Genomic DNA, 55,069 nt, shown 5'->3' on the forward strand with positions numbered 1-55,069 from the left:
GCGTGCCGCAGCTCGCGGACGACCTCCTCCGACAGGCCGCGCAGCTCGCCGATCTGCGCGTCGGAGAACCCGTGCCGCTTGGCGCGCAGCAGCTTGTCACTGGTGAGCGCGTCGTCGGCGGTGCGGATCTCCTCGGCGACCTCGTTGACGGCCGCGATCTGGTCCAGGAACCAGGGGTCGATGCCGGTCGCCTGGTACACGTCGGTGATGCTCGCCCCGGCCCAGAGCGCGCGCTGGACGTCCCTGAGGCGCCCGTCGTGCGGGCGCTTGGCCGATTCGAGCAGCTCGGCGGCGTCGGCGTCGCCGGCCCAGCTGAACGACGAGCCCTTCTGCTCCAGCGACCGCAGCGCCTTCTGCAGCGCCTCGGTGAAGCAGCGGCCGATGGCCATGGCCTCGCCCACGGACTTCATGTGCGTGGTGAGCGTGCCGTCGGCGCCGGGGAACTTCTCGAACGCGAACCGGGGCACCTTCACCACGACGTAGTCGAGCGTGGGCTCGAACGACGCGGGCGTCTCCCGGGTGATGTCGTTCGGGATCTCGTCGAGGGTGTACCCGATCGCCAGCTTCGCCGCGATCTTGGCGATGGGGAAGCCGGTGGCCTTGGACGCGAGGGCCGACGACCGCGACACCCGCGGGTTCATCTCGATGACGATCATCCGGCCGGTGCCGGGGTGCACGGCGAACTGGATGTTGCAGCCGCCGGTGTCGACGCCGACCTCGCGGATCACCGCGATCGCGACGTCCCGCATGTTCTGGTACTCGCGGTCGGTGAGCGTGAGCGCGGGCGCGACGGTGATCGAGTCGCCGGTGTGCACGCCCATCGGGTCGAGGTTCTCGATGGAGCACACGATGACCACGTTGTCGGCGCGGTCGCGCATGACCTCCAGCTCGTACTCCTTCCAGCCGAGGATCGACTCCTCCAGGAGCACCTCGCCGGTCGGGGACGCGTCGAGCCCGGCGCCGGCGATGCGGCGCAGGTCGGCCTCGTCGTGGGCGAAGCCGGAGCCCCGCCCGCCCATGGTGAACGAGGGCCGCACGACGAGGGGGTAGCCGAGCTCGCCGGCCGCGGCGAGGCAGTCGTCCATCGTGTGGCAGATCACCGACCGGGCGGACTCGGCGTTCAGGCCCTGCTCGCGCGCCACCTTGGCGACGACGTCCTTGAACCGCTCGCGGTTCTCGCCGGCCTGGATGGCGTCCACGTCGGCGCCGATCAGCTCGACCCCGTACTTCTCCAGGACGCCGCTCTCGTAGAGCGCGATCGCGGTGTTCAGGGCCGTCTGGCCGCCGAGGGTGGGCAGCAGCGCGTCCGGCCGCTCCTTGGCGATGATCTTCTCGACGACCTCGGGGGTGATCGGCTCGACGTAGGTCGCGTCGGCGAACTCGGGGTCGGTCATGATCGTGGCCGGGTTGCTGTTGACCAGCGTGACCCGCAGGCCCTCGGCCTTCAGCACCCGGCACGCCTGGGTGCCGGAGTAGTCGAACTCGCACGCCTGGCCGATGACGATCGGCCCGGAGCCGATGACCAGGACGGACTTCAGGTCTTCGCGGCGCGGCATTACTTCGACGCCTCCATGAGCTCGCAGAAACGGTCGAAGAGGCCGGACGCGTCGTGCGGGCCGGCCGCGGCCTCCGGGTGGTACTGGACGCTGAACGCCGGGCGCTCCAGGAGCCGCAGCCCCTCGACGCAGCCGTCGTTGAGGTTGACGTGGCTGACCTCGCCGGGGCCGTAGGGCGTGTCGAACGGCCCGTCGGCGGGGGCGTCGACGGCGAACCCGTGGTTGTGCGCCGACACGTCGACCTTGCCGGTCGCCCGGTCCTGGACGGGCTGGTTGATGCCCCGGTGGCCGAACCGCAGCTTGTAGGTGCCGAGGCCCAGCGCGCGGCCGAAGATCTGGTTGCCGAAGCAGATGCCGAAGAACGGCTTGCCGGCGTCCAGGACGCCCTTCAGCGCGGCCACGGCGTAGTCGGCGGCGGCGGGGTCGCCGGGGCCGTTGGAGAAGAAGACGCCGTCGGGGTCGAGGGCGAGGATGTCCTCGGCGGTGCTGGTCGCGGGCAGGACGTGCACCTCGCAGCCCCGCTCGGACATCCGGTACGGCGTCATCGACTTGATGCCGAGGTCGACGGCCGCGACGGTGTAGCGCTTCTCGCCCTGGGCGGCGACGACGTACGGCTCGGTGGTGGAGACGTCCCGCGCGAGGTCGGCGCCCTCCATCGAGGGGCTCTGCAGCACGCGCTGGACGAGCGCCTCCTCACCGGGCGCCAGGGCGTCCGGCCCGCTGAAGATGCCGGCGCGCATCGCGCCCTTGTCGCGCAGGTGCCGCGTCAGCGCGCGCGTGCCGGGGATGGCGATGCCCACCACGCCCTGCTCGCGCAGCGCTGAACCGAGCGAGCCGGTGGCCCGCCAGTTGGACGCCACGCGGGCGGGCTCGCGCACCACGTAGCCGGCCACCTGGATGCGGCGGGACTCGGGGTCCTCGGCGTTGATGCCGGTGTTGCCGATGTGGGGGGACGTCATGGCCACGATCTGGCGGGCGTAGGAGGGGTCGGTGAGGGTCTCCTGGTAGCCGGTCATCCCGGTGTTGAAGACCATCTCGCCGAAGGTCTCCCCTTCGGCCCCGTACGCGACCCCGTGGAACGTCCGGCCATCTTCGAGAACCAGCAGTGCAGGGTTCAATGGAGCTTCCCTTCCAGGACGGTCGGCTCGCCGCGCAGGAACGTCGCGACGACCCGGCCGGGCAGCTCCAGCCCCGCGAACGGGGTGTTGCGGCTCTTGGAGGTCATCGCCGACGGGTCCACGGCGCGGCGCGGCGACGGGTCGTACAGCGTGATGTTGGCGGGCGAACCTGCCTCCAGCGGACGACCCTGTCCGGAAAGGCGGCCGATGCGGGCGGGACGGGCGGACATGCGGTCGGCGACCCCGGCCCAGTCGAGCAGGCCGGTCTCCACCATCGCCTCCTGGACGACCGGCAGCGCGGTCTCCAGCCCGATCATCCCCATCGCGGCCACGGCCCACTCGGTCTCCTTGGCCTCGACCGGGTGGGGGGCGTGGTCGGTGGCGACGCAGTCGATCGTCCCGTCGGCGAGGGCGTGCCGCAGCGCGGCGACGTCGTCGGCGGTGCGCAGCGGCGGGTTGACCTTGAAGATCGGGTCGTAGCTCCCGGCCTTCGCGTCGTTCAGCAGCAGGTGGTGCGGGGTGACCTCGGCGGTCACCGGGCAGCCCTTGCTCTTCGCCCAGCGGATGATCTCCACCGAGCCGGCCGTGGACACGTGGCACACGTGCAGCCGCGACCCGACGTGCTGGGCGAGCAGCACGTCCCGGGCGATGATCGCCTCCTCTGCGACGGCGGGCCAGCCGCGCAGCCCGAGCGCGGCCGACATCTCGCCCTCGTTCATCTGCGCGCCCTCGGTGAGGCGCGGCTCCTGCGCGTGCTGGGCGACGACGCCGTCGAACGCCTTCACGTACTCCAGCGCGCGGCGCATGATGACCGCGTCCGACACGCAGTGCCCGTCGTCGGAGAAGACCCGCACGCGGGCGGCGGAGTCGGCCATCGCGCCCAGCTCGGCGAGCTTCTCGCCGGCGATGCCGCGGGTGACCGCCCCGACCGGCTGGACGTCGCAGTACCCGGCCTCGCGGCCGAGGCGCCACACCTGCTCGACGACGCCGGCGGTGTCGGCGACGGGGTCGGTGTTGGCCATCGCGTGGACGGCGGTGTAGCCGCCCATCGCGGCGGCCTTCGTCCCGGACTCGACGGTCTCGGCGTCCTCGCGGCCGGGCTCGCGCAGGTGGGTGTGCAGGTCGACCAGGCCGGGCAGGGCCACGAGCCCGGCGGCGTCGACGACCTGCGCGCCCGCCTCGTCCAGGCCGCGGCCGACCGCGGCGATGGCGCCCTCGCGCACCAGGATGTCGGCGGCGTCGCCGCCGAGGATCCGGGCGCCCTTGATGATGTACGTCGTCACTTCGCGACCTCCTGGCCGATGGCGGGCTCGGAGCCGCCGAGCAGCAGATAGAGGACGGCCATGCGGGCGCTGACGCCGTTGGCGACCTGCTCGACGATCGTGGACCGGACCGAATCGGCGACCTCGGCGGCGATCTCGACGCCGCGGTTCATCGGGCCGGGGTGCATCACGATGGCGTGCTCGGGGAGTTGCGCCATGCGGTCGCCGTCCAGCCCGTAGCGGCGGCTGTACTCGCGCACGGTCGGGAAGTAGGCGGCGTTCATCCGCTCCTGCTGGACGCGCAGCATCATGATGACGTCGCTCTTGGGGATGACGCCGTCGAGGTCGTACGACACCGAGCACGGCCAGGTGTCGATGGCGACGGGCAGCAGCGTCGGAGGCGCGACCACCGTGACGTCGGCGCCGAGCGTGTTGAGCAGCAGGACGTTGGACCGCGCCACACGGCTGTGGAGGACGTCGCCCACGATCGTGACGCGGCGGCCGTCCAGCTCACCGAGGCGCTTGCGCATCGTGAACGCGTCCAGGAGCGCCTGGGTGGGGTGCTCGTGGGTGCCGTCGCCGGCGTTGACGACGCTGCCCTGGACCCAGCCCGCGAGCCGGTGCGGGGCGCCCGACGCGCCGTGCCGGATGACGACGCCGTCGGCGCCCATCGCCTCCAGCGTGAGGGCGGTGTCCTTCAGGCTCTCGCCCTTGGACACGCTCGACCCCTTCGCGGAGAAGTTGATCACGTCGGCGGACAGCCGCTTCGCCGCCGCCTCGAACGAGATCCGGGTGCGGGTGGAGTCCTCGAAGAACAGGTTGACGACCGTCCGGCCGCGCAGCGTCGGCAGCTTCTTGACGGCGCGGCCGGCGATCTGCGCCAGCTCCTCGGCGGTGTCCAGGACGAGCAGCGCGTCGTCGCGGGACAGGTCGGCTGCGGAGATCAGATGGCGGTTCACTCGGCTCCCCCCGTCGGGGCGGGCGCCGCCGGGCCCAGCAGGACCGCGTCGCGCCCGTCGTTCTCGTCCAGCAGGACCTTCACGGTCTCGCGCATGGAGGTGGGCAGGTTCTTGCCCACGTAGTCGGCGCGGATCGGCAGCTGCCGGTGCCCGCGGTCGACCAGCACGGCCAGCTGGACCGCGCGGGGCCGGCCGAGGTCGTTCAGCGAGTCCAGCGCGGCGCGCACCGTCCGGCCGGAGAACAGCACGTCGTCGACCAGCACGACCACCTGGTCGTCGATGCCGCCGGGCGGCAGCTCGGTGCGGCCGAGGGCGCGGGCGGGCCGCATCCGCAGGTCGTCCCGGTACATGGTCACGTCGAGCGAGCCCCAGGGCACCGGGCGGCCCTCGACCTCGCGCAGCGCTCCGGCCAGCCGCTCGGCCAGCGTCACGCCGCGGGTCTGGATGCCGAGCAGCAGGACGTCGTGGCCGCCCTTGGTCCGCTCGAGGATCTCGTGTGCGATGCGGGTCAGCGCGCGCCGGATGTCGGGACCCTCCAGAACGGCCTTGGGCCGGGGGTCACCGTCCGCCACGCGATGTTCCTGCCCGGGGGCAGCGTTCACCGCGGAACCTCCTTCCCCGCCTCACGGGACGGGCCTTAAAGGACGTTGTGTCGGCCCCACGTTAGCAGCCGGGCCGGACCGCTCCGCACCCCGGACCGGCCCACGTCTTCGCAGGTGAGAGGCGTCACATCGGAGCGGCGGCGCGACGCCCCGGCGGCACCGCCGCGACGCGGCGCCACCGCGGCTGGACGATCCGGACGGCCCGGATCGAGTCCTGCGGATTCGACCGCTTTTTTCCAATCAGCTTGACCTGGGGCCGTACCCGTTTTACCGTCACTGTCCGTAACCATCCCTGGAGACAGACTCCTGAGGCCCCCTGGCTTCATGAACCTGTCTCCCCCCGGTGACACGACCGGGGTCCGAACGACGACGAAAGTGAGCCTGGGGGGCCGCAGAATGCCGTCTGAATACGCTAAGGCTCTCGGCGCGCGCCTGCGCGCCATCCGCACCCAGCAGGGCCTGTCCCTGCACGGTGTGGAGGAGAAGTCACGCGGCCGCTGGAAGGCCGTCGTCGTGGGTTCGTACGAGCGGGGCGACCGCGCCGTCACCGTTCAGAAGCTGGCCGAGCTCGCCGATTTCTACGGCGTGCCGGTATCCGAGTTGCTGCCCGGCGGAGCCGCGCCGAGCCCGCTCGGGCCTACACCCAAGCTCGTGATCGATCTAGAGCGGTTGCAGCAGCTTCCGAAAGACAAGGCCGGTCCTCTCGCCCGCTACGCCGCGACGATCCAGAGCCAGCGGGGCGACTACAACGGAAAGGTCCTGTCCATCCGCCAGGAAGACCTGCGTTCACTCGCGGTCATCTACGACAAGTCCCCGACCGAGCTGACCGAGGAGCTGATCGGCTGGGGCGTCCTCGACCCGGAGGCGCGCCGCGCCGTCGAGTCGTTCTGATTCACCGCTCGTTCTGATTCACCGCACCACCTGCTCCACCGCGACGGGGCCCGGCGCCATGCCGGGCCCCGTTCCGCGCCTGCGGCGCGGCACCAGCAGGGCCAGCGGCAGCACGGCGGCCATGGCGGCGGCGCTCAGCGCGAACCCGGCCGTGTAGCCGCTCTCGCCGGGCACCACCACGATGACGACCGCGCTGATCTGCGTCCCGAGGGACGCTCCGACCGTGCGGATGAGGGTGTTGATGCCGGTCGCTACGCCCGTCTCCCCCGCCGGGACGGCGGCGACGACGAGGTTCGCGACGGCGGCGTAGGCGAAGCCCAGGCCGACGCCCCGGGCGACCCCGCCGACGTAGAGCTGCCACATGGCGGCGTGCTCGAACGCCACGAACGCGTACCCCGCGCCGGTCATCAGCGCGCCGCCGAGCAGCACCATGCGCGAGCCGATCCGCCGGTCGAGGAGGCCCGCCGCCATCCCGGCGGCGGTCATGCCGATGCTGGCGGGCAACTGCAGGAGCGCCGCCGCGGTCGCCGTCCCGCCGAAGCCGAACCCGGTGCTCTCCGGGAGCTGGACGAGCAGCGGGAACAGCAGGCCGCCCGCCATGAGCGCGTAGCCGGACAGCAGCGACGCGGCGTTCGCCGTCCAGACGCCGCGCACGCGCATCAGCCGCAGGTCGACCAGCGGCTCGGCGACGCGGCTCTCGACCCGCAGCCAGACGAGCGCCGTCACCGCCGACACCCCGAGCAGGCCGAGGACGCCCGGCGACGTCCAGCCCCAGTCCATGCCCTGGGTCAGCGCGGTGAGCGCGGCCACCAGCCAGCCGGCGAAGAGGGCGGCGCCCCACCAGTCGACCCGTGCCGCCTCCCGGGGCGCCGAGCGCGGGACGATCCACCAGGCGAGGGCGATGCCGGGCACCAGCCCGATGACGGGCACCCAGAGCAGCCACCGCCAGCCGAGGAAGTCGATGATCGGCCCCGCCAGGCACCAGGAGACCGCGCCGCCGAGACCGAGCATGGACGACATGAGGCCGACCGCGGACGCCGTCCGGGACGCCGGTACGACATCGCGGATGATCGTGTACGCCAGCGGGTACACGCCGCCGCCGATGCCGCCGAGCACCCGCCCGGCCAGCATCACCGGCACCGACGGGGCGAGCGCCGCGACGACCATGCCCAGGGTCGCGACCGCGAGCACGGCGAGCAGCACGCGCCGGGGCCCGTACAGGTCGCCGAGCCGCCCCACCACCGGGGTGGCGACGGCGGCGGACAGCGTCATCGCGGTGAGCGCCCACGCGGCGCCGGCCGGCGTCGTGCCGAGGCCCTCCTGGATCTGCGGCAGCGCGGGCGTCACGACGGCCATCGACAGCGAGTAGCCCATCACCCCGAGGAACGCCAGCAGCGGGACAAGCCCGCGCCCGTCCCGCACCGCCACCGCGCCCCTCCCGTACTTCGCCGCCCTAACAATCTCACATGCGGACAAAGCACACAGGGCGGGCCGTCCCGCTCCCCGGTACGGCCCGCGCCCGGCGGGGCCGGGTCAGCCGCGGGGTCGCGTTGGTCGCGGCCGTGTTGGTCGCAGCCGTGTTGGTCGCGGCCGTGTTGGCCGGTGGGCCGTGTCAGATGCCATAGACCCGCTCGTACTTGTCGAGGATGGCGAGTGCCTGCCCCTTCATCCGGTGCTCGGCCCGGGACCGGACGATCTCGGCGATCTCCTCGGGCCGGTGCCCGAGGCGGCGCATCAGGTTGAGGGCGATGCTCACCACGTCCGCCGCCTCGCGGGCCGCGGCCTGCTCGTCCCCCCGCGCGAGATGCTCCTCCAGCTCGTCGAACTGGATGTCGACCGCCCGGCGGAAATGCGACAAGGGCTTTCGCGCGATCTCATCGTCGGCCTCGTCCCATGCGTCCCACATGGATTGGAACGGACCAAGGTGATCGGTCATGGTTGCGCGCGTCCCTCCTGTACGAAATCCTCACGACCCCCCGGGCGTGGTCCGCGCCACGGGCGCGGGCCCCTGGGGCAGGTCGGGGACCTGTCCCGCGTCGGCCAGCAGGCCGAGCCCCACCAGGATGACGCCCGCCGTGACGAGCGCGATGATCCGGCCCCGCGAGAGCCGCGGGATCTCCACTCCGCCGACCTCGAAGTCCCCGCCGATCAGCGCTATCAGGATGCACACCGCGCCTACCACCTGCAGCGTCATGATGAAGTGCCCTCCGGACGCAACCGGGAAGCCTCTGCAGACTTCTCTTATGTGTATTAACACACGAAGAGAAATGGATGTCTACAGCTACCTATGCGCAATATTACGCAGACCTTCGAGATCATGTAGAACGATCTTGCGCCGGCCCGTGCTGACCAGGCCCTCGTCCCGGAGTTTGCGCAGCTCGATCGCCACGGCGTCGCGGGACGCGCCGATCCGCCCGGCGAGGTCCTGCTGGGAGAGGGCGACCGCGATCGTCCACCCGTCCCCGTCCTCCTCGCCGACCTCGCTCGCGAGGTCCAGCAGCCAGCGGGCCAGCCGGCTCTTCACGTCCAGCCGCGCGAGCAGCGCCCGCTGGTCGGACTGGCGGCGCCGGCGGACGGCGGCCCGGTACATCAGCGGCCACAGGTCGTGGTCGCGGACGAAGGCGAGCAGGGCGTCGGCCGCGATGTCCAGCCCGGCGAGGTCGGTGATCGTCGTCACGGTCGCGGCGCGGGGCTCGCCCATGAGGACGCCCTCCTCCCCCATGACCTCGCCCTCGCCGCGGATCGCCAGGATGATCTCCGTGCCGTCGGCGCCCTTCCGGGTCACCTTGACGCTGCCCTTCTGGATCAGCAGCACCGAGTGCGACGGCTGCCCCTCCCAGAAGATCGTGTGCTCGGCGGGGAACTGCACCGGCGTGCCCAGGGCCTCCAGGGCCGAGCGCAGCGGCTCCTCGCCGGGCGAGAGCGGCCGGCCCAGGACGTCCATGATCCGGACGGAGGGGTCATCCATCATGGAGGTGAGTGTAATTATCCATACACGAGCATGGCCAGCTCCGGCCTCATGAATGTAACCGTCGTGCTCGGGTCAGCCGATCGCGCCCGCGTCCCGCAGGGCGGCGATGCGGTCCGGGGAAAGTGACAGGACGTCCCGCAGGACCTCGTCCGTGTGCTCGCCCAGCGTTGGCGCCGGTACCGGCGGCAGCGAGGCGCCGCCGAGGCGCAGCGGGGAGCCCGGGGCGAGATGGGGGCCGATGCCCGGCTGGTCGAGCGGCGCCATGAGGGGCTCCTCGCGCAGCCCCGCCGCCACCTCGGCGAAGCCCCGGTACCGGGACCACAGGACGGACGTGCCCTTCAGCCCGTCCGCGACCTGCGCGCAGGTCCGCGCCGCGAACCACGGGGCGAGGACGCCGCCGAGCGCCTCGCGATGGGTGAAGCGGTCGCCGGCGCGGCGGAAGTCGGCGCCGAAGGCGCGCTCGAGGGCGGCGCTCACCTCGCCGAGCCCGGTCGCCTCCACCAGGTCGCGCCAGTGGCGCGCGGTGAGGACCGCGACCATGACGCGGCCGTCGGCCGTTGCGAAGTCGCGCCCGAAGTCACCGAAGAGGTCGTTGCCCAGACGCCGCCTGGGCTCGCCCAATTGCGCCTCTGCGAGGTACCCGAGGTTCCCTGCGGTGGCCAGGGCGACGTCTTGCAGCGCCACCTGGAGGCTCTGACCCTCGCCCGTGCGCAGCCGGTGCCGCTCGGCCGCCAGGATGCCGACGGCCATGTAGAGGCCGCACGCGATGTCCCAGGCGGGCAGCACGTGGTTGACGGGGCCGTCCTGGCCGGACGGCCCGGTGATCTCCGGGAAGCCCAGGGCGGCGTTCACCGTGTAGTCGACGGCGTTGCCCCCGTCCCGGGTGCCCTGGAGCCGGATGTGGATCAGGTCCGGCCGGACGGCCCTCAGCTCGTCGTAGCCGAGCCCCGGGCGCGGGGCCGCGTTGGTCAGGACGACCCCGCACTCGGCGACGAGCCCCGCGACGACCTCCCGCCCCTCCGCCGACCGCAGGTCGGCGGTGACGGACCGCTTGCCCTTGTTCAGCCCGGCCCAGTACAGGCTCCGCCCGGACGGCGCGAGCGGCCACCGGTCGATGTCGGGCCCGCCGCCGACCTGGTCGACCCGGACGACGTCCGCGCCGAGCTGCGCGAGGGTCATCCCGCCGAGCGGCGTCGCGACGAAGCTCGACAGCTCCACGACGCGCATCCCGTCCAACGGCAAGGTTCCGCTCATGCAGCGTTGTCTATCAGCCCGCCCCGCTCCCGCCCCCGCGCGCCCCGGCCTTCCCGACGACAAGCCACGTCAGCGCACGGCCACGGCCCATGCCACTGCCCACGGACCACGGCCTCCACCGGCTGGCCGCGCCCAGCCGCGCGGCGGCCGGTGGGCGGCGGGCGGGGATCGCGCCGGCGGGACCGGCTCGGGGGGTTGCGGCCGCCGCCGGCGCGATCGTCCGGAGTCGCCGCGGGCCGGGGCCGCCCGCCGCGCGGTGAGATCGGCGGGGCGGGCGCCCCGGCCCCCGGCGCGGCCGGTCCCGGAATGGGGAGGGTGGGGACGGGCCGCCGGAATGGCTAGCTGGCCTCGGGGACGGGCAGGGTGGGCTGCCCGTCGATGCCGAGGGTGTCCTCGACGAGGGTGACGAAGACCTCGGCGTCGTGCACGAGCTCCTCGGCCTCGCGCGCGGTGACGGCGCGCGGCAGGCCCGCCTCGGCGGCGGCGCGCTTGTCGGCGCCGGCGGCGAAGAAGGCGGCCCACTCGCGCAGCGCGGGCTCGGCCTCGGGCAGCAGCACCCACACGCTGCGGGGACGCCCGCGGCGGTGGGTCTCCAGGGGCTCCTTGGACGCGAGCACCGCGGCGGCGGCGCGCAGCGCGGCCAGGTGCGCGCAGACGTAGCGCACGGCCGGCGAGGTGGCCTCGGCGGCCTCGGCGAGGCCCATGCGGGCCGCGTGCAGCTGGCCGGCGGCCGTGTGCGCCGGACGCGGCGCGGGCAGCGGGCGGTGGCGTGGGCTCGGCGGCGGGACGGACTGGGCGGCGGAGTGGACGCCGCGTGCGGTCATCGTTCCGGACATCTGTGCCTCCTTCCGGGCTCGGGCCGGCCGGGCGGAGAGCTTCCCCTCACTCCGCCCGGCCGTCCGTCCCGCCGGAATACCGCGACCGGCGGGGACGTCGCCCTGGCGCGGGCCGCGAGTCCCGCACCAGCGTCGAACATAAGTTCGACGCATTCCCCAGTAAACAGCCCTGACGCCGATTCGTCAACGTGTTCGAATGCGTGTCGCGCGTCGCAGGTCAGCGGGGGCAGGACGGGGCGCCGGCGGGCTAGCGGGGGCGCCTGACGTGCACGGGGACGTCCGTCCCGAGGAGGCCGGGGAAGTACTCGGCGATGTGCATCGGCATCCGGACGCAGCCGTGCGAGGCCGGGTACCTCGGCACGTCCAGCGCGCCGTGGAAGGCGATGCCGCCGTTGAAGTAGATCGGGTTGTAGAGCCGCCCCAGGGGCGAGGTCTCCCAGCCGGTGAAGCGGCGCCCGGTGCGGAAGTCGCCGGTGCCGGTGGTGGCGTAGCGGCAGCGCGGGACGGTGGCGCCGCGGTCCTTGGCGCAGTAGTACTCCCCCGACCCCGAGGAGATGTGCGAGATCAGGCGCGGCTTCCCGGCCTTGTAGAGGACGAGGTACTGGCGCTTGAGGTCGACGTCGACGCGGTCCTTCTCGCGCTTCTTGGCCATCGGGCGCGGCTCCTTGGGAGCCTCCAGCGCCGCCCAGAAGGACTTGCCCAGTGTGCTCTTCTGCTTGAGCCGGTTGACCGCCTGGAACGCCCACACGGCCATCTGCGTGGACGGCCCGTACCTGCCGTCCACCTTGCCCGGGTCGTAGTGGAGTTCCTTCAGGCGCCGCTGGAGGTCTTCGACGTCGGCGCCCTTCGCACCCGGCTTCAGCGTGCGCTGCGCGGGGGACGGCGTCGGGGTGGGCGTCGCCGGCGCCTTCGCAGGCGGCGGCTTCGCGGACGAGGAGCCCTCCTGGGCCCGGGGTTCGGCCTGCTCCGTCCCGTCGCAGCCCGCCAGGGCAACGGCCGCGATCAGCAGGACCGCGCTCTTTCGCACGTCGACCGGTATCCCGCGCATGCAGGAAGCTTAAAGTGCTTCCCATGCATCCGAATGCCGAAATCGTCGCGAAGGCCCTGTCCGACCAGGGCGCGACCGGGGTCATCGTCGAGCTGTCCGACTCCGCGCGGACGGCGCAGGCCGCGGCGGACCAGCTGGGCTGCGAGGTCGGCGCGATCGCCAACAGCCTGGTGTTCGACGCCGACGGGGCGCCGCTGCTGGTGCTGACCAGCGGCGCGCACCGCGTGGACACCGCGAAGGTGGCGGCCCTCGTGGGCGCGGCGAAGGTGAAGCGGGCGACGCCGGAGTTCGTCCGGGAGGCGACCGGCCAGCCGATCGGTGGCGTGGCGCCGCTCGGCCACCCGGCCCCGCTCCGTACGCTCGTGGACGTCTGGCTGAACAGGTACGACCAGGTCTGGGCGGCCGGCGGGCACCCGCACACCGTCTTCCCCACGTCGTACGAGGAACTGCTGAGGATCACCGGGGGAACCCCCGCGGAGGTGGAGTGATGGAGATCTGGCACAACCCGCGCTGCTCGAAGAGCCGGGCCGCGAAGGCCGCGCTGGACGAGGCGGGCGTCGCGTACACCGAGCGGCGCTACCTGGACGAGCCGCCCACGGCGGAGGAGCTGGACGCGGTGCTCACCCGGGTCGGCGCCGAGCCGTGGGAGGTGGCGCGGCTGAACGAGCCGGTCGCCAAGGAGCTCGGGCTCAAGGACATGGAGCACGACCGGGCCCGGTGGATCGAGGTCATGGTGGCGAACCCGGTGCTGATCCAGCGGCCGATCGTCCTGACCGGCGACGCGGCCGTGGTGGCGCGGGACGAGGAATCGGTGCGCAAGGCCCTCGACAGCCAGTGACACGGGTGTGATTCTGGGGAGTCAGGACACGGCGAACGGTGACTCGGCCGACCCCGGCACGGAGGTGCGATGACCGCGCAGATGCGCACGGGCCCGGCGGCGCGCGATCCGCAGTTCCGGGGGATCGACCCGCCCGCGCTCAACCAGGTCATCAAGCAGCTGCAGGACGCGCAGAACGCGATCCAGGGCTGGCTGAACGCGCACCGTCCTCCGCCGGGGGTGTCCACGGCCGGGCACCGGCAGGCCGACCAGGTGGCGCAGTGGGCCGCCGACCAGCTCGGGATGCTGTCGCGCCGCTACAACTACGCGGTCACCCATCCCTCTCCCGGCGGCGGGGTCGACGCCCCGCCGCCGTCCGCCCCCGCTCCCGCCCCGGCGCCGGGCGGGCCGGGCGGGGGTCCGGCCGGGACGCCCCGGCCCGTCACGCCTCCGCCCCCTAGGGCGCCCGTCAAGACGGCGCCGCCCACGCTGCAGCCCACGCCGAGGGGCGCGGGCGACATCGGCAACTTCCCCGACCGGCCGTCCGCGGCCAAGGCCGCCAGGACCGACGCGCTCGCCGTGGTCGCGGCCGTGCAGGACGGGCGGCCCGTCCCCGACTCGGTCTGGAAGCACCTCAAGGCCAACGCCGACGATCCCGACTACACCGAGAAGCTGTACGAGCGCCTCGGCCCGGCGGCGACGGCCGATCTGCTGAAGGCGGCCGAGGGCGACAAGGCGAGGCTGGAGGCCGTCCAGGAGTCGGTGGGCGTGGCCAGCCACCACATGGCGATGGACGTGAAGTGGCTGCGCGCGTTCCTGGCCGAGGCCGACCGCGCCGGGGTCCGTCCCGTGGCGGTCCAGGTGCTGACCGGTGCGCCCCTGAGCGAGCAGGCGCGCGCGGCCGTCGCCAAGCTGGATCTGCACGAGCCCGAAGCAACCACCGTCGCCTGAGACCTGAGAGGTCGCCATGGCCGCTCCGCCGCCTCCCGGGAGCCTGCCCCTGCCGCTCACCGGTGCCGCCGCCGCCAAGCTGTCCCCGACAGAGCAGCCCAACCCGGAGTACCAGCGGCTGTACCAGGCGTACGCGGACGCCTACGGCAGCATCGACCGGCTCAGGCAGGCCCTGGACTCGCCGGTGAAGACCCTGCGCGGGACGGACGCGTGGTTGGGCCCGGAGGCGCGCGTGTGGGGCGGGCAGCTCGACGCCAACCGGGGGACGCTGAAGAAGGCCGCCGACCGCATCCTCTGGGACCTCTACGATCGGCTCTCTGTGACGCAGCGCACCATCCCCCGGGTCTAGGCTCTTGCGGGTGAGGGACCCGAAGCTGCGCGAGATCGACCAACGCGCCTTCCTACGCAGGCTCAACCCCATGCTGGACGTGTACGCGGCCGCGATGGAGCCGCCGAACGAGCAGCTTCCGGGTCGGCACACCATCATGGAGCGGCACACCACGTACCCGGGCTTCCGCGCGTTCGTCGCCGAGCGGCGCGGGACGCTGCCCGTCCTGCCGGGCCCCGTCCAGGGGTTCGCCTACGGGTTCCACGGGGCGCGCGGCCAGTGGTGGCACGACGTCGTCCACCAGGCGCTGTCCGACCTGGAGGGGCCGGACCACGCCGAGGAGTGGCTGGCGGACGCGTTCGAGGTCGCCGAGCTGCACGTGCACCCGCAGGCGCAGGGCAGGGGCCTCGGCCGGAGCCTGCTGACCGCGCTGTGCGAGGGCAGGCCGGAGCGGACGGTCGTCCTGTCCACGCTCGACCGGCACCCCGAGACGCCCGCGCGCCGCCTCTACCGCTCGGTCGGCATGGTGGACCTGCTGAGCGGGTTCGAGTTCCCGGGCGGCGGGCCCCGCTACGCGGTCATGGGCGGGACGCTGCCCCTCGCGCCGTACTCCTCGGCGCCGAGGAGCGAATAGACCTCGCGCGTCGCCGTGGACTTGTTGAACGTGATGAAGTGGATGCCGGGCGCGTCCTGCTCCAGCAGTTCGCGGCACAGCTCGGCGGCGTGCTCGACACCGAGCCTGCGGACCGCCTCCGGGTCGTCGGCGACGGCGTCGAACCGGGCCTTGACCTCGGGCGGGAACGGCGCGCCCGACAGCTGCTCGGACCGCTCGATCGTGCTGAGCTGGGTGACCGGCATGATGCCCGGCAGGATCGGCACGTCGCAGCCCGCGGCGGCGACCCGGTCGCGGAGCCGGAAGTAGTCCTCGGCGCGGAAGAACATCTGGGTGATCGCGTAGTCGGCCCCGGCCCGGCACTTCTCCACGAAGTACCGGACGTCGCTGCCGACGTCGGGCGAGCGCGGGTGCTTGTAGGGGAACGCGGCGACGCCGACGCAGAAGTCCCCGTAGGAGCGGATCATCCGGACCAGGTCGGCGGCGTACTCGACGCCGTCGGGGTGCTTGACCCACTCCCCCATCGGGTCGCCGGGCGGGTCGCCGCGCAGCGCGAGGACGTTGCGGACGCCGGCGGCGGCGAACCGGCCGATGAGGTTGCGCAGCTCGGCCTGCGAGTGGTCGACGGCGGTGAAGTGCGCGACGGGGGTGAGCGTGGTGTCGGTCGCGATCCGCTCGACGATGTCGACGGTGGTGTCGCGGGTGCCGCCGCCCGCGCCGTAGGTCACCGAGACGAACGTCGGGTGCAGGGACTCCAGCTCGCGGATCGTACGCCACAGGTTCCGCGCGCCCTTGTCGGTCTTGGGCGGGAAGAACTCGAAGGAGAAGGACCTGCCTCCCGCCGCCAGCAGCTCGCGGACTGTCGGGGGCCGGTCGGGGCGTACGCGTCGCATCCCCCAAGCCTACAGAAGCCCTCGGAGGCGGCTTCGAACCGCCGAATCACGTGATGCTCGCCACACCGCACGGGCGTTATGCGCCTATTTCCGAAGATCCAGTGACTTCTCACGTTTTGGTGGCAGGGTTGAATCGCCGCAGGTGGATACGATCTCGGCATGTCGACCAGCCGTATCCGCAAGGAGGTCGACGAAGCCCTCCTCGGCTTCGTCGACCGGCAGCGCCCGGCGCTGCTGACCATCAGCGACGACCTCGCGCCGCTGCTGTCCGCCCTCGACGCCCTGCTCGGCGGCGGCAAGCGGCTGCGGCCCGCGTTCTGCTACTGGGGGTGGCGGGCCGCCGGCGGCGAGGACTCGCCCGGCATCGTGGCCGCCGCCGCGTCCCTGGAGCTGCTCCAGGCGAGCGCGCTGGTGCACGACGACGTGATGGACTCCAGCGACACCCGGCGCGGCCAGCCGTCCGCGCACCGCCGCTTCGAGGCGCTGCACCGCGCGCAGGGCTGGCCGGGCGACGCCGAGGCGTTCGGCGGCGGCGCCGCGATCCTGCTCGGCGACCTGTGCCTGGCCTGGTCGAGCGAGATGTTCGAGACGTGCGGGCTCGACGCCGGGCCGCGGCGGCGCGGCCGGGCCGTGTACGACCTGATGCGCACCGAGGTCATGTGCGGCCAGTACCTCGACATGCTGGAGGGCACGCGCGGCGAGGCCACCGTCGCGACGGCGCTGCGCGTGGTGGAGTACAAGAGCGCCAAGTACACGATCGAGCGCCCGCTGCACCTCGGCGCGGTCCTCGCCGGCGCCCGCCCGGACGTGACGGCGGCGCTCACCGGCTACGGCCTGCCGCTCGGCATCGCCTTCCAGTTGCGCGACGACGTGCTCGGCGTGTTCGGCGACCCCGCCGAGACAGGCAAGCCCGCCGGGGACGACCTGCGCGAGGGCAAGCGCACCGTGCTGATCGCCCTGACGCTGGAGCGCGCGTCCGCCGCGCAGGCCGACGCGGTGCTGCGCCGCCTCGGCGACCCCGCGCTCGACCGCCCCGGGGTGGACGAGCTGCGCACGATCATCGAGGAGACCGGCGGGCTCGCCGCCTGCGAGGCGATGATCGAGCACTACCTGCGGGAGGCGGAGCGCAGCCTGGCGGCCGCCCCCTTCACCGCGGAGGCCCGGGAGGCCCTCGGCGAGCTGGCCGTGGCCGCCACCACCCGCAGCACGTAAGTAACTAATGACACAATCCGGCCAAATTTTCCCAGTGGACTAGAACTTTCCCACTGATCGGTGGCAGAAATGTCGCCATGTGCGCCGACACTTCGGGGAACCGCGTCCCGCGCTTCGACCCGCTGCCCGAGGACGCCTGGGACGACGTCCTCAAGGCCGTGGCAGCGACGACCGGGCCGCTGAACGTCTTCACCACGCTCGCCCGCCACCCCGACCTCTTCCACGCCTGGATCGGGCTCGGGTCGATGCTGCTGATGAAGGGGACGCTCACGGCCCGCGACCGCGAGCTGGCGATCATGCGGACGGCGCACCACCGGTCCTGCGCGTACGAGTGGGAGCACCACCGCGGGCTCGCGCGCGGCGCCGGCCTCACCGAGGCCGACATCGCGGCGCTCAGGCTGGACCTCGACGGCCACGGCTGGAGCGACGACGACCGGATGGTCCTCACCGCGGCCGACGAGCTGCACGCGTCCGGCACCCTGTCCGACGCGACCTGGACGGAGCTCGCCACCCGCTTCGGGGAGCGCGAGCTGATCGAGCTGGTCATGCTGATCGGCCACTACCACATGGTCGCCTTCACCCTGAACGCGCTGCGCGTCCAGAACGAGGGACCGGTCCAGAACGGGGAGGGCCGCTGATGCGGACCGGACGGTGGCTCCCGGCGGCGGGCGCGCTCGCCGCGGCGCTGGCGCTGCTCTCGGTGCCCGCGCCCGGTGACGCGCGGGCGGCCGCGGGCCGCTGCGGCGACCCGGCGCAGCGGCCGTGGTGCGACACGGCGCTGACCCCCGACCAGCGGACGGCGCTGCTGCTGCCGAAGCTGACCGCCGACGAGAAGATCGCGCTGCTGGCCTCGGACGATCCGTTCGGCGGCCCGCTCGGCGGGTTCTTCGAGGACGCGCACGCCGACACCAACCGCGGGATCGACCGGCTCGGCGTCCCGCCCGTCTACATGTCGGACGGGCCGGCGGGCGTCCGGCAGGGCAAGGCGACCGCGCTGCCGGCGCCGATCGCGCTGGCAGCCGGCTTCGACCGCGACGCGGCGGCGCTGTACGGCGGGACGGTCGCCTGGGAGGCCCGGCACCGCGGCAACGACCTGATCTTCGGCCCGACCGTGGACGTGCTGCGCACCCCCCGCAACGGCCGGACGTTCGAGGGCTTCGGCGAGGACCCCTACCTGTCCGCGACGCTCGGCGTGCCGTGGGTCAAGGGCGCGCAGGCGCAGGGCGTGATGACGTCGGTCAAGCACCTGGCCGTCTACACGCAGGAGACCGACCGGCTGTCGCTGGGCATGAAGGTGGACCCGCGCACGCTGCGGGAGATCTACCTGCCGCCGTTCGAGGCCGCCGTGAAGGACGGCGGCGCCGCGACCGTCATGTGCGGCTTCGGGAAGCTGAACGACCGCTGGGCATGCCAGGACGACGCCGTCCTCAACAAGATCCTGCGGTCGGAGTGGGGCTTCAAGGGGTTCGTGCCGTCCGACCACACCGCCGCGCAGGACACCGCCGAGGCCGCCAACGGCGGGCTCGACATGGAACTGCCGGTCGGCATGAAGTACAACGCGTTCCTGCTGAAGATGGCCGTCGCGCAGAAGAAGGTCACGCAGGCGACCATCGACGGGCACGTCGGCAACATCCTGCGGACGATGTTCGCGTTCGGGGTGTTCGACCGGCAGGCGTACCCGAACGACCTGTCCCGCATCGACCGGGCGGCGAGCGAGACCGCCGCGCGCCGGATCGAGGAGGGCGGCATCACGCTGCTGAAGAACGACGGCGCCCTGCCGCTGGCGGCGCCGAAGAGGATCGCGCTGATCGGCCGCGCCGCGCGGGAGGCCCCGGGCGGGTTCGGCTCGGCGAAGGTCGTGCCGTTCACCACCGTCAGCGCGCAGGACGGCATCGCGCGCCGCGCCGGGGCCGGGACCGCGATCACCTACCACGACGGCGATGACCGCGCGGCCGCCGCGAACGCGGCGCGCGCCGCCGACGTCGCGATCGTGTTCGCGACCGACAGCCAGGGCGAGTTCTTCGACAAGTCGTGCCTGACGCTGCAGTGCGGCGAACCGCTCCGCGGCGACCAGGACGGCCTGATCACGGAGATCGCCAAGGCCAACCCCAACACGATCGTCGTGCTGAACACGGGCGGCCCCGTGCTGACACCCTGGGCGGGCCAGGTGAAGGGCATCGTAGAGGCGTGGTATCCGGGGCAGGAGGCGGGCAACGCCCTGGCGCGCGTCCTGTACGGGGACGTGGACCCCGGCGGCCGCCTGCCGGTGACGTTCCCCGTGGCGGAGAACGACGCCCCGGCGTCCGGGAACCCCGCGCAGTACCCCGGCGTGAACAAGACCGTCACGTTCTCCGAGGGCGTCCTGGTCGGCTACCGGCACTACGACGCGAAGGGCATCACGCCGCAGTTCCCGTTCGGGCACGGCCTGTCCTACACGACGTTCTCCTACAGCGGGCTCAAGGCGAGCACCAAGGCGGTGCAGGTGACGGTCACCAACACCGGTGACCGCGCAGGCGTGGCCGTCCCGCAGCTCTACATCGGCATGCCCGCGGCGGGTGTGGACGTCCCGCAGCCGCCCAAGCAGCTCAAGGGCTACACCAAGGTCACGCTCGCGCCGGGGCAGAGCACCACGGTGACGTTCCCGCTGTCCGCGCGGTCGTTCTCCTACTGGAACGAGGAGGCGAAGGCGTGGAAGGTCGCGGACGGCTGCTACAAGGTCATGGTCGGTGCATCGTCCCGGCAGATCGCCCAGAAGGGGACTTTGGGGACATGTGGGTAGCGGCGAAGATCCCGGTTCGCCTGTCGTGCGCAGCCGCGGCGCGGTACAAATAGGGAAATCTTCGTCCGTCCCCGCCGAGTCGGAGTCTTCCTGTGCCGCACGACACCTCCCGCGGGAGGACGAACGCCCACGCCGCGCGTCCCACCGCAGCCCGGACCGGGCGCCCCGGACGCGCGACCAAGCCGCGCCCGGCCCCGTCCACCGCCAAACAGCCCGCGAAGCAGGCCGCCAAGCAGCCCGCGGCCAAGCCCGCCGGCGCCAAGCAGGGCCGCGTGGGCCAGGCCCCCGCGGGCCAGGCGCGCCAGGGCGGCGCGTCCCGGCCCGCGCAGGACCGCGACCGCGGGCCCGGCACGCCGCTCGGCCCGGACGACCCGCGCCGCCTCGCCGGCTACACGCTGCTCGCCCGGCTCGGCGAGGGCGGCCAGGGCGTCGTCTACCTCGGCCGCGACCGTGACGGCGGGCTCGTCACCGTCAAGCTGCTGCGCGGCGGCATCGCCGCCGGGCAGCGGGCGCGCAGCCGCTTCGTCAAGGAGGCGGAGGCGGCGCTGCAGGTGTCCGGGCGGCACACCGCGCGCGTCCTGGACGCCGACATGACCGGCGACCGGCCCTACATCGTCAGCGAGTACGTCGAGGGCCCGTCGCTGCAGCAGGTCGTCGCCGACCAGGGCCCGCTGCCCGCCCCGCAGCTGCGCAAGGCCGCGCTGCGGACGGCGGCGGCGCTGGCCGCGATCCACCGCGCCGGGATCGTGCACCGCGACTTCAAGCCCGGCAACGTGCTGCTCGGCCCGGACGGCGCCAAGGTCATCGACTTCGGCATCGCCCGCACCACCGACGCCCTCGGGCCTGCCACCCCGCTGACCACCGGCCCGGTCGGCACGCCCGCCTACATGGCGCCCGAGCAGATCGAGGACGAGCCGGTCGGGCCGCCCGCCGACGTGTTCGCCTGGGGCGCCGCGATGGTGTTCGCCGCGACCGGGCGGCCGCCGTTCGGCACCGGGCCGAGCGCCGCCGTCATGCGGCGCGTCACCTCCCGGCCGCCGGACCTCGGCGACATGCGCGGCCCGCTGCGCGACCTCGCCGCCCGCTGCCTGGACAAGAACCCGGCGGCGCGGCCGACCGCGCCGCAGCTCGTCCGGGCGCTGCGGGACGGCCGCACGCCGGCGCCGAAGCCGCGCCCGAAGCGCATCCCCCGCTACCGCTGGCGGATGATGGTCGCGCTCGGCGCCGTCGTCGTCGCGGGGTTCGCGCTCGGCATGATGTTCTGACCCGCATGAAGTCCTGACCTGCAGGATGTCCTGACCGGGCGCCCGGCCGCTCACCAGTGCGGCGGGCGCTCCTCCAGCAGGCGGGCGTCATCGTCGCCGCCGCCGCGCCACTCGCCCCAGCCGACGTCGGTGTCGTCGGACGTCTGGTCGGGCAGGATCTGCAGGTCGTCGTCCAGTTCGACGGTGCGGTCGTCGTCGGGTCCGAGGCTCATGATCCCCATTGTCGGTGATCGTCCCGCCGCGCCGCACCGTGATCCGGGTCAAACACCGGCCTCGGAACGCTCAGGTCGCGAGCCGGCGCGCGAACTCCGCGGCGGCGGCGCCGGGGTCGTCCGCCTCGGTGATCGCCCGCACCACGACGACGCGGGTCGCGCCCGCGGCCAGCACCGCGTCGAGGGTGCCGAGGTCGATGCCGCCGATCGCGAACCAGGGGCGCGACGGCCGCTGCGCCGCCACGTACTCCAGCAGCTTCGGGCCGGGCGCGGGACGGCCGGGCTTGGTCGGCGTGGGCCACACCGGGCCCGCGCAGAAGTAGTCGGCGCCGGGCTCGGCGGCCGCCGCCGACGCCTGCTCGCCGGAGTGCGTGGACCGGCCGATCAGCACGTCGCCGCCGACGATCTCGCGGGCGGCGGGCACCGGCAGGTCGTCCTGGCCGAGGTGCAGCACGTCGGCGCGGACGGCGTGGGCCACGTCGGCCCGGTCGTTGACGGCGAGCAGCGCGCCGTGCCGCTCGCAGGCCGCCCGGAAGACCTCCAGGTGGGCCAGCTCCCGCCGGGCCTCCAGGCCCTTCTGGCGGAGCTGGACGATGTCGACGCCGTTCGCGAGGACGGCGTCCAGGAACTCCGGCAGGTCGCCCTGCCGCTCCCGCGCGTCGGTGCACAGGTAGAGGCGGGCCCGGCCGAGCCGGGCGCGCAGCGCGACGGCGCGTTCGGAGGGGAGATGCCTGGACACGGCCGGGGCACGTCCTTTCACAAGCTCAGATCATGGCTGGATCGCGGGGCCGCGCGGCGGTGGTTCCGCCGTGCGTCCCCGCGATCGTGTCATGTGCGCGTCCCGGCGGCGCCGCCGGGGCGGGAAGGCGAGGGTCCTGAACTGGGCGGGGCTAGAAGGCGAGGGCTTGGGCGCGGCGGCGGACCTCGGTCCCCCGGTTCTCGGTGAGCGCGTCCACCGGCGTGCCGGGCAGCGTGTCGTCGGCGGTGAACAGCCAGCGGATCGTCTCGACGTCGTCGAACCCGGCGTCCGACAGCAGCGTCAGCGTGCCGGGCAGGCCCTTGATGACCTGGCCGTCCTTGATGAACGCCGCGGGCACCATCGGCTGCCCCTCCCGGCGCACCGCGAGGATCCGGTGCTCGTGGATGAGCTGCTTGATCCGGTTGGGCCGGATCCCGAGCCGTTCGGCGGTCTCGCGGAGGGTGAGCCAGTCGCCGGCGAGGGCGTCGGTCCGGGGGTCGAGTGCGCTGTCAACGGTTGCGTGCATCTGCGTCACGCCCCCTTGCTACCACGCCTTCGGAAGCCTCAAACCCCCTGGACAGCCGTTGCCCGCCGCCGCCGATCGCTATCCGCGAACGGCCTGCCGGACGGGCACGTCCGGGTCGGCGATCGCCGCCGGGTCCACCGGCGTGCCGGCGGCGATCACCCGCCGCGCCTGCACCAGGTCGCGGGGCCGGTCGACGGTGAGGATCGCGTCGAGCCGGTCGCCGGTCAGCCACGCCACCGCCCACTTCCGGCCGGACGGGTCGCCGCGGTGGACGAGCCGCTCGGACGCGACATGGCTGCCCGCGTACTGCACCATGCGGCCGAACTGCTCGGACCAGAAGTAGGGGGCGGCGTCGTAGCGGGCGTCGGCGCCGAGGAGGGTCGCCGCGGCGGTCTCGGGGGCGTTGAGGGCGGTGTCCCAGTGCTCGACGAGGAGCCGGCGGCCGTAGCGCGCCGACCACCAGGCGGCGCAGTCGCCGACCGCGACGATGTCCGGGCGGAGGGCGCCCGGCTCCTCCTCGCCCTCGTAGACGCGGAACGCGCCGTCGGTGACCACGCCGCGCTCGACCAGCAGCCCGGAGCCCGTCAGCCAGGACACCTCCGGGCGGACGCCGACGCCGACCACGACCTCGTCGGCCTCGATCCGGCCGCCGCCGGCGAGGGCGAGGCCGCCCGGCTCGACCTCGGCGACCTTCACGCCGGTGCGCAGTTCGACGCCCGCCTCGGCGTACCAGGGGGCGGTCAGCGCGCCGACCTCGGGGCCGATCGCGTTGGCGAGGGGCGTGTCTGCGGCCTCCACGACGGTGACGCGGCAGCCCTTCTTCGCGGCGGTGGTCGCGACCTCGGCGCCGATCCAGCCCGCGCCGACGATCACGATCCGGGCGCCCCCGGTCAGCCGGGACCGCAGGTCGCGGGAGTCGCCGATGGTCCGCAGCACGTGCTGGCGGCCCTCCCCCGGCAGGGTGACGGGGGTGGCGCCGGTCGCGATGACCAGCCCGTCGAACGGCAGGTCGCCCGCGGTGGTGGCGAGCACGCCGCCGCGCCCCGGCGCGGCGGGCCGCAGCGCGGTCGCGCGCTCGCCGAGCAGCAGGTCGCAGCGCAGCGCGTCCCAGTCGGCGTCGACCGTCGTGTCGTCGGAGTCGCCCGCGAGGACGGCCTTCGACAGCGGCGGCCGGTCGTACGGCCGCTCACGCTCGGCCGACACGAGCGTCAGCGCGCCCTCGTACCCCTTGCTGCGCAGGGCTTCCACGGCGCGCACGCCGGCCAGCCCGCCACCCACGACGATGACCCTGTCCATGAAGGGCAGCCTAATGCGCCGCCGATTTCGGGTGGACACCTGTCCAGGAGTTGGGGGACGCGATCGAGGTCGTAAGGTAGGGAACAGGTAAAACGTGACAGAGCGCGGGAGTCCGGTGCGACCGGGCTGAGAGGGCGGCTGAGCGGGCCGCCGACCGCCGGACCTGATCCGGATCATGCCGGCGAAGGGAGCGCGCATGGAGATCGTGATCGTCGGGGCGGGGGTCATCGGCCTCGCCACCGCCTGGCGGACCGCCGCGGCGGCGGGCGGCGGGGTCACCCTGGTCGACCCGTCCCCCGCGAGCGGCGCCTCGTCGGTGGCGGCGGGCATGCTCACCCCCGTCAGCGAGCTGACCTACGGCGAGGAGCCGCTGCTGCGGCTCGGCCTCGCCTCCCGCGACCGCTACGGCGCCTTCGTCGCCGAACTGGAGGAGCTGACCGGCCGCGGCACCGGCTACCGCACGGACGGGCTGCTGCAGGTCGCGTTCGACGCCGACGACCTGAAGTACCTCGACGACCTGCGCCGCTTCCAGGAGAGCCTCGGCATCCCCGCCGAGGCGCTGACCGGCCGGGAGAGCCGGCGGGCGGAGCCGATGCTCGCGCCCGGCGTGCGCGGCGGGCTGCTCGCCCCCTCCGACGGCTCCATCGACCCGCGCCGGCTCACCGCGGCCCTGCTCGCGGCCTGCGAGCGGACCGGCGTGCGGCTCGTCCGGCAGCGGGCCGCACGCATCGTCGTCGAGGGCGACGCGGCGGCCGGCGTCGGGCTGGACGACGGGACGGTGCTGCGCGCGGACAAGGTGCTGCTCGCCGCCGGGCCGTGGTCCGGCGACCTGGAGGGGCTGCCGCCCGGCAGCGTGCCGCCGGTCCGCCCCGTGAAGGGGCAGGTGATCCGGCTCCGCACCCGTGTCCCGTTCCTGCGCCGCACCACCCGCGGCCTGGTGAAGGGCTCGTCGGTGTACCTGGTGCCGCGCGCGGACGGCGAGATCGTCCTCGGCGCCACCCAGGAGGAGCTCGGCTTCGACACGCGGGTCACCGCGGGCGGCCTGTGGGAGCTGCTGCGCGACGCCCGCGAGCTGCTGCCCGGCATCACCGAGCTGGAGTTCGCCGAGGTCACCGCCGGGCTGCGGCCCGGCTCCCCGGACAACGCGCCGCTGATGGGGCCGTCCGCCCTCCCCGGCCTCCTCCTCGGCACCGGGCACTTCCGCAACGGCGTCCTGCTGGCCCCGGTCAGCGCCGACGTCCTGTCCGCGATGCTGCTGGACCGTCCCGTCCCCGAGGTCGCGGGGCCGTTCGCCCCGGACCGCTTCTCCGAGGTGCCGTCATGAAGGTGACCGTCAACGGCGAGCCGCGCGAGCTGGCCGAGGCCGCGAGCGTGGCCGAGGTGATCGCGTCCGTGACCGCCGCGCGGACCGGCGTGGCCGCCGCGCTGAACGACGAGGTCGTCCGCCGCTCCGCGTGGGAGACCACGCCGCTGCGCGACGGCGACCGGCTGGAAGTGCTGACCGCCGTCCAAGGAGGCTGAGGGTGCAGAAGGACACGCTGGTCATCGCGGGAGAGGAACTGGACTCGCGGCTGATCATGGGCACGGGCGGGGCGCCGAGCATGCACGTGCTGCGGGAGGCGCTGACCGCGTCCGGGACGGCGCTGACCACGGTCGCGATGCGGCGGGTCGACCCGTCCGCGCGGGGCTCGGTGCTGGACGTCCTCAAGGAGTGCGGCATCCGGGTGCTGCCGAACACGGCGGGCTGCTTCACCGCCGGGGAGGCCGTGCTCACCGCCAAGCTCGCCCGCGAGGCGCTCGGCACGGACTGGGTCAAGCTGGAGGTGATCGCGGACGAGCGCACGCTGCTGCCCGACCCGATCGAGCTGGTGGAGGCCGCCGAGCAGCTCGTCGACGACGGCTTCACCGTGCTGCCGTACACCAACGACGACCCGGTGCTGGCGCACCGGCTGGAGCAGCTCGGCTGCGCCGCGGTGATGCCGCTCGGCTCCCCGATCGGGTCGGGCCTCGGCATCCGCAACCCGCACAACATCGAGCTGATCGTCGAGCGGGCGAACGTCCCGGTGATCCTGGACGCCGGGCTCGGCACCGCGTCCGACGCCGCGCTCGCCATGGAGCTGGGCTGCGACGCCGTGCTGCTGGCGACCGCGGTCACCCGCGCGCAGGACCCCGCCCGGATGGCCGCGGCGATGCGGCACGCGGTCGAGGCGGGGCGGCTCGCGCGGCTGGCCGGGCGCATCCCGAAGCGCCGCTACGCGCAGGCGTCCTCCCCGTTCGAGGGGCTCGCCACTTCGTAGCAGGGCTAAAGCATCGCCTATAGAAGTATTCGCTGGACCTGAAACGTGCGCCTTACCAAACTGGGTCCGTTCACCCCGGACATGCCGCAACCGGGCACGTCATTTCGGTGTTCATGGAAACGACCCATACCTAAGGTGCGTGACATGCAACAGGAGAACACGGGTCGCGTCGACAAGGGCGCGGTCGCCGCCGCCACGATCACGGTGGTGCTGTGGGCGTCGGCGTTCGTCTCGATCCGCAGCGCCGGTGCCGAGTACGGTCCGGGCGCGCTCGCCCTCGGCCGCCTTCTTTCCGGGACGGTGGTCCTCGGCGTGCTCTGGGCGATCCGGCGCGAGGGGCTCCCGCCCAGGGCGGCATGGCCCGGCATCGTCACCGCGGGCGTGCTGTGGTTCGGCGCCTACATGGTCGCGCTGAACTGGGGCGAGCAGCTCGTGGACGCGGGCACCGCCTCCCTCGTCGTCAACATCGGGCCCATCCTGATCGCGCTCCTCGGCGGCTGGCTGCTGAAGGAGGGGATCTCGCCCCGGCTGGTGGTCGGCATGGCCGTCTCGTTCGCCGGCGCCGCCGTCGTCGGGCTGTCGATGTCCGGGGAGGGCCGCGCGTCCGTCGGCGGGGTGCTGCTCTGCCTCGTCGCCGCCGTGACCTACGCGGCCGGCGTGGTGAGCCAGAAGCCCGCGCTGCGGCACGCCTCCGCCCTGCAGTTCACCACGTTCGCCTGCGGCATCGGCGCGCTCGCCTGCCTGCCGTTCGCCGGGCAGCTGGCCGAGCAGGCCGCCGACGCCCCCGCCGGCGCCACCCTCAACATGGTCTACCTGGGCGTCTTCCCGACCGCGCTCGCGTTCACGACCTGGGGCTACGCGCTGGCCCGGACGTCCGCCGGGAAGATGGGCGCCACCACCTACGCCGTCCCCGCCCTCGTCGTCGCGATGTCGTGGCTGTTCCTCGGCGAGGTCCCCGGCCTGGTCACCCTCGCGGGCGGCCTGCTGTGCCTGGCCGGCGTGGCCGTCTCCCGCAGCCGGGCCCGCCGCCGCGCCACACCCGCCCCAGAGGCATCACCCCAGGGGCTCATGGATGCTCATACTCCCGGCTGATGAGTTCCACTTCCGTTCACCCGTAAACTCGCACCGATGGACATGACGGTCGCAGATCCACTCGTCGGGCGGATGCTCGACGGGCGCTACCGCATCGAGTCCCGCATCGCGCGCGGCGGCATGGCCACGGTGTACCTGGCGCGGGACGTCCGCCTCGACCGCACCGTCGCGATCAAGGTGATGCACGCCGGGCTCGCCTCCGACGAGGACTTCGTCGCCCGCTTCATCGGCGAGGCGAAGGCCGCGGCGGCGCTGTCGCACCCGAACGTCGTCGCGGTCTACGACCAGCGCACCGACGGCGAGCACGTCTTCCTGGTGATGGAGTACGTGCCGGGCCGCACCCTCCGCGAGGAGCTGACCGCGCGCGGCCGGTTCGGCCCGCGCGCCGCGCTGGAGATCATGCAGCCGGTGCTGGCGGCGCTCGGCGCCGCGCACCGGGCCGGCCTCGTGCACCGCGACGTCAAGCCGGAGAACGTGCTGATCACCGAGGACGGCCAGGTCAAGGTCGCCGACTTCGGGCTCGCCCGGGCCGAGACCGCGAGCAAGATGACCAAGACCGGCGTGATCATCGGGACGGTCGGCTACCTGGCGCCCGAGCAGGTGCTGTCCGGCGACGCCGATGTCCGCTCCGACGTGTACGCCGCCGGGACCATGCTGTTCGAGCTGCTCACCGGCCGGCTCCCCCACCAGGGCGACACGCCCCTCGCGGTCGCCTACAAGCACGTGAACGAGACGGTGCCGCCGCCGTCCACGCTCGTCCCCGGGCTGCCGGTGCAGGTGGACGCGCTCGTCACCGACGCGACGAGCCACGACCCGGCGCGCCGCCCGCACGACGCGAACCAGTACCTCGCCGAGGCGGCCGAGGTGTTCGGCGGCCTCCCCCGCGACTTCGACCGGCGGCTGGAGGAGTCGTCCCACCGCGCGACCAGCGTGCTGGAGGCGCCCGCCCCCGGCCACACCGCCGTCCTCGACCCCCGCGTCGAGCCCACCGCCGACTACGTCCCGCAGCGCAGCCGCACCGACCGCGCGATCGGCGCGCTGACCGGCCGCTACGTCCTCATCGCCATCGGCGCGGTCGCCGCGCTCATCCTCGGCTGGGCCGTCTGGTACCAGACGTCCGGGCAGTACGAGCACGTCCCATCGTCGATCATCGGGATGAAGGTCTCCGACGCCCGCGACCAGCTGGAGTCCAAGGGCCTGGAGGTCCGCACCGCGAAGGCGGTCTACGACGACCGCGTCCACAAGGGCCGTGTCGCCAAGTCCGACCCGCCGGCGGGCGCCCGCATCGCCAAGGGCGAGCCGATCACGCTGACGCCGTCGAAGGGCCTCACGCCCCGCGAGGTCCCCGACGTCGAGGGCAAGCCGCTCGCCGACGCCAAGAAGACCCTGGAGGACAAGGGCTTCACCGTCGGCCGGACGAGCACCAGCCCGTCCCAGACCGTCGGCAAGGACCGGGTCATCAGCACCGACCCGGAGGCCGGCCAGAAGCAGTCCCCCGACGAGCCGGTCGCGATCGTCGTCTCCAGCGGCATGTCCATGCCCGACCTCGTCGGGCAGAACGGCGACACGGCGGCGAACCAGCTGCGCTCGATGGGCCTGAACGTCACCGTCCAGAAGAAGACGGTGGACGGCAAGCAGCCGAACACCGTCGTCAGCCAGACCCCCTCCGAGGGCACCGGCGTCTCCCGCGGCGACGACGTCACCATCGTCGTCAACAAGCGCGACTGCATCGTCGACGCGGGCCCGATCCAGTTCGGCTGCGACGACGGCGGCGACGAGAGGATCCCCGTCCCCAACGTGACCGGCCGCACCGTGGACGACGCCAAGAAGGCCCTCAAGGAGTCCGGCTTCAAGGTCAACGTGACGGGCTTCGGCGGCAACATCGTCCGCTTCCAGTCCCCCTCGAACGGCGAGGCCCCGCGCGGCTCCACGGTCACCATCGTCAAGGGCCCGTGACCGGATACGCTGAACCGGCTATGACCTCACCGAACAGCCCCGTCGGGGCCCATGTCCCCGTGGCCGGCGGCCTCGCCACCGGCGGCCTGAAGTACGCCGCGCAGATCGGCGCCGAGGCGATCCAGGTGTTCGTCGCGAACCCGCGCGGCTGGGCGCTGCCCGAGGGCAGGCCCGCCGAGGACGCCAAGCTCCGCGAGCACGGGATCCCCGTCTACGTGCACGCCCCGTACCTGGTCAACTTCGGCTCGCCGACGCCCGAGACCCTCGCCAAGTCGGTCGCGACGGTCCGCCACTCCCTGGTCCGCGGCCGGGCCATCGGCGCCCGCGGCGTCGTCGTCCACACCGGCTCCGCCGTGAGCCAGACCTACGACGAGGCCATGGCCCAGGTCCACGAGCACGTCCTCCCCCTCCTGGAGGAGATCCCCGAGGACGGTCCCGACCTCCTCCTGGAGCCCATGGCCGGGCAGAACAACATGCTCTGCGCCAAGGTGCAGGACCTCGGCCCCTTCTTCGAGAAGCTGGAGCACCACCCGAAGCTCGGCGTCTGCTTCGACACCTGCCACGCGTTCGCCGCCGGCCACGACCTGGCCGCTCCGGGCGGCGCCAAGCAGACCATCGACGACCTGATCGCCACCGTGGGCGAGGGCCGCCTGAAACTGATCCACGCCAACGACTCCAAGGATCCCTGCGCCTCCGGCCGCGACCGCCACGAGAACATCGGCGCCGGCCACATCGGCGAGCAGCCCTTCGCCGACCTCTTCGCGCACCCCGCCGTCCAGGGCCTCCCCTTCCTCATCGAAACCCCGGGCCGAGCCCCCGAACCCCACGCGAAGGACATAGAAACCCTGAAGCGCCTCCGTACCCCAGAACAAGCAGAGCAAAGCGAGCAGTAAGGCGAGCCGATAGCCGGCAACCGCAACCGTCTACTGCGACAACACCGGCCACCACCCCGGCCCCGCGACAACCTGGGCAGTCGCGATTGCGTCCGAAGGCAGGTTCGAGCGAAGCGAGAACCTGATCGCGCAGCGAGCCGCAAGGCGAGCCGAAGCGATGCAGCAATCGCACTTTTGCCCGCCGAAGGAAGGCGCCCTAGCGCCTGACGCCAAGGGCGAAACAAATAAATACGACTCGGACGCCGCTGAACAACCCCCCGACTGTTCAACGGCGCCCGAGCCACAGGCCGCCGGATCCCACCCCCCCGGTACGGGATCCGGCGACTCCGATCCGGCCTGTAGCCGGATCTCCGGGATTTGCTGTTGTGGGAGGTTCGCGGCCGGGAGCCGCCGCCCCTCCGGTGGCGGTGTGGCGTGTGGTGCCACTGAGAACACTAGACGCGCGGGACGGCCCGGCGGCACCAGGAGAACACAGCCCTCGATGAACGGTACGTAGTCATAGATGTGCGTAGCGTAGTCACACGATGAGCGGTCGGTTCTGCGGGACGAGCGGCCGGGCGCTGACGGTCCCCGCGGCACCGGTGCCGTTCGTGGCCGGAGGGCGGGGCTTCACCCGGCGCGGAGGTCTTCGGGGAGGTGCAGTCGGCGCAGGGCGCCGTCGGTGTGGCGCGGGACGCGGCGGCGGGTCAGCAGGGACACGGCGGCCATGGTCGCGAAGGCGGCAGGGGCGATCAGCAGGACGGGCTGGTCCAGGACGGCCGCCGTCCAGCCCGCGGGCGCGTCGTGGAAGAGGCGGAGGATGCCGGCGGCGACGGCCAGGCCGCCTCCGGTGAGGAGGCCGGCGGCGGCCCCGGCGGCGGTCAGGCCGCGCCACCAGATGCCGAGGACGAGCAGCGGGCACAGCGAGCAGGCGGACACGCCGAGGGCGGTGGTGACGAGGTCCGCCGCGCCGTGCCCGCCGAGGCCGGGCAGGAGGGCGAGCGGGGCGGCCAGCGCGACCAGGACGCCGCGGCGGAACGCCGCTGGGCCAGCGCGGCGGGCGCACTGGGCGAGCGTCCCGCCGATGGCGACGGCGAGGCCGCAGGAGGTGGCGATGAACGCGGCGAAGGCGCCGGCGGTGACGAGGCCGGTGAGCAGCGCGCCGGGCGGGCCGGGGACGATCCGCTTCGGGAGCAGCAGGAGGGTCGCGTCGGTGTCGCCGGTCATGAGCAGTTCGGGCGCGTACAGGCGTCCCAGCGTCCCGTAGAGGGTGGGGAACAGGAAGAACAGGGCGAGGAGGGCGGGCACGATCGCGGCCGTGCGGCGCGCGGAGCTTCCGGACGTGCTGGTGTAGAAGCGCATCAGGATGTGCGGTAGCCCCATGGTGCCGAGCAGGACGCACAGCATCGCCGAGTAGGTGCGAAACAGTTCGTGCCGGTCGCCGCGCCCGAACGGCGTCGCCCAGGTGCCGCCGTCCTGGACGGGCAGGCTCTCGGCGTGCGGCACCGGCGTCCCGGCGGGGAAGACCACGGTGGTCCCGCGGCCGATGGTGTGCCGCCCCGCGGGCAGGCGGATTTCGCCGCCGGGGCGGCGGGCGCCGTCCACGGTGCCGTGCGCGGTGACGGTGACGTCCGCGGGAACGGTGACGGTCACGTCGGTGCGGACGTCCACCCGCGTGGTCTGCTCGAAGCGCGGGACGCCGGCGCCGAGCGGGCCAGGGCCGCCGTGCAGGTGCCACATCCCGAGCAACGCGACCGCGGGCACCGCGACGGCGACCAGCTTCACCCAGTACTGGAGGGCCTGGACCGCGGTGATGCTGCGCATCCCGCCGGACAGGACGAGCCCCAGCGTGACGGCGACCACGACGGCCCAGCCCGTCCAGGCGGGGGCGCCGGTCAGCACCCGCAGCGTCACGCCCGCGCCCTGGAACTGCGGCAGCAGGTAGAACCAGCCGGCGAAGCAGACGCAGCCGGTGACGAGGTGGCGGACGGCGCGCGAGCCGAGCCGCCATTCGGCGAAGTCGGAGAGGGTGTAGGCGCCGGAGCGGCGCAGCGGCGCGGTCACGAACGCCAGCAGCAGGACGTGCCCGGCGGTCGCGGCGATGGGCAGCCACAGCATGTCGGCGCCGTAGGCGAGGACGAGCCCGGCGGTGCCGAGGAACGCGGCGGCGGAGATGTACTCGCCGCCGATCGCGGACGCGTTCCGCCAGGGCGTGACGCCGCGCGAGGCGACCAGGAGGTCGGACGTCGTGCGGGCGGAGCGGCGCCCGTACACGCCGATCGCGGCCGTCACCCCGAGGAGCATGGCCGGTGCGGCGAGCGCCGCCGCCGCGGCCGGCGCGGTCACCGGCGGTCCAGCGCGCGCTCGGCCCGTTCGGCCCGTCTCAGCTGGCGGACCGCGACCGCGACCCAGACCGGCTGAACGCCCGCCGCGAGGACGAGCCACAGCACCGGGAGCCCGTGCGCGCGGGCGCGCGCGACCGGCGGGACGAGCGCCAGCAGCGGCAGCCCCACCAGGACGGCCATGACGATCGCGCAGGTGCCGAGGGCGGCCCGCAACTGGGCGCGGATCAGGGCGCGCGTCTCGGCCGGCCCCGGAGGCGGTGCCGTGCCGGTCGCGGCGGTGCTGGGCGGGCCGGTATGGAGCGGGTCGGCGTCCGGTGTCTCGGGGGCGGCGGCCCGGGCGTCCGGCCGGGCGGCCTCCCCCGCAGTGCCCGCGGCGGGTTCCGCCGGCAGCACGGCCCGGTGCTCACCGCCCATCGCCCGCCTCCCCCGCCGCGCCGCCCCCCGCCGGGCCGCCGTCCGGCGGGTCCTCCTCCGGGTGGTGGAACCGGCGGACCAGGCGGTCCCGCACCTCGCGGGTGTGCCGGCGGCTGACCTGCAGGAGCTCGTCGCCGATCCGGACGGCGGCGCGGCCGCCGTCGAACCGGACCTCGGTGATGTGCGCGGACGCGACCAGGGTGCTGCGGTGGATCCGGATGAACCCGGCGGTCTCCCACCGCTTGGACAGCGCCGACAGCGGCATCCGGACCAGGTACCCGCCGTCGGCGGTGTGCAGCCGGACGTAGTCGCCCTGCGCCTCCACGTGCGTCACCGTCCGGCGGGAGACGAGCCTGGTGCGGCCGCCGAGCTCGACGGGGATCAGCTCGTCGTCGGGCGCGGGGCCCTCCGGCGCGGGCGGGGCCGTGCGGTGCACGGCCTCGGCGACCCGCCGCACCGACTCGGCGAGCCGCTCCGGCCGGACCGGCTTCAGCAGGTAGTCGAGCGCGCCCAGCTCGTAGGCGGTGACGGCGCAGTCGTCGTGCGCGGTCACGAACACCACGTGCGGGGGCGCGGAGAACCCGGTGAGCAGCCGGGTGAAGTCGAGCCCGTCGAGGCCCGGCATCCGGATGTCCAGGAACACGGCGTCGAGGCGCTCGCCCTCCACGAGCATGCGGCTCAGGTCGCGGAGCGCGCACGAGGCGTCCCCCGCGCCGGTGACCTGCCCGATCCGCGGGTCCTGGCGGAGGAGATAGGCCAGTTCCTCCAATGCGGGGCGTTCATCGTCGACGGCGAGGACGTGGAGCATGAGGGCGACTTTGCCGCGATTACCGTCCGTCCGCAATCGATTCCAAGAAGTGAGTGTCGCGCCGAGGGGCGGGGCGTCACTCCGGAAAGACCCCTGGGCGGCACTTCGGAACGCGCAATCTGACCTTGGTTCCGGCGCCGAGCGCTGTCTCGACGGTGAGCCCGTAGTCGTCGCCGTAGACCTGGCGCAGCCGCTCGTCGACGTTGGCGAGGCCGATGCCCGGGTCGCCGCGCCCGTCCTTGCGGGGCCGCGCCGGGACGCTGCCCCAGCCGGTCGGGCCGGGCCGGCCGACCGGCGCGGACAGGATCTCCTGGAGCCGCTCGGGGTCCATGCCGGCCCCGTCGTCCTCCACGCTGATCGCGGCCTCGGCCCCCGAGTCGCGCGCGACGATCGCGATGTGGAACTGCCCGCGCCGCCCCGCCATGCCGTGCCGGACGGCGTTCTCGACGAGCGGCTGCAGGGCCAGGAACGGGACGGCGACCGGCAGCACCTCCGGCGCCACGTCGACGCTGCACTTCAGCCGCTCGCCGAACCTGGCCCGCTCCAGCAGCAGGTAGCGGTCGATGGAGCGCAGCTCGTCGGCGAGGGTGGTGAAGTCGCGGCCGTCGCGGAAGGAGTAGCGGGCGAAGTCGGCGAAGTCCAGCAGCAGGGCGCGGGCGCGGGCGGGGTCGGTGCGGACGAACGAGGCGATCGTGGTCAGCGAGTTGTAGACGAAGTGCGGGGAGATCTGGGCGCGCAGCGCCCGCGTCTCGGCCTCGCCGAGCCGGACGCGGGCCGTGTCCAGCTCGGCCAGCTCCAGCTGCCCGGCGACGAACCGGGCGGCCTCGCCGACGGCGCGGATCCGCGCCGCGGTCACGCTCCGCCAGTACGCGGTGAGCGTGCCCTCGACCCGTCCCGCCACGGTGAGCGGCGCGGTCAGCGCGACCAGGACGGGGCAGTGCGGATCGGCGCAGCCGACCGGCTCCGGGGCGCCGGCCCTCGGGCGGCCGGACGCGAGCACGGGCACCGCGAGCCCGACGGCCTCGGCCGCGTGGGCGCCGCCGCCGGCGCCCTCCCAGGCCAGCAGCCGGGGCGCCACCCGGACCGGGTCACCGCTGGGCGGGGCGCCGCCGGGGCCGCCCGCGGCGTCCTCGGGGCGCACCGCGACGATCGCGACCGCCTCGGCGCCGAGCAGCGGCCGGAGCTCGCGCGCCGCCTTCCGCGCCGCCTCGCCGGTCAGCCCGGCGCGCAGCGGCGGCGACGCCCGCGCGATCAGGCCCAGGGCCGCGAACGCCGCCTCCTCGGCCGGGTCGGCGGGCGCGCGGCGCGGCAGGCGGAACCACCGGCGCAGCGCCCAGACCCCGGAGGCGGCGCCGGCGGCCGCGGCGTGGACCGCGGCATCTGCGACGGACGGTAGGACCATGACGACTTACGGTAACGTCTACCGTCCCCGGCGGTCCGGTCGTTGCCCATTTACGAATGTCTCGGATAGGCCACACCCGGCCGCGCGTCCGGTGCCACGGCCCCGGCGCCCCCTCACAGGGGCGGGGACTCGCCCTCGTCCTCCTGGTAGGAGTACCGCTGCTCCCGCCACGGGTCGGCGACGTTGTGGTAGCCGCGCTCCTCCCAGAACCCGCGGCGGTCCTTCACCAGGTACTCGACGCCGCGGACCCACTTGACGCTCTTCCACGCGTACAGGTGCGGGACGACGATGCGCACGGGGAACCCGTGGTCGGCGGTCAGCCGCTCGCCGCCGTGGTGGGTGGCGAACATGGTCCCGTCGGCGAGGAAGTCGCTCATCCGGATGTTGGCGCTGTAGCCGTACTCGGCCCAGACCATCACGTGGGTGACGTCCGGCGCGGGGGGCGCCAGCTCCACGATCGCCGTGCCGGGGACACCCTCCCACTCGTTGCCGGGGATCGTGAACTTGGTGACGCAGTGGAAGTCGGAGACCGCCCCGGTCCTCGGCAGCGCGTCGAACTCGTCCCAGGTCCAGCGGTGCTGCCCGCCGGACTCGGTCGCGCCGAAGACCCGGAAGTCCCAGTCCGCGGGACGGAACTTCGGCACGGGGCCGTAGTGCAGGACGGGCCAGCCGCGGGGGACGTACTGCCCCGGCGGCAGGTCCCGCGGCTGCGGTGCGGAGTTCTCGGGGTGGGTCATGACGCGGCCATCCTGCCATCCGGCGTGAGCTGAGCCATATTCGGGGGCGGTGCGAATGGCCGCCGCGCGCATCGGATACGCTTGGGCCCGTGCGCAACGTCGTCTATTTCTTTTGGTACGGCCAGCCCGGGCGGCTGGTCTGCCAGACGCTGCGCTGACAGACCACGGAACGAGAAGCCCCGGGCCCAGTGGCCCGGGGCTTTCTCTGTTTCAGGGGTCGTCCGCGGGGCCCACCGGGGTTCCGGGCGAAACAGGAGAGGCAGCACACGCATGGTCGTCGTCATGGCCCCGGAGGCCAACGAAGCGGATATCAAGGCCGTCGTCTCACTGGTCGAGACGGCGGGAGGTGACGCCTTCGTCAGCCGCGGCGTGGAGCGGACCATCGTCGGGCTCGTCGGCGACGTCCAGCAGTTCGGCACCCTCAACCTGCGCGGGATGCGCGGCGTCACCGACGTGATCCGCATCTCGGCGCCCTACAAGCTGGTGAGCCGGGAGAACCACGGCGAGCGCTCGGTGGTGCGGGTCGGCGGCGTGCCGATCGGCCCCGGCACGATGACGCTGATCGCCGGCCCGTGCGCCGTGGAGACCCCGGAGCAGACCCTCGGCGCCGCGCAGATGGCGCAGGCCGCGGGCGCGACGCTGCTGCGCGGCGGCGCGTTCAAGCCGCGCACGTCCCCGTACGCCTTCCAGGGCCTCGGCGAGGCGGGCCTGCGCATCCTCGCGGACGTGCGGGCGGAGACGGGCATGCCGATCGTCACCGAGGTGGTGGACGCCGGCGACGTCGAACTGGTCGCCTCCTACGCGGACATGCTGCAGATCGGCACCCGCAACGCGCAGAACTTCGCCCTCCTGCAGGCCGCGGGCGAGTCCGGCAAGCCGGTCATGCTCAAGCGCGGCATGAACGGGACGATCGAGGAGTGGCTGATGGCCGCCGAGTACGTCGCGCAGCGCGGCAACCTCGACATCGTGCTGTGCGAGCGCGGCATCCGCACGTTCGAGAAGGCCACCCGCAACACCCTCGACATCTCCGCGGTCCCGGTGGCGCAGCGCCTCTCCCACCTGCCGGTGATCGTGGACCCGTCGCACTCGGGCGGCAGCCGCGACCTCGTCCTGCCGCTGACCCGCGCCGCGATCGCGGTCGGCGCCGACGGCGTGATCATCGACGTGCACCCGCACCCGGAGACCGCCCTCTGCGACGGCCCGCAGGCCCTGGTGGACGGCGACCTCCGCGAACTGGCCAAGCTCGTCCGCGACCTGCCCCCGCTGGTGGACCGCGCCCTCACCCAGGCCGAAGACCCCGACGCCGTCCCGGCCTGAGTCCCGCCCGTCCCGTGCCCGGCACGGGACGGTATCGTCCCCTGTGTGGCGTACTGGGTTTCCGATTGCGGGCCGCCGCGCTCCTGACGGGGCGCGGCGACCGCACTCGTAGCGAGTTCTGACCCCGGCCCGGCGCGGACCCGCGCCCGGCCGGCGTCCTCCTGCGCCCCGAATCCGGATCTTCTTCGTCCGATTCGAGGTCAGGAGCCTCAGTGTCACAGCACACCTTCCTCCGGCATGCGTCCGGACGGGCCGCCCGCGCCCGGTCCGGCGGCGGTGCCGACGTCCTGCTGGCGGCGTCCCTGTGGGGGACGACGGGGACCGTCCGCACGTTCGCCGAGGGCGCGTCGGCGTTCTCGGTCGCCGCGATCCGCATCGTCATCGGCGGCGCCGTCCTGCTGGTGCTCGCGGCGTGCACGCGCCGGGGCGCCGGGCTGCGGCGGCTGCTCGGGAACCGCCGCAACCTGCCGCTGGTCGGCGTGGGCGCGGTCGCGATCGCGGTGTACCAGACCGCGTTCTTCGTCGCGGCGGGCCGCACCGGCGTGGCGGTGGGCACGGTCGTCACGATCGGCAGCGCGCCCGCCTTCACCGGCGTGATCGGGCTGCTCGCCCGCGGGACGCGCCCGACCGGCCGGTGGGCGGCGGCGACCGGGGGCGCCATCGCGGGCTGCGCGCTGCTCATCGGCGGCGGCCGGGACGCCGGCGTCGAGCCGGTGGGCATCGCCCTGGCGCTGCTGTCCGGGCTGGCGTACGCGGTGTACGCGACGGTCGCGTCCGTCCTCATCGGGCGCGGCGAGGAGGACCGGGCGGTCGCCGGGGCGCTGTTCGCGGCGGCGGCCGTCCCGCTGCTCCCGGTACTGTCCTCCGGGTCGGGGTGGCTGCTCACCGGCTCGGGCGCGCTGATCGCGCTCTACCTCGGCGTCGTCACCACCGGCGGCGGCTACCTGCTGTTCGCGCGCGGCCTGCGCACCACCCCGGCCACGACGGCGACGACGCTGACGCTGGCGGAGCCGGCGGTGGCCGCGGTGCTCGGCATGGTCCTGCTGGACGAGCGGCTGGGCGGCGCCGCGCTGGCCGGCCTGGCGCTGCTGGCCGCGAGCCTGGTCGTGCTGATCACACCGGCCCGGTGGAGAACGCGGCGGTAACAAAATGGTCTGGACCATTGGCCGGAACCGGCGCGGCGAGGATGATGTCCGGCATGACGATGGGCGATGGTGACGCCGGGGGCCGGTTGTTCCCGGAAGACCTCGACGGCGTCGACCCGGTCGCCGCGGTGCGGTTCGCGGACGCCTGCCGCGCCCTGTCCGCCTATCCGGAGCTCGTGGCCGTGGGCACGCTGTTCACGGCCGCCGAGCGGGTCCCGGGCGGTTGGCAGGTCGTGTGCCCGTGCGATCCGCTGCCGCAGGGCGCCCGCGAGCTGCTGGCCGGCCGGCTGGAGGACCTGGCGGCGCTCGCGGGCGGCGCGCCGGAGGACGAGCTGCTCGCCGCCGCGCGCGCCGTGCAGCGCGAGGCGGCCGACGAGGTCGCCGCGGGCGGGCGGCGGTTCCGGATCGTGCGGATCGAGCAGCTCGTCCGCACCGGCCCGGACGGCCCGGAGCCGCCCCGCCCCACGGACCCGGACCCGCGGCCGGATGCGGAGCGCGCCGCGGCCGTCCGGCCGTACGAGCTGCTGCCCGAGGACGGCCCGGTGTCCGAGCCGGCGGCGGCCGAGCTGCTGTGCCAGGTGCTGGACGCGGCCGCGGCGGCGGGGCACGAGCCGTCCGGCGCGTTCCTCACCCCGGTCGCGCTGGCGCCCGCGTTCACGGTCGCCGAGCGCAGCGAGCGGCGCTGGCGCCCGGTCGGCCGGCTGCACGCCGCCCCGCGGCAGGCCCGCGACGCGCTGATCACCTATTTCCGGCACGTGGTGCCGGCGGTGGAGAGCCCGGCCGACGCGGACGTCGCCCGGTTCGCCGAGGCGGCGGACCTGCTGGAGGCCGAGCCCCGCCGCAACGGCATCGCGGTGGCGGGCCGCCGGTTCCGCATCGTCCGCATCGAGCGCATCACGCTGATGGGCCCGGACGGCCCCGAGCCCCCGCGCCCCACGGACTTCGACGCCCGTTAGGGGCCGACCGGAGCGCTAGCGGAGGTCGGCCCCTAACGGGCCGCTCTTTGCGGGGGGTGTGGGGGGTTGCCCCCCACAATGAAACGCTGAGGGGCCGACCGGAGCGCTAGCGGAGGGCGGACACTCAGCGGGCGTCTCTTTGCGGGGGGTGTGGGGGGTTGCCCCCACGATGAAACGCTGAGGGGCGCGGGTCAGGTGGAGGTGTCGCCGTAGACCGGGCGGTGCTCCTGGACGGATTCGGCGAGGTGGTCGGCCAGCTCGTCGACGTCGAGGCGCTTCTCGATGCGGCGGAGGTCGTCGATCTTGGCCTTGGTCTCGGCGCGGCGGGGCGCGAGCATGGTGCAGCAGTCCTCGTCGGGCAGCTCGGAGATCGACAGGGTGCGGATGCGGCGCGCCTGGTCCATGATCTCGCTCTTGTCCATGCCGACGAGGGGCCGCAGGATCGGCAGCTCCACGGCGTCGTCCAGCGCGGTGATGTTGGTGAGCGTCTGGCTGGACACCTGGCCGAGCGCGTCGCCGGTGATCAGCGCGCCGCCGCGCAGCCGGCGGGCGAGGACCTCGCCGGTGCGCAGCATCAGCCGGCGCTGCGCGATCACGGCGAGCCGGTCCGCGCCGGACGACTTGATCTGCTGCTGCGCCTTGCCGAACGGGACGACGAACAGCCGGGAACCGCCCTGGAACTTGTCCAGCTCGCGGACCAGCGCGTACGCCTTGTAGATCGACTCGGGGCCGGTGAACGGCATGCCGGAGAAGTGCAGGTAGTCGACGCGCAGGCCGCGGCGCATCATGCGGTAGGCGGCGACGGGCGAGTCGATGCCGCCGGACATCAGCACGAGGGCGCGGCCGCTCATCCCGACGGGGAGGCCGCCCTGGCCGGGCAGCCCGCCGGAGTAGACGAACACCTCGTCGCGGTCGACCTCGATGGACAGGGTGTGCTCGGGGTCCTTGAGCTTGACGGGCTGGCCGTAGCGCTCGGCGACGAGCCCGCCGATGTGCCGGTCGAGCTCGGTGGAGGTCATCGGGAAGCGCTTGTCGCGGCGCCGGGACCGGACGGCGAAGGTGCCGGTGCGGCCGTCCATGAGTTCGAGGGCGGCGCGCTCGACGCTGGCGAGGTCCTTGCCGACCCGCCAGGCGCGGTGCGCCCACACGATGCCCATGACGTCGGTCACCCGCTGCGCGACGCGCTCCATGGTGGCCAGGTCGGCGTCGTGCTTGCGGATGATGAACACGCCGTGGCGGCGGACGACGTCGACGCGGGCGATCGGCCGGACGGCCAGCCGCACGTTGTCGGCGAGGCGGCGCTCGAACAGTTCGCGGTTCTTGCCCTTGAGGACGACCTCGCCCAGTTTGAGCAGCACGCACGGCTCGCCGTCGACCGGCGACTGCTCCCGGACGTCCGCCGGCGCGGTGTCGAGCGTGGTCATGCGTGATCCTCCTGGCGGGAGCAGGTCTAGGGGTGGGCTTCTAGTGTGGCCCACAGTGGGCAACACCGCGACCTGGAAAACGTGTTCCCGCCAGGAGGACCGGATCAGCCGAAGAAGACCTCGGCCTCGGCGTAGCGCTCGAGCGGGACGGTCTTCAGCTCCTTGGTCGCCTCGTCCAGCCCGACGCGGACGATGTCGGTGCCCTGGAGCGCGACCATCTTGCCGAAGTCGCCGTCCTTGACGGCGTCGATGGCCTGGAGGCCGAAGCGGGTGGCGAGGACTCGGTCGAACGCGGTGGGGGTGCCGCCGCGCTGGATGTGCCCGAGCACGGTGGCGCGGGCCTCCTTGCCGGTGCGCTTCTCGATCTCGTCGGCGAGGGCCTGGCCGATGCCGCCGAGCCGGACGTGCCCGAACGCGTCCCGCTCGCCGGTCTGCAGCTGCATCTGCCCGTCGACCGGGTGGGCGCCCTCGGACACGACGATGATCGGCGCGTACCGGGTCTTGAACCGGCTCTCCACGTACTGGCAGACCTTCTCGATGTCGAAGGGCCGCTCGGGGATGAGGATGACGTTGGCGCCGGCGGCCATGCCGACGTGCAGCGCTATCCAGCCCGCGTGCCGGCCCATGACCTCGCAGATCAGCGCGCGGTGGTGGCTCTCGGCGGTGGTGTGCAGCCGGTCGACGGCCTCCATGCCGATGTTGACGGCGGTGTCGAACCCGAACGTGTAGTCGGTCGCGTTCAGGTCGTTGTCGATCGTCTTCGGGACGCCGACGACGTTGACGCCGTTGGCGTACAGTTCGCGCGCGACGCCGAGGGTGTCCTCGCCGCCGATGGCGATCAGGGCGTCCACGCCGAGGCCGGCGAGGTTGTCCTTGATCCGCTCGATGCCGCCCTCGACCTTGACCGGGTTGGTCCGGGACGAGCCGAGGATCGTGCCGCCGCGCGGCAGGATCCCGCGCACGGCCTGGACGTCGAGGGCCACGGTGTCGCCTTCGAGGGGCCCGCGCCAGCCGGCCCGGAAGCCCACGAACTCGTAGCCGAAGACCTGCACGCCCTTCCGGACGACCGCGCGGATCACCGCGTTCAGTCCGGGGCAGTCCCCGCCTCCGGTCAGCACTCCGACGCGCATGCCGTCTCCTTCTCCCGCCACCGGGCTCCTCCCTCGATTCACAGGCCCGAACATACGGCCACGGTGCCGGCGCGTCCGGGCGTCCCGGCGCGCCGCCATTGGTCTAGACCATAGCCGCTGCCGGGGGCGGCGGCACACCGTTCACCCCGCAACGCGCGGGCCGGTGGGATGCACCCGTCCGAAGACCCGGACGTACCCGCGAACCAGCACCGTCACTCCCCCGGTCTGTGGTGCGCGGCGGCCGGGCGGGGACTCGCCGTCATATGACCACCGGACCCCGGGCGAGCGCCAGTTCCCGCGCCGCGTCCGCGCCGAGATCATCGCGGCGGGCGCGCGCGCAAAGTCTCACCCATCTCGGAATGGCCCACGGGCCGACGCGCGGCCTCCGGCTAGTCCTCTTGGTCGAGGCCCTTCTCGATGGCGTAGCGGACGAGTTCGACGCGGTTGTGGAGCTGGAGCTTGCCGAGGGTGTTCTGCACGTGGTTCTGCACCGTGCGGTGGGACAGCACGAGGCGCTGCGCGATCTGCTTGTAGGTCAGGCCCTTCGCGACGAGCCGCAGCACCTCGGTCTCGCGGTCGGTGAGGCGGGGGGCGTCGTCGTCGGCGCGCGCGGGCGCGGCGGCGAGGCGGCGGTACTCGCCGAGGACGAGGCCGGCGAGCCCGGGGGTGAAGACGGCGTCGCCCTCCCCCGTCCGGCGGACGGCGTCGAGGAACTCCTCGCGGGCGGCGGACTTCAGCAGGTAGCCGGTGGCGCCCGCCTTCACGGCCTCCAGGACGTCCTGCTGCTCCCCGCTCGCCGACAGCACCAGCACCCGGACGGGCGGGTCGGCGGCGGCGAGGTGGCGGGTGACCTCGACGCCGCTCAGATCGGGCAACTGGAGGTCGACCACGGCGACCTGGGGGCGCGCGGCGGCGGCGATCCGGACGGCGGCGCGGCCCTCCCCGGCGGTGGCGACCACGTCGTGCCCCGCCTCGGCGAGGTCGCGGGCGACGGCCTCACGCCACATCGGGTGGTCGTCCACGACCATGACTCGCAGGCTCACGTTCACACCCTAAGCCGGACGATCCGGGCGGCGGGGCACGGTCATCTCGATCTCGGTGCCCTCGCCGGGCGCGGAGGCGATCGCGACGGAGCCGCCGAGGTCGGCGACGCGGCCCCGGATCGACTGGGCGACGCCGAGCCGCCCGTCGGACGCCGCCTCGTCCAGCCGGCCCGGGGGCAGGCCCGGGCCGTCGTCGCGGACGCTCACGGCGACCCCGTCCGCGCCGTCCTCCAGCAGCACCCACGCGCGGGCGCCGTCGCCGCAGTGCCGCCGGACGTTGTCCAGCGCCGCCGCGACGGCCGCCGCGACCTCGCGGGCGGCGTGGGCCGGGAGCCGCACCTCCGTCGCCGGCGTCGAGACCGTGACGGACGTGGACGCGTGCGCGGTCAGCAGCGGGCGCAGGTCGGCGTCGGCGTCGGCGGCGCCGGCGTCCCGTGCGGGGACCGCCGGGGCGGTGCCGATGAGGGCACGCAGCGCGGCCTCCTGCTCCCCCGCCAGCCGGCCCAGCTCTGCCGCCTCGCCGCCGAGCTCGCCGCCGCGCCGCTGCACCATGGCGAGGACCTGCAGCACCGAGTCGTGGATGCGGCGGGCCAGCCGCTCGCGCTCCCGGTTCGCCGACTCCAGCTCGACCGCCCTGGCCAGCCGCGCCTCGGCCTCCCGCGCCAGCCGGACGACGTGCCCCACGACGAGCCCGGCCAGCACCAGCAGCACAATGCCGTTGAAAGTCGTGCTGCCGATGCCGCCGCTCGTCCCGGCGATCGCGTGGACCAGCAGGTTCGCGGCGGCCAGCACGAGCGCGGCGGTGAGGCCGAGCCGCCGCCCGCCCGCCACCGCCCACGCCAGCACCGCGGCCGCCACCCACGACACCGGCAGCGTGGGGCGCCCGGCGGCGATGTTCGCGGCGGTCTCCACCCACGCGGTCGCGAGGATGCTCGCCGCGGCGACGGCGAGATCGGCGGCCAGGAGCGGCCAACCGCGGCGGCGCGGGTCGCCGAACGCGGCGACCGCGTAGGCCGTCCACGCGGTCATGACGGCGAGGACGGCCCAGCCGGCGGCCGGGTGCGCGTAGCCGTCGAAGTTCATGGCGATCACGATCGCGGCGTAGACCAGCGCCAGGCCCCGGTAGACGGCGACGGCCCGCCACAGCGCGACCTCCAGGCCCATCACGGCCGCTACCCGCGGTCGCTGAGCCCGCCGTCGTCCTCCTCGGCGGACCGCACCGGCTTCCCCGCCATCTCGGCCTTGACCTCGGCGGCGTACCGGTCGACGTACTCCTGCCCGGACAGCTCCCGGATCGCGCGCATGATCTCGTCGGTGATCTCCCGCAGCACCCGGTGGTCGTCCTCCTGGCCGTAGTAGCGGGAGAAGTCCATGGGCTCGCCGAACCGCACGCCGGGGCGGACGCCGAGCCGGGGCAGCGGCTTGCCGGGCGGCATCAGCTCGAAGGTGTTGATCATCGCCATCGGGATCACCGGGACGCGGGACTTCAGCGCGAGCCGCGCCACCCCCGTCTTGCCGCGGTACAGCCGGTTGTCGGGGGCCCGGGTGCCCTCGGGGTAGATGCCGAGCAGCTTGCCCTCGCCGAGGATCCGCAGGCCGGTCTGCAGCGCCGCCTCGGCGGCGTCCCCGCCGGTGCGGTCGACCGGGACGACGCCCACCCCCGTGAAGAAGCCCTTGCTGATCAGCCCTTTGATCCCCTTGCCGGTGAAGTACTCGCCCTTGCCGATGAAGAAGATCGGGCGCATCAGCGGCAGCGGGCCGAAGAAGTGGTCGGCGAAGGACAGGTGGTTGCTCACCATCAGCGCGGGGCCCCGCTTCGGGACGTTGCGCATGCCCTTGTTCCGCGGCCACCACCCGAGGTACAGGATCGGCGACAGGACGATCCTGAGCAGGATCCAGAACCACAGCATGCGGGCACCTTCCTCGGACCCGTGCCCTCCGGGGGAGCACGACCGGTCCCTGACCGAGCGGAGACGATGGGACATCCTCCCACTCCCCGTCCCACCGATCTACCGACCGGTACCCCTCATCGGGACGCGGTCGCGCGGCGGCGGGGCCCGGCGGGAACGTAGGCTCTGAACGGTGAACCTCAATCGGGCGCGCCCGGGGGCTTGTCCCGCGCGGCGCAGCGAATACCGTGGGACACACGTTTCGGGGTGTCCGGGAGTGCCGCGGCGGGCCGCGGGCACGACCGGGCACCGCAGTGTCGATGGGGGAGCGGAGGCCGCCATGCCGGTGCCGACGGTCACGCCGGAGTCGTCGAAGGAGCCGGCCCCGTGAATCGCCGTGGCAACGGCCTGTCGGCCGACACCTACGCCCCGCTGGTCGACCTCGCCCCGCACCTGGCCGACGCGATGCTGGCGGCGCTCGGCGAGGCCGGGGTGGCCGCCTACGCGACCTCGCCGGCCGGGCTGCCCGAACTCGCCGACCCGGCCGCCGAGCCGGTCGCGGGCGACGTCCTCGACCGGCTGTACGTGGACGTCGACATGAAGCCCACCGCCGAGGGCATCCTGCGCGTCCATCTGGCGCGGCTCCGCGAGGCGTCCGCCCGCGGTTCCGACGCCGACCGCGCGGAGGCCGCCGAGCCGGCCGAGCGCGGCGACCAGGGCGAGCGCGCCGAGACGGCCGACCGGCTGGAGAAGACCGAGCGCGCCGACAAGCCCGAGCGCGCCGAGACCGGCCTCGCCGACCTCGCCGGCGGCGCCGCCAGCGCGGACGCGGGCGGCGCCGCCGAGCGCGACGAGGACGCCATCTGGGCCGAGATCGTCGCCGGCTTCGACACCGCCCCGGAGGGCGACGTCCCCTGGCCGGACGAGGAGGACATCCGCGAGCCCGCCGCCGACCCGCCCGCGGAGGGCGACGACCGCACCGGCCGGCTCCCCCGCGCCCGCGTGATCAAGTCGCCGGAGCCGCCGGAGTTCCCCGCGGACGACGACGAGGAGGAGCACTACGTCCCCCCGCCGCCGCCCCCGCTGCCGGCCGCCGACCCGCTCACCAAGGGCGCCTGGATCGCGCTGATCGGCGGGCCCGTCTACCTGCTCGTCACCGTCATCCTCGACTGGGAGGTGCCCGGCTGGGCCGCCTTCCTCGCCGTCGCCGCCTTCATCGGCGGCTTCGTCACGCTCGTGCTGCGGATGGGCGACGAGCCCCGCGACCCCGACGACGGGGCCATCGTCTAGCCCGGGCCCGCCGTCCGGTCGAGGCGCAGGTCGGCCAGGACCGGCCGGTGGTCGGTCGCGATCGGGTAGTCGCGGGCGAGGGCCTCCTCCTCGGGGACGCCGCACGCGTCGACCCCGATCTCGGGGTCGGTGAAGACGGCGTCGATGCGCCGGTTCGGGTTCCGGGCGGAGAAGGTGAGCTCCCCGCCGGTGCCGGCCACCGCGTAGGCGTCCCGGAACCGGCCCGCCAGCACGGCCCAGGCGGCGCCGCCCGGTTCCTCGTTGAAGTCGCCCGCCAGCACCACGGGCGCGCCGTGGCGGTCGCGGGCCCGGTCGAGGTGGGCCAGGATCTCGTGGACGTGGCGCTCGCGCGCGCCGGGCTCCAGGTCCAGATGGGTGCTCGCGGCGATCAGGCGGGCGCCGTCCGCCTCCAGCACGGCGATCGCCAGCGCGCGCCGGTGCAGGCCCCGGTCGGGCGTGAGCAGATGGAACTCGCGCGCGACCCGGCGGACGTGCGGCGCGGTGAGGACGGCGAGCCCGCAGGCCCGCCGTCCCGCCGCGATCCGCAGGCCGCACGCCCGCGCCAGCAGGCGGCGCCGCAGCCGCCACGCCCGGAATCGGGGGACCTCCTGCAGGCACAGCACGTCCGGGCCCGCGCCGCGCACGACGCGGGCCACGGCCGCCGCGTCGTCGCGCAGCGACCGGACGTTGTAGCTCAGCAGGCGGACGGCGGCCACGCCTAGACGGCCGCGTCCTGGACGGCCGCGTCCTGGACGGGCCGGACGCGGGCGAGGTCCGCGGCGCCGACGATGCCCGCCGCCGACCCGAGCTCGGCGATCCGGATGTCGGGCAGCGGGCGGTGGCCGCGTCCGGTCAGCGCGTCCTCGAACGCGGCGCGGATCGGGTCGAGGAGGAGGTCGCCGGCGTCCGACAGGCCGCCGCCGATGATGAACGCGCCCGGGTCCAGGATGGCGGACAGGTCGGCGAGGCCCTGGCCCGCCCAGTGCGCGATGGTGCGGAAGCACTCCAGGGCGGCCTTGTCACCCTCGCGGGCCGCCTGCGACACCTCGGGGCCGCTGATGCCCTCCGGCCGCCCGCCGCCGAGCTCCAGCAGCCGCCCCGCCATCGCGGGCGCCACCCGGGCGAGGTCGCGGGCCTCGTGCACGAGGGCGTTGCCGCTGGCGTACTGCTCCCAGCAGCCGCGGTTGCCGCAGCCGCAGCGCCGCCCGTCCGGGACGACCCGGAAGTGCCCCATCTCGGCGCCGATGCCGAACCGGCCCCGGTACAGCTCGCCGTTGATGATGATGCCGCCGCCGATGCCGGTGCCGAGCGCCACCAGGACGAGGATGTCCTCACCGCGCCCGGCGCCGAACCGGGCCTCGCCCCACGCGGTCGCGTTGCCGTCGTTCTCCACGACGACGGGCAGGCCGACCAGGCTCTCGACCTTCTCCTTGATCGGCTCGTCCCGCCAGGCGAGGTTCGGCGCGAACAGCACGGTGGCGCGGGCCTCGTCGACGAAGCCCGCGGTGCCGAGGCCGACCGCCGACACCTCGTCGTACTTGCCCTTCAGCAGGTCGACGACCTCGGCGATGGTCTCGGCGGTCTCCTTGGGGTTCGTCGAGGGAGTCGGCCGGCGGACCTTCTCCAGGATCGTCCCCCGGTCGTCGACGACCCCCGCGGCCACTTTCGTGCCGCCCACATCCACGCCGATGGTCAGGGCCATGTAACGCTTCCTCCTCCTCGCGCGCCCCGGATGGAGCCACTGCCGCAGTACCCGATGCCGGCGGGGCCGGGCCGGGTCCGCCGGGCCGGGCCATCCCGACCGGTCGGACGTACCCGCCCGCGGGCGAATCGACGCCTCCGGGGGCCCGGGCTCCGTGCGTTGGCACGGTCCCATGCCCCGCCGTCGCCTCCATCATCCCCCGCCGCGGGCGCGCGCGGTATCGGCGCAGCCGGCGGGCGCCCCGCCGCGCGGCGGGGCGCCCGCCGGGCTCAGCTCTCGACGCGGCGCTTGAGGCCCTTGAGCGCGGAGTCGATGATCCGCTTCTCGCCCTTGCGCTTCACCATGCCGATCATCGGGATGCGGACGTCCACGGCGAGCTCGTAGGTCACCTCGGTGGCGCCGCCCTCCTCGGCGAGGGCGTAGGTGCCGTGCAGGCCGGTGACGACCGTGCCCGGCTCGACCAGCTCCCAGCTGACCCGGTCGTCGCCCTCCCAGGTGTAGGCGAGCCCGACGGTGTCGCTGAACGGGCCGCCGTCGAAGGTCAGCCGGCCGCGCAGCGCGCGGCCGTCCTCGCCGGTCTCCTGCACGGTGAACTCGCGGATGCCGCTCGCCCACCGCGGGTACGCCTCCAGGTCGGCGATCACCGCCATGATCTCGGCCTTGCCGGCCTTGACCGTGATGGAGGAACGCGTGCGGTCGGCCATTTCCGTCTCCCTCCTGCCGTCCGCGGGCCCGCGCCGGGGCCCGCCGTCGTGACGACGGTATCCGTCACACCGTCAGGACGTACGGAACGCCGCGTGTGCGGAAGTGCCCGACGTTCACGCATTCGGTGCGGCCGATGCGGATCCGGCTCGCGAGCGGCTGGTGGACGTGCCCGAACAGCGCGTACCGCGGCTGCGTGCGGCGGATCAGCTCCAGGATCGCCTCGCTGCCCCGCTCGAACCGGCGCGCCACCGTGTCGTAGAGCAGCTCGGGGACGGCGGGCGGGATGTGCGAGCACAGCACGTCGACCTCGCCGATCGCCGCGACCTTGGCGGCGTAGGTCTCGTCGTCCAGCTCGTAGGGGGTGCGGTACTCGGTGCGGAGGCCGCCGCCGACGAACCCGAACCGCAGCCCGCCGATCTCGGTGGTCTCCCCGTCCAGGACGTGGTGGCCGTCGCGCAGGTGCGCCGCCCACATGCGCGGGACGTCGACGTTGCCGTACGTCAGGTAGGCGGGGGCGGGCATCGCGGCGAACAGCTCCGCGTACTGCCGGTCGACGGCGCGCTCGATGTGCGGCCACGCGTCGCCCTCCAGCGACGCCCACAGGCCCCGGGAGAAGGCGCGGGCCTCGTCGAAGCGCTTCTCGGTGCGCAGCGCGATGAAGCGGTCGGCGTTCTCCTGGCCGAACAGCTCGCCGAAGATCCCCTGCGCGTGGTCCTGGTAGTCGATGAACAGGATCAGGTCGCCCAGGCAGACGAGGACGTCGGCGCCGTCCGCCGCGCTCGCCAGGGCGTCCGCGCGGCCGTGGACGTCGCTCACCACGTGGATCCTCATGAACCGACTCTAATAGGACAGACCACCCCGCAGGGCGGGCGGGGCCGCCGGTCGCGGTTCCCTGCTCGGGGTCAGCCGGTCGCGGCGGACACCAGCGAGCGCCACTCCCGCACGAGGGCCGGGTCGACGGGCAGGTCCCATGCGCCGTCGGGGCGGACGGCGGTGCCGACGTGGAATGCCGTGACGCCCGCGGCGGCGAGCACCGCGACGTGCTTGCGGCGCAGCCCGCCCCCGGCCATGATCATCCCGGCCGCGTCCGGGTCCTCGGTGGCGCGCCGGACCAGCACGTCCACCCCGGCGTCCACGCCGCGCGCGGCACCCGCAGTCAGGACGGTGTCGAGGCCGCCGCCGAGGTGGCGGACGGCCCGCCACGCCTGCACGGGGTCGGCGGCGTGGTCGAGGGCGCGGTGGAACGTCCACGGCAGCGGGGCGGCGACGGCGGCGAGCTTGCCGGTCGCGGCGGCGTCGACCTGGCCGGCGGAGTCGAGGAAGCCGAGCACGAAGCCGTCCGCGCCCGCGGCGGCGAGGTCGGCGGCGGCCCGCCGGAGCCGGTCGAGTTCGGCGCCGGTCGTGCGGAACCCCGCGTTCGCCCGCAGCATCACCCGCATCGGCAGCGCCGTGGCGGCCCGCATCGCGGCGACGAGGTCCGGATCGGGGGTGAGCCCGTCGGCGGCCATGTCGGCGACGACCTCGATCCGGTCGGCGCCGCCCTCCTCCGCCGCGCGCGCGTCGTCCACGGTGAGCGCGATCACTTCCAGCAGCGACATGGCCCTCCCCCGAACCGCCTGCGTAGTGCGACCGGGGACCAGCGTAGGCGACGCGGCGGCGGGCGCCACGGGCGACGGGGCGTTCTTTGCCGTGCCGTTGAACCGGCGAAATTCCTACTGATGGGTATCATTCGGGTGCGGAAGCCTCCGGAGACTTCCCGCCGACCTGGAAGACCGACAACAGGAGTGGGCCGTGCGCGAGTTCAGCGTCCCCGCGATGGTGGAGGTTCCCGACTCCGCCAATCTGACCGACGCGCCCTTCACCCGTGCCGCCGAGCAGCCCGGCACGATCGTGGCGCGCCGCAAGAGCGGATCGGGAGCGGGGGACGCCTGGAGCGCCGTCACCGCGGCCGAGTTCGCGGCCGAGGCCGCGGCGGCCGCCAAGGGCCTCGCGGCCGCGGGCGTCGAGCCCGGCGACCGGGTGTGCCTGCTGTCGCGGACCCGCTACGAGTGGACCGTCCTCGACTACGCCGTCTGGACGGCCGGCGCCGTGTCCGTGCCCATCTACGAGACGTCGTCCGCCGAGCAGATCGAGTGGATCGTCGGCGACTCCGGCGCGAAGGCCGTGTTCGCCGAGACCGCCGAGCACGCCGAGCGCGTCGCCGGGGTCCGGGACCGGCTGCCCGGCCTCGCGCACGTCTGGACCATCGACGAGGGCGGCGTCGACGAGGTCGTCCGGCTCGGCGCGGACGTCGGCGACGACGTGATCGAGGAGCGCCGCCGGTCCCGCACCGCCGCCGACGTCGCCACGCTCGTCTACACCTCCGGCACCACGGGCCGCCCCAAGGGCTGCGAGCTCACCCACGGCAACCTCGTGTCGACCGCGCGGAACGCGGTGCAGGGCGCGATCGCCGAGGTCGCCGTCGAGGGCAGCTCCACGCTGCTGTTCCTGCCGCTCGCGCACGTGTTCGCGCGGCTGATCCAGGTCGCGACGATCGAGGGCGGCATCGTCCTCGGGCACAGCGACATCCCGAACCTGCTGCCCGACCTCGCCTCGTTCCGGCCGACGTTCCTGCTCGCCGTCCCGCGCGTGTTCGAGAAGGTCTACAACGGCGCCGAGCAGAAGGCCGCGGCGGACGGCAAGGGCAAGATCTTCAAGGCCGCGGCCGAGACCGCGATCGCCTACAGCCGGGCGCTGGACGCGGGCCGCCCCGGGCTCGCCCTCAAGGCGCGGCACAAGCTGTTCGACGTGCTGGTGTACGGCAAGCTGCGCGCCGCCGTCGGCGGCCGGGTGGAGTACGCGGTGTCGGGCGGGGCGGCGCTGGGCGAGCGCCTCGGGCACTTCTTCCGCGGCGTCGGCATCACGATCCTGGAGGGCTACGGCCTCACCGAGACGACCGCGCCCGCCAGCGTGAACCGGCCCACCGCCATCAAGATCGGCACGGTGGGCCGGCCGATCCCCGGCGTGGACGTCCGCATCGCCGAGGACGGCGAGGTCCTCGTGCGCGGCATCAACGTCCTGCGCGGCTACTGGAACAACGAGGCCGCCACCAAGGAGGCCCTGGAGGACGGCTGGTTCCACACCGGCGACCTCGGCTCCCTCGACGAGGACGGCTTCCTGCGCATCACCGGCCGCAAGAAGGAGATCCTCGTCACCGCGGCGGGCAAGAACGTCGCGCCCGCCCCGCTGGAGGACCGGCTCCGCGCGCACCCGCTGATCAGCCAGTGCCTCGTCGTCGGCGACGGGCGCAAGTTCATCAGCGCCCTCATCACGCTCGACGAGGAGGCGCTCGGGCCGTGGAAGGAGCAGCACGGCAAGCCCGCGGCGATGGGCGTCGACGACCTGCGCCGCGACCCCGACCTCATCGCCGAGATCGAGGGCGCGGTCGCCGAGGCCAACACGTCGGTCAGCCACGCCGAGGCGATCAAGAAGTACGTCATCCTCGGCGTCGACTTCACCGAGGAGGCCGGCCACATGACGCCGAGCCTGAAGGTGAAGCGCAACGTCGTGATGAAGGACTTCGCCGACGAGATCGACTCCCTCTACGCCTCGTAGCGGGTACGCCTCGTAGCAGGGGCCGCCCGCGGGTCAGCGGAGCGAGGCGACGGCGTCCTCGACCGGGGTGCCGCCGTTCAGCAGGTCGAGCGTGCGGCGGCGGACGCCGGGGTCGTCGAGCAGCGCCGCGATGACCGCCCCCACGTCGTCGCGGGTGACCGCGTCGTGCCCGATCGGCGGCTCGTCCAGCCGCACCAGGCCGGTGCCGGGGTCGTCGGTGAGCCGGCCGGGACGCAGGATCACCCAGTCGAGGGCGTCGCGGTCGCGGAGGTCGTCCTCGGCCTCGCCCTTCGCGCGGATGTAGGCGTCCCACACCTCGTCGCGCCCCGGGGCGGCCTTCTCGCCCGCGCCCATCGCGGAGATCTGCACGAAGTCGCGCACGCCCGCGCGCTCCGCGGCGTCCGCCATCAGCACCGACGCGGCGCGGTCGACGCTGTCCTTGCGCGCCGCGCCGCTGCCCGGCCCCGCCCCGGCGGCGAACACGACGGCGTCCGCCCCGGCGATGAGCCCGGCGACCTCGGCGGCGCCGGCGGACTCCAGGTCGCACACGACCGGTTCGGCGCCGGCGTCCCGGACGTCGTCCGCGTGCGCGGGGTTGCGGATGATGCTGCGTACGGTGTCCCCCCGTGCGGCCAGCAGCCGGGACAGCCGCAGCGCGATCTGCCCGTGCCCGCCCGCGATCACAATGTCCATGCCGCGATCGTAGGACGCCCGGCCCCCGGACGCGCGCGGACGCGGCCGGTGAGGCCCGCCCTCACCGGCCGCGTTCCGGTGCGCTCCCCCGGCGTTCCGGGCTTCCCGGACGCGGGGGCGCGGGTCAGCGGCGCTTGCCGGTGGTGCGCGCGCCCTTGTTGATGGCGTTGACCGCCTGCCGCATGAGCCCTTCGCCCATCACGTTGATGAAGTCGCCGTGGTCGGTGACCGGGTCGTGGCCCGACTCGGGGAAGCTGTCCAGCGCGAAGGCGAGGGGCTTGGCGGGCACGTCGTAGGCCAGCGTCATCCGCAGCTGCGGGATGGCCTTGAACCCCTGCGGGCAGGCGCCGGTCCGCGCGTCGGCGAAGGCGACGTGGTCGCGGTGGTTGGCGCTGTCGGTGTTCTGGCCGTCCCAGCAGCCGGGGAAGTTCAGCACGCGCTCGACCTTGCTGCCCCGCGGGCACAGCGGGTACTTGTCGGTGAACGCCCGGTTCTCGAAGCCGCTGCACGTCCACGACGCGTGGGCGTTCTTCAGCCCGTTGGTGACGGCCTTGGCGTCGCCGGTGGCGATGCGGATGAACGGCGGCGCCGCCGTCACCTTGGCGCGCGGGTTGCCGAGGAACTGCAGCTTCACGCTGGACGGGGTGACGATGCTGCCGACGTTGCCGTCCGCCGTGCTCTGCTCGGCCCGGTCGGAGGTGTCCTTGCCGTCGCGCAGCCGGATCACCGGCCAGAAGTAGGCCGACTTGTCGCCGTTGGTGCAGGTGGTGCCGGCGGCGGCGAACGTCTCGTCGGTGGAGAACGCGTTCGTGTCGAGGTTCCCGACGTAGTCGTGGATGTGGTGCGCGCCGTTCACGACGCCGGGCGCGGCGAGGACGTTGTCGGGGTTGCTGTGCGCCTGGCCCTCGTTCACGCCGCAGTTGGACGAGAACACGCCGGTGGACGCCTGCCGGGTGCGGCGCGGCTGCCGGACGCGGGGCGCCTTGCGGATGTCGACGAACTGGTCGGCGCGCAGTTCCGGGTTGGGCGGGGGCTGCTGGCCCTGGTCGCCGCCGTCGCCCTGGCCGCCGTTCTGGCCGTCGTCCATCTGGCCGCCGTCGCCCATCTGGCCGCCCATGCCGTCGGTCGGTTCACCGGTCGGCTGGTCGGTGGGCTGGTCCGTGGGTTCGGCGGTGGGCTGGTCGGTGGGCTCGGCGGTCGGGGGGTCGGCGGGGTCGCCGGTGGGCTCGGCCGTGGGCTGGTCCGTGGGTTGAGCGGTGGGCTGGGCGCCGTCCTGCAGGCCGCCGCCGTTCTGCTGGGTGCCGCTGGTCGGCCTGGCTCCGCCGCCCTGGAGGTTGGGGATGCCGTTGCCCTCGGCCGGGCGGGCCGGGTACGCGGCGGGATTGGCCGCCTGGGTCGTCTGCGGGCCGTAGGGCCCGGCCGCGGCGCCGGGGGCCTCCTGGCACGCGGTCGCGATGAGGGCGAGCGCCGGGACCAGCACGGCGAACGCTTTCTTCTTTCGTCCCATGGAAAAGGTCTCCCTTTGCGGGGGTGGGATGTTCAGTCAGTGCAGGGCCCGCCGGGGCACCAGGCCGGTGCTCTCCAGCAGCGACATGTGCGTGTTGACGAATTTCATCGCCCGCTCGGCGAACGCGCGGATCACCGAGTTCTCCGACTGCGCGCGCACTTTCGCGATGACCGCGAAGACCTGCCCGTGCGCGGCGCGCAGCCGCAGCACGAACGTCTTGTCGTAATCGCCGCCGAACTTTCCGGACATCTCCCGGAGCCAGCTCTTCTGGCTCCCGCTCGGCTCGTTCGGCACCAGCACGCCGAGCTTCTCGGCGGTGGCGCGGGTGTCGGCGTCCAGCTGGACGTGCTGCTGCCAGATGATCTCGGCGACCTGCCGCACGCGGGGCGCCCGGGCGCGCTGCTGCGCCTGCTGGCCGGCGGGTATCTCCCACAGCCCGGCCTGCCGGACCTTGACCAGCAGCTGCCGGTCCAGGGTGCTCAGCGGCCCCCACTTCGTCTGCACGGTGCCGCCCAGGTTGGCCGCGCCGCTGGCGGGCACGCCGACCGGGTTCAGCACGACCGCGAAGGCCGCGCCGACGGCGGCCACGGCCGCCAGCACCAGCAGCAGGCGCCCCTTGCGCA

56 protein-coding genes and 1 riboswitch (2 of these 57 cut by a window edge) are annotated in these 55,069 nt (G+C 73.9%); of the genes, 21 read left to right on the top strand and 35 right to left on the bottom strand.

The genetic code is table 11. From position 1 onward, the window contains the following. The 5 genes in view from carB to pyrR are tightly spaced (each overlapping or abutting the next) and all read right to left on the bottom strand, a layout consistent with a single transcriptional unit that may run on beyond the window. A protein-coding gene (gene carB / locus ACGFI1_RS02150; RefSeq protein ID WP_392782097.1) for a carbamoyl-phosphate synthase large subunit crosses the window boundary here: on the bottom strand, positions 1–1,556 show its 5' portion. 1,567 nt of this gene lie to the left of the window's left edge; 1,556 of the gene's 3,123 nt are visible here — the first part of the coding sequence; its start codon is at positions 1,554–1,556; its stop codon lies off the left edge, out of view. Beyond that, positions 1,556–2,674 carry a glutamine-hydrolyzing carbamoyl-phosphate synthase small subunit gene (gene carA / locus ACGFI1_RS02155; RefSeq protein WP_392782100.1) on the bottom strand — a complete coding sequence of 373 codons (1,119 nt, stop codon included), beginning with the start codon at positions 2,672–2,674 and terminating at the stop codon, positions 1,556–1,558. The genes carB and carA overlap by 1 nt, the downstream gene beginning before the upstream one ends. Beyond that, a complete protein-coding gene (locus ACGFI1_RS02160) occupies positions 2,671–3,957 on the bottom strand; it encodes a dihydroorotase (RefSeq protein ID WP_392782103.1) in 1,287 nt (428 codons plus the stop codon). The genes carA and ACGFI1_RS02160 overlap by 4 nt, the downstream gene beginning before the upstream one ends. Beyond that, positions 3,954–4,895, bottom strand: coding sequence for an aspartate carbamoyltransferase catalytic subunit (locus tag ACGFI1_RS02165; protein ID WP_138637546.1), 942 nt, complete (start codon positions 4,893–4,895; stop codon positions 3,954–3,956). The genes ACGFI1_RS02160 and ACGFI1_RS02165 overlap by 4 nt, the downstream gene beginning before the upstream one ends. Next, positions 4,892–5,467, bottom strand: coding sequence for a bifunctional pyr operon transcriptional regulator/uracil phosphoribosyltransferase PyrR (gene pyrR / locus ACGFI1_RS02170; protein WP_138637553.1), 576 nt, complete (start codon positions 5,465–5,467; stop codon positions 4,892–4,894). The genes ACGFI1_RS02165 and pyrR overlap by 4 nt, the downstream gene beginning before the upstream one ends. A gap of 426 nt (positions 5,468–5,893) precedes the next feature. Here pyrR and bldD point away from each other — a divergent pair, with 426 nt between their 5' ends. Further along, positions 5,894–6,388, top strand: coding sequence for a transcriptional regulator BldD (bldD, locus tag ACGFI1_RS02175; RefSeq protein ID WP_021597992.1), 495 nt, complete (start codon positions 5,894–5,896; stop codon positions 6,386–6,388). 18 nt (positions 6,389–6,406) lie between these two features. Here the strand turns inward: bldD and ACGFI1_RS02180 are convergent, their stop codons facing one another. The 7 genes from ACGFI1_RS02180 to ACGFI1_RS02210 all read right to left on the bottom strand — a co-directional run bounded on the left by ACGFI1_RS02180 (position 6,407) and on the right by ACGFI1_RS02210 (position 12,497). Next, complete coding sequence (locus ACGFI1_RS02180; protein ID WP_240807770.1) at positions 6,407–7,816, bottom strand: MFS transporter; 1,410 nt, start codon at positions 7,814–7,816, stop codon at positions 6,407–6,409. 184 nt (positions 7,817–8,000) lie between these two features. Then, positions 8,001–8,294, bottom strand: a complete 294-nt coding sequence (locus ACGFI1_RS02185; protein ID WP_138637548.1) for a hypothetical protein — start codon at positions 8,292–8,294, stop codon at positions 8,001–8,003. A gap of 60 nt (positions 8,295–8,354) precedes the next feature. Then, positions 8,355–8,582, bottom strand: a complete 228-nt coding sequence (locus ACGFI1_RS02190) for a hypothetical protein (protein ID WP_301177908.1) — start codon at positions 8,580–8,582, stop codon at positions 8,355–8,357. Between the two features lie 87 nt (positions 8,583–8,669). Then, a complete protein-coding gene (locus tag ACGFI1_RS02195) occupies positions 8,670–9,359 on the bottom strand; it encodes a Crp/Fnr family transcriptional regulator (protein WP_138637550.1) in 690 nt (229 codons plus the stop codon). 72 nt (positions 9,360–9,431) lie between these two features. Next, the gene (locus tag ACGFI1_RS02200) at positions 9,432–10,613 is read right to left on the bottom strand and encodes a CoA transferase (RefSeq protein ID WP_392782108.1); all 1,182 of its coding nucleotides are present in this window, start codon (positions 10,611–10,613) and stop codon (positions 9,432–9,434) included. A gap of 338 nt (positions 10,614–10,951) precedes the next feature. Next, positions 10,952–11,449: an SAV_6107 family HEPN domain-containing protein gene (locus tag ACGFI1_RS02205; protein ID WP_364554917.1), complete on the bottom strand. Its 498-nt coding sequence runs from the start codon at positions 11,447–11,449 to the stop codon at positions 10,952–10,954. A 247-nt stretch (positions 11,450–11,696) separates the two neighbouring features. Further along, positions 11,697–12,497 (bottom strand): L,D-transpeptidase family protein, encoded by an 801-nt coding sequence (locus ACGFI1_RS02210; RefSeq protein WP_301178305.1) that lies wholly within the window; start codon positions 12,495–12,497, stop codon positions 11,697–11,699. 23 nt (positions 12,498–12,520) lie between these two features. Between ACGFI1_RS02210 and ACGFI1_RS02215 the strand changes: the two genes are divergently transcribed. The 5 genes from ACGFI1_RS02215 to ACGFI1_RS02235 all read left to right on the top strand — a co-directional run bounded on the left by ACGFI1_RS02215 (position 12,521) and on the right by ACGFI1_RS02235 (position 15,227). Beyond that, complete coding sequence (locus tag ACGFI1_RS02215) at positions 12,521–12,985, top strand: YbaK/EbsC family protein (protein ID WP_386868909.1); 465 nt, start codon at positions 12,521–12,523, stop codon at positions 12,983–12,985. Then, positions 12,985–13,335: an arsenate reductase family protein gene (locus tag ACGFI1_RS02220; protein ID WP_138642344.1), complete on the top strand. Its 351-nt coding sequence runs from the start codon at positions 12,985–12,987 to the stop codon at positions 13,333–13,335. The genes ACGFI1_RS02215 and ACGFI1_RS02220 overlap by 1 nt, the downstream gene beginning before the upstream one ends. 69 nt (positions 13,336–13,404) lie before the next feature. Further along, positions 13,405–14,265 carry a hypothetical protein gene (locus ACGFI1_RS02225; RefSeq protein WP_392782113.1) on the top strand — a complete coding sequence of 287 codons (861 nt, stop codon included), beginning with the start codon at positions 13,405–13,407 and terminating at the stop codon, positions 14,263–14,265. A gap of 16 nt (positions 14,266–14,281) precedes the next feature. Then, positions 14,282–14,614 carry a hypothetical protein gene (locus ACGFI1_RS02230; protein WP_392782116.1) on the top strand — a complete coding sequence of 111 codons (333 nt, stop codon included), beginning with the start codon at positions 14,282–14,284 and terminating at the stop codon, positions 14,612–14,614. A gap of 10 nt (positions 14,615–14,624) precedes the next feature. Then, positions 14,625–15,227, top strand: coding sequence for a GNAT family N-acetyltransferase (locus tag ACGFI1_RS02235; protein ID WP_138638099.1), 603 nt, complete (start codon positions 14,625–14,627; stop codon positions 15,225–15,227). On the opposite strand, the gene metF is transcribed toward ACGFI1_RS02235, so the two are convergent. Further along, positions 15,164–16,099, bottom strand: coding sequence for a methylenetetrahydrofolate reductase [NAD(P)H] (gene metF, locus ACGFI1_RS02240; RefSeq protein ID WP_138638098.1), 936 nt, complete (start codon positions 16,097–16,099; stop codon positions 15,164–15,166). The two genes, ACGFI1_RS02235 and metF, sit on opposite strands and share 64 nt — an antisense overlap. A gap of 159 nt (positions 16,100–16,258) precedes the next feature. On the opposite strand from metF, the gene ACGFI1_RS02245 reads away from it, so the two are divergent. The 4 genes from ACGFI1_RS02245 to ACGFI1_RS02260 all read left to right on the top strand — a co-directional run bounded on the left by ACGFI1_RS02245 (position 16,259) and on the right by ACGFI1_RS02260 (position 21,355). After that, a complete protein-coding gene (locus tag ACGFI1_RS02245; RefSeq protein ID WP_392782119.1) occupies positions 16,259–17,311 on the top strand; it encodes a polyprenyl synthetase family protein in 1,053 nt (350 codons plus the stop codon). Positions 17,312–17,388: 77 nt separating this feature from the next. Beyond that, positions 17,389–17,949: a carboxymuconolactone decarboxylase family protein gene (locus ACGFI1_RS02250; protein ID WP_138638096.1), complete on the top strand. Its 561-nt coding sequence runs from the start codon at positions 17,389–17,391 to the stop codon at positions 17,947–17,949. Then, positions 17,949–20,090, top strand: a complete 2,142-nt coding sequence (locus tag ACGFI1_RS02255; protein ID WP_392782123.1) for a glycoside hydrolase family 3 C-terminal domain-containing protein — start codon at positions 17,949–17,951, stop codon at positions 20,088–20,090. Before ACGFI1_RS02250 ends, ACGFI1_RS02255 begins: the two co-directional genes overlap by 1 nt. Positions 20,091–20,182: 92 nt before the next feature. Further along, a complete protein-coding gene (locus tag ACGFI1_RS02260) occupies positions 20,183–21,355 on the top strand; it encodes a serine/threonine-protein kinase (RefSeq protein WP_386868924.1) in 1,173 nt (390 codons plus the stop codon). Between the two features lie 50 nt (positions 21,356–21,405). On the opposite strand, the gene ACGFI1_RS02265 is transcribed toward ACGFI1_RS02260, so the two are convergent. From ACGFI1_RS02265 to ACGFI1_RS02280, 4 genes are all read right to left on the bottom strand, one after another. Beyond that, positions 21,406–21,567 (bottom strand): hypothetical protein, encoded by a 162-nt coding sequence (locus tag ACGFI1_RS02265; protein WP_171069141.1) that lies wholly within the window; start codon positions 21,565–21,567, stop codon positions 21,406–21,408. A 70-nt stretch (positions 21,568–21,637) separates the two neighbouring features. Further along, entirely contained in the window at positions 21,638–22,306 is a 669-nt protein-coding gene (gene thiE / locus ACGFI1_RS02270) for a thiamine phosphate synthase (protein WP_392740635.1), read from the bottom strand. Between the two features lie 151 nt (positions 22,307–22,457). Then, positions 22,458–22,832: an Rv2175c family DNA-binding protein gene (locus ACGFI1_RS02275; protein ID WP_138638093.1), complete on the bottom strand. Its 375-nt coding sequence runs from the start codon at positions 22,830–22,832 to the stop codon at positions 22,458–22,460. A 78-nt stretch (positions 22,833–22,910) separates the two neighbouring features. Next, positions 22,911–24,128 carry an NAD(P)/FAD-dependent oxidoreductase gene (locus ACGFI1_RS02280; protein WP_392782127.1) on the bottom strand — a complete coding sequence of 406 codons (1,218 nt, stop codon included), beginning with the start codon at positions 24,126–24,128 and terminating at the stop codon, positions 22,911–22,913. Between the two features lie 94 nt (positions 24,129–24,222). Beyond that, positions 24,223–24,335: riboswitch (TPP riboswitch) on the top strand. Here ACGFI1_RS02280 and thiO point away from each other — a divergent pair. The 6 genes from thiO (at position 24,325) to ACGFI1_RS02310 (ending at position 30,366) form a co-directional block, all read left to right on the top strand. Then, complete coding sequence (gene thiO / locus ACGFI1_RS02285; protein WP_386868930.1) at positions 24,325–25,452, top strand: glycine oxidase ThiO; 1,128 nt, start codon at positions 24,325–24,327, stop codon at positions 25,450–25,452. Its footprint overlaps the riboswitch before it by 11 nt. Then, positions 25,449–25,649: a sulfur carrier protein ThiS gene (gene thiS, locus ACGFI1_RS02290; RefSeq protein ID WP_138638090.1), complete on the top strand. Its 201-nt coding sequence runs from the start codon at positions 25,449–25,451 to the stop codon at positions 25,647–25,649. Before thiO ends, thiS begins: the two co-directional genes overlap by 4 nt. 2 nt (positions 25,650–25,651) lie before the next feature. After that, positions 25,652–26,425, top strand: coding sequence for a thiazole synthase (locus ACGFI1_RS02295; protein ID WP_386868933.1), 774 nt, complete (start codon positions 25,652–25,654; stop codon positions 26,423–26,425). 144 nt (positions 26,426–26,569) lie between these two features. Then, positions 26,570–27,517, top strand: coding sequence for a DMT family transporter (locus tag ACGFI1_RS02300; RefSeq protein WP_138638089.1), 948 nt, complete (start codon positions 26,570–26,572; stop codon positions 27,515–27,517). A gap of 36 nt (positions 27,518–27,553) precedes the next feature. Further along, positions 27,554–29,473, top strand: coding sequence for a Stk1 family PASTA domain-containing Ser/Thr kinase (pknB, locus tag ACGFI1_RS02305; RefSeq protein WP_392782131.1), 1,920 nt, complete (start codon positions 27,554–27,556; stop codon positions 29,471–29,473). Positions 29,474–29,493: 20 nt separating this feature from the next. Then, complete coding sequence (locus ACGFI1_RS02310) at positions 29,494–30,366, top strand: deoxyribonuclease IV (protein ID WP_392740622.1); 873 nt, start codon at positions 29,494–29,496, stop codon at positions 30,364–30,366. Positions 30,367–30,975: 609 nt separating this feature from the next. On the opposite strand, the gene ACGFI1_RS02315 is transcribed toward ACGFI1_RS02310, so the two are convergent. The 5 genes from ACGFI1_RS02315 to ACGFI1_RS02335 all read right to left on the bottom strand — a co-directional run bounded on the left by ACGFI1_RS02315 (position 30,976) and on the right by ACGFI1_RS02335 (position 36,051). Next, on the bottom strand, positions 30,976–32,691 hold the full coding sequence (locus ACGFI1_RS02315; protein ID WP_392782135.1) for a sodium:solute symporter family transporter: 1,716 nt from the start codon (positions 32,689–32,691) through the stop codon (positions 30,976–30,978). Then, positions 32,688–33,104, bottom strand: coding sequence for a hypothetical protein (locus ACGFI1_RS02320; protein ID WP_392740616.1), 417 nt, complete (start codon positions 33,102–33,104; stop codon positions 32,688–32,690). The genes ACGFI1_RS02315 and ACGFI1_RS02320 overlap by 4 nt, the downstream gene beginning before the upstream one ends. Next, positions 33,094–33,912 (bottom strand): LytR/AlgR family response regulator transcription factor, encoded by an 819-nt coding sequence (locus ACGFI1_RS02325; RefSeq protein ID WP_301176252.1) that lies wholly within the window; start codon positions 33,910–33,912, stop codon positions 33,094–33,096. The genes ACGFI1_RS02320 and ACGFI1_RS02325 overlap by 11 nt, the downstream gene beginning before the upstream one ends. A gap of 76 nt (positions 33,913–33,988) precedes the next feature. After that, positions 33,989–35,314: a sensor histidine kinase gene (locus ACGFI1_RS02330; RefSeq protein ID WP_392782138.1), complete on the bottom strand. Its 1,326-nt coding sequence runs from the start codon at positions 35,312–35,314 to the stop codon at positions 33,989–33,991. A gap of 113 nt (positions 35,315–35,427) precedes the next feature. Continuing rightward, positions 35,428–36,051: a sulfite oxidase-like oxidoreductase gene (locus ACGFI1_RS02335; RefSeq protein WP_301176254.1), complete on the bottom strand. Its 624-nt coding sequence runs from the start codon at positions 36,049–36,051 to the stop codon at positions 35,428–35,430. A 270-nt stretch (positions 36,052–36,321) separates the two neighbouring features. Here ACGFI1_RS02335 and aroF point away from each other — a divergent pair, with 270 nt between their 5' ends. From aroF to ACGFI1_RS02350, 3 genes are all read left to right on the top strand, one after another. Continuing rightward, positions 36,322–37,368: a 3-deoxy-7-phosphoheptulonate synthase gene (gene aroF / locus ACGFI1_RS02340; RefSeq protein ID WP_301176255.1), complete on the top strand. Its 1,047-nt coding sequence runs from the start codon at positions 36,322–36,324 to the stop codon at positions 37,366–37,368. A 212-nt stretch (positions 37,369–37,580) separates the two neighbouring features. Then, positions 37,581–38,513, top strand: a complete 933-nt coding sequence (locus tag ACGFI1_RS02345; protein WP_392782141.1) for a DMT family transporter — start codon at positions 37,581–37,583, stop codon at positions 38,511–38,513. A gap of 53 nt (positions 38,514–38,566) precedes the next feature. Then, entirely contained in the window at positions 38,567–39,469 is a 903-nt protein-coding gene (locus ACGFI1_RS02350) for a DUF5954 family protein (protein WP_392782144.1), read from the top strand. A 191-nt stretch (positions 39,470–39,660) separates the two neighbouring features. On the opposite strand, the gene thiI is transcribed toward ACGFI1_RS02350, so the two are convergent. The 5 genes from thiI to ACGFI1_RS02375 all read right to left on the bottom strand — a co-directional run bounded on the left by thiI (position 39,661) and on the right by ACGFI1_RS02375 (position 44,976). Next, positions 39,661–40,893: a tRNA uracil 4-sulfurtransferase ThiI gene (gene thiI / locus ACGFI1_RS02355; protein ID WP_138642144.1), complete on the bottom strand. Its 1,233-nt coding sequence runs from the start codon at positions 40,891–40,893 to the stop codon at positions 39,661–39,663. A 104-nt stretch (positions 40,894–40,997) separates the two neighbouring features. Beyond that, a complete protein-coding gene (locus ACGFI1_RS02360; protein WP_138642145.1) occupies positions 40,998–42,023 on the bottom strand; it encodes a 6-phosphofructokinase in 1,026 nt (341 codons plus the stop codon). 389 nt (positions 42,024–42,412) lie between these two features. Then, positions 42,413–43,051 (bottom strand): response regulator, encoded by a 639-nt coding sequence (locus ACGFI1_RS02365; RefSeq protein ID WP_171069547.1) that lies wholly within the window; start codon positions 43,049–43,051, stop codon positions 42,413–42,415. A 24-nt stretch (positions 43,052–43,075) separates the two neighbouring features. Then, positions 43,076–44,230: a MacS family sensor histidine kinase gene (gene macS / locus ACGFI1_RS02370; RefSeq protein WP_392783210.1), complete on the bottom strand. Its 1,155-nt coding sequence runs from the start codon at positions 44,228–44,230 to the stop codon at positions 43,076–43,078. An 8-nt stretch (positions 44,231–44,238) separates the two neighbouring features. Beyond that, a complete protein-coding gene (locus ACGFI1_RS02375) occupies positions 44,239–44,976 on the bottom strand; it encodes a lysophospholipid acyltransferase family protein (protein WP_392782148.1) in 738 nt (245 codons plus the stop codon). Positions 44,977–45,342: 366 nt separating this feature from the next. Between ACGFI1_RS02375 and ACGFI1_RS02380 the strand changes: the two genes are divergently transcribed. Then, positions 45,343–46,245, top strand: coding sequence for a hypothetical protein (locus ACGFI1_RS02380; protein ID WP_392782151.1), 903 nt, complete (start codon positions 45,343–45,345; stop codon positions 46,243–46,245). Here the strand turns inward: ACGFI1_RS02380 and ACGFI1_RS02385 are convergent. The 5 genes from ACGFI1_RS02385 to ACGFI1_RS02405 all read right to left on the bottom strand — a co-directional run bounded on the left by ACGFI1_RS02385 (position 46,242) and on the right by ACGFI1_RS02405 (position 50,250). After that, positions 46,242–46,961, bottom strand: coding sequence for an endonuclease/exonuclease/phosphatase family protein (locus tag ACGFI1_RS02385; RefSeq protein ID WP_392782154.1), 720 nt, complete (start codon positions 46,959–46,961; stop codon positions 46,242–46,244). The two genes, ACGFI1_RS02380 and ACGFI1_RS02385, sit on opposite strands and share 4 nt — an antisense overlap. Before the next feature lie 2 nt (positions 46,962–46,963). Continuing rightward, the gene (locus ACGFI1_RS02390) at positions 46,964–47,947 is read right to left on the bottom strand and encodes an ROK family glucokinase (RefSeq protein WP_138640989.1); all 984 of its coding nucleotides are present in this window, start codon (positions 47,945–47,947) and stop codon (positions 46,964–46,966) included. A 269-nt stretch (positions 47,948–48,216) separates the two neighbouring features. Next, positions 48,217–48,651, bottom strand: a complete 435-nt coding sequence (locus ACGFI1_RS02395) for an SRPBCC family protein (RefSeq protein ID WP_138640990.1) — start codon at positions 48,649–48,651, stop codon at positions 48,217–48,219. A 64-nt stretch (positions 48,652–48,715) separates the two neighbouring features. Beyond that, entirely contained in the window at positions 48,716–49,483 is a 768-nt protein-coding gene (locus ACGFI1_RS02400) for a metallophosphoesterase family protein (RefSeq protein WP_392782157.1), read from the bottom strand. A 71-nt stretch (positions 49,484–49,554) separates the two neighbouring features. After that, positions 49,555–50,250, bottom strand: coding sequence for a copper homeostasis protein CutC (locus ACGFI1_RS02405; protein ID WP_386868957.1), 696 nt, complete (start codon positions 50,248–50,250; stop codon positions 49,555–49,557). Positions 50,251–50,443: 193 nt separating this feature from the next. On the opposite strand from ACGFI1_RS02405, the gene ACGFI1_RS02410 reads away from it, so the two are divergent. Beyond that, positions 50,444–52,246 carry an AMP-dependent synthetase/ligase gene (locus ACGFI1_RS02410; RefSeq protein WP_392782160.1) on the top strand — a complete coding sequence of 601 codons (1,803 nt, stop codon included), beginning with the start codon at positions 50,444–50,446 and terminating at the stop codon, positions 52,244–52,246. A gap of 33 nt (positions 52,247–52,279) precedes the next feature. On the opposite strand, the gene ACGFI1_RS02415 is transcribed toward ACGFI1_RS02410, so the two are convergent. The 3 genes from ACGFI1_RS02415 to ACGFI1_RS02425 form a co-directional block, all read right to left on the bottom strand. After that, positions 52,280–52,939 (bottom strand): NAD(P)H-binding protein, encoded by a 660-nt coding sequence (locus ACGFI1_RS02415; RefSeq protein WP_392782163.1) that lies wholly within the window; start codon positions 52,937–52,939, stop codon positions 52,280–52,282. Between the two features lie 124 nt (positions 52,940–53,063). After that, the gene (locus tag ACGFI1_RS02420; RefSeq protein WP_387070168.1) at positions 53,064–54,446 is read right to left on the bottom strand and encodes a DUF1996 domain-containing protein; all 1,383 of its coding nucleotides are present in this window, start codon (positions 54,444–54,446) and stop codon (positions 53,064–53,066) included. A 36-nt stretch (positions 54,447–54,482) separates the two neighbouring features. Beyond that, positions 54,483–55,069: the 3' portion of a DUF4142 domain-containing protein gene (locus tag ACGFI1_RS02425; RefSeq protein WP_138641950.1), read on the bottom strand. The gene runs 28 nt beyond the window's last position; the window shows 587 of its 615 coding nt (coding positions 29–615); the start codon falls outside the window, past its right edge; the stop codon is at positions 54,483–54,485.

It is taken from the genome of Actinomadura geliboluensis, assembly GCF_043197915.1.
In the GTDB taxonomy this organism is placed as follows: Bacteria; Actinomycetota; Actinomycetes; order Streptosporangiales; family Streptosporangiaceae; genus Spirillospora; species Spirillospora geliboluensis.

Coding starts and splice junctions, on each gene's coding strand:
- bldD (WP_021597992.1), top strand. CDS start 5,894: ATGCCGTCTGAATACGCTAAGGCTCTCGGCGCGCGCCTGCGCGCCATC.
- ACGFI1_RS02185 (WP_138637548.1), bottom strand. CDS start 8,294: ATGTGGGACGCATGGGACGAGGCCGACGATGAGATCGCGCGAAAGCCC.
- ACGFI1_RS02190 (WP_301177908.1), bottom strand. CDS start 8,582: ATGACGCTGCAGGTGGTAGGCGCGGTGTGCATCCTGATAGCGCTGATC.
- ACGFI1_RS02195 (WP_138637550.1), bottom strand. CDS start 9,359: ATGATGGATGACCCCTCCGTCCGGATCATGGACGTCCTGGGCCGGCCG.
- ACGFI1_RS02200 (WP_392782108.1), bottom strand. CDS start 10,613: ATGAGCGGAACCTTGCCGTTGGACGGGATGCGCGTCGTGGAGCTGTCG.
- ACGFI1_RS02205 (WP_364554917.1), bottom strand. CDS start 11,449: ATGTCCGGAACGATGACCGCACGCGGCGTCCACTCCGCCGCCCAGTCC.
- ACGFI1_RS02210 (WP_301178305.1), bottom strand. CDS start 12,497: ATGCGCGGGATACCGGTCGACGTGCGAAAGAGCGCGGTCCTGCTGATC.
- ACGFI1_RS02215 (WP_386868909.1), top strand. CDS start 12,521: ATGCATCCGAATGCCGAAATCGTCGCGAAGGCCCTGTCCGACCAGGGC.
- ACGFI1_RS02220 (WP_138642344.1), top strand. CDS start 12,985: ATGGAGATCTGGCACAACCCGCGCTGCTCGAAGAGCCGGGCCGCGAAG.
- ACGFI1_RS02225 (WP_392782113.1), top strand. CDS start 13,405: ATGACCGCGCAGATGCGCACGGGCCCGGCGGCGCGCGATCCGCAGTTC.
- ACGFI1_RS02230 (WP_392782116.1), top strand. CDS start 14,282: ATGGCCGCTCCGCCGCCTCCCGGGAGCCTGCCCCTGCCGCTCACCGGT.
- metF (WP_138638098.1), bottom strand. CDS start 16,099: ATGCGACGCGTACGCCCCGACCGGCCCCCGACAGTCCGCGAGCTGCTG.
- ACGFI1_RS02245 (WP_392782119.1), top strand. CDS start 16,259: ATGTCGACCAGCCGTATCCGCAAGGAGGTCGACGAAGCCCTCCTCGGC.
- ACGFI1_RS02250 (WP_138638096.1), top strand. CDS start 17,389: ATGTGCGCCGACACTTCGGGGAACCGCGTCCCGCGCTTCGACCCGCTG.
- ACGFI1_RS02255 (WP_392782123.1), top strand. CDS start 17,949: ATGCGGACCGGACGGTGGCTCCCGGCGGCGGGCGCGCTCGCCGCGGCG.
- ACGFI1_RS02265 (WP_171069141.1), bottom strand. CDS start 21,567: ATGAGCCTCGGACCCGACGACGACCGCACCGTCGAACTGGACGACGAC.
- ACGFI1_RS02275 (WP_138638093.1), bottom strand. CDS start 22,832: ATGCACGCAACCGTTGACAGCGCACTCGACCCCCGGACCGACGCCCTC.
- ACGFI1_RS02280 (WP_392782127.1), bottom strand. CDS start 24,128: ATGGACAGGGTCATCGTCGTGGGTGGCGGGCTGGCCGGCGTGCGCGCC.
- thiO (WP_386868930.1), top strand. CDS start 24,325: ATGGAGATCGTGATCGTCGGGGCGGGGGTCATCGGCCTCGCCACCGCC.
- thiS (WP_138638090.1), top strand. CDS start 25,449: ATGAAGGTGACCGTCAACGGCGAGCCGCGCGAGCTGGCCGAGGCCGCG.
- ACGFI1_RS02300 (WP_138638089.1), top strand. CDS start 26,570: ATGCAACAGGAGAACACGGGTCGCGTCGACAAGGGCGCGGTCGCCGCC.
- pknB (WP_392782131.1), top strand. CDS start 27,554: ATGGACATGACGGTCGCAGATCCACTCGTCGGGCGGATGCTCGACGGG.
- ACGFI1_RS02310 (WP_392740622.1), top strand. CDS start 29,494: ATGACCTCACCGAACAGCCCCGTCGGGGCCCATGTCCCCGTGGCCGGC.
- ACGFI1_RS02320 (WP_392740616.1), bottom strand. CDS start 33,104: ATGGGCGGTGAGCACCGGGCCGTGCTGCCGGCGGAACCCGCCGCGGGC.
- ACGFI1_RS02325 (WP_301176252.1), bottom strand. CDS start 33,912: ATGCTCCACGTCCTCGCCGTCGACGATGAACGCCCCGCATTGGAGGAA.
- ACGFI1_RS02330 (WP_392782138.1), bottom strand. CDS start 35,314: ATGGTCCTACCGTCCGTCGCAGATGCCGCGGTCCACGCCGCGGCCGCC.
- ACGFI1_RS02335 (WP_301176254.1), bottom strand. CDS start 36,051: ATGACCCACCCCGAGAACTCCGCACCGCAGCCGCGGGACCTGCCGCCG.
- aroF (WP_301176255.1), top strand. CDS start 36,322: ATGGTCGTCGTCATGGCCCCGGAGGCCAACGAAGCGGATATCAAGGCC.
- ACGFI1_RS02350 (WP_392782144.1), top strand. CDS start 38,567: ATGACGATGGGCGATGGTGACGCCGGGGGCCGGTTGTTCCCGGAAGAC.
- thiI (WP_138642144.1), bottom strand. CDS start 40,893: ATGACCACGCTCGACACCGCGCCGGCGGACGTCCGGGAGCAGTCGCCG.
- ACGFI1_RS02360 (WP_138642145.1), bottom strand. CDS start 42,023: ATGCGCGTCGGAGTGCTGACCGGAGGCGGGGACTGCCCCGGACTGAAC.
- ACGFI1_RS02365 (WP_171069547.1), bottom strand. CDS start 43,051: ATGGTCGTGGACGACCACCCGATGTGGCGTGAGGCCGTCGCCCGCGAC.
- macS (WP_392783210.1), bottom strand. CDS start 44,230: ATGGGCCTGGAGGTCGCGCTGTGGCGGGCCGTCGCCGTCTACCGGGGC.
- ACGFI1_RS02375 (WP_392782148.1), bottom strand. CDS start 44,976: ATGCTGTGGTTCTGGATCCTGCTCAGGATCGTCCTGTCGCCGATCCTG.
- ACGFI1_RS02390 (WP_138640989.1), bottom strand. CDS start 47,947: ATGGCCCTGACCATCGGCGTGGATGTGGGCGGCACGAAAGTGGCCGCG.
- ACGFI1_RS02395 (WP_138640990.1), bottom strand. CDS start 48,651: ATGGCCGACCGCACGCGTTCCTCCATCACGGTCAAGGCCGGCAAGGCC.
- ACGFI1_RS02400 (WP_392782157.1), bottom strand. CDS start 49,483: ATGAGGATCCACGTGGTGAGCGACGTCCACGGCCGCGCGGACGCCCTG.
- ACGFI1_RS02405 (WP_386868957.1), bottom strand. CDS start 50,250: ATGTCGCTGCTGGAAGTGATCGCGCTCACCGTGGACGACGCGCGCGCG.
- ACGFI1_RS02415 (WP_392782163.1), bottom strand. CDS start 52,939: ATGGACATTGTGATCGCGGGCGGGCACGGGCAGATCGCGCTGCGGCTG.
- ACGFI1_RS02420 (WP_387070168.1), bottom strand. CDS start 54,446: ATGGGACGAAAGAAGAAAGCGTTCGCCGTGCTGGTCCCGGCGCTCGCC.